The 56,962-nt window shown below is 45.4% G+C and carries 62 protein-coding genes, 1 pseudogene and 1 riboswitch; of the genes and pseudogenes, 51 read left to right on the top strand and 12 right to left on the bottom strand.

Going from position 1 to position 56,962, the window contains the following annotated elements:
* Positions 1-80: 80 nt before the first annotated feature.
* The 3 genes from xylA to BHV73_RS07370 are packed head-to-tail and all read right to left on the bottom strand — an operon-like array spanning position 81 to position 3,704.
* Complete coding sequence (gene xylA / locus BHV73_RS07380) at positions 81-1,397, bottom strand: xylose isomerase (RefSeq protein WP_009120973.1); 1,317 nt, start codon at positions 1,395-1,397, stop codon at positions 81-83.
* A 49-nt stretch (positions 1,398-1,446) separates the two neighbouring features.
* Positions 1,447-2,934, bottom strand: a complete 1,488-nt coding sequence (locus BHV73_RS07375) for a xylulokinase (RefSeq protein WP_087411937.1) — start codon at positions 2,932-2,934, stop codon at positions 1,447-1,449.
* 38 nt (positions 2,935-2,972) lie between these two features.
* Positions 2,973-3,704 carry an NUDIX hydrolase gene (locus tag BHV73_RS07370; RefSeq protein WP_039950345.1) on the bottom strand — a complete coding sequence of 244 codons (732 nt, stop codon included), beginning with the start codon at positions 3,702-3,704 and terminating at the stop codon, positions 2,973-2,975.
* Between the two features lie 395 nt (positions 3,705-4,099).
* On the opposite strand from BHV73_RS07370, the gene fabD reads away from it, so the two are divergent.
* From fabD to thiD, 9 genes are all read left to right on the top strand, one after another.
* Entirely contained in the window at positions 4,100-4,987 is an 888-nt protein-coding gene (gene fabD / locus BHV73_RS07365; RefSeq protein ID WP_009120977.1) for an ACP S-malonyltransferase, read from the top strand.
* A 155-nt stretch (positions 4,988-5,142) separates the two neighbouring features.
* Positions 5,143-5,233: riboswitch (TPP riboswitch) on the top strand.
* Between the two features lie 66 nt (positions 5,234-5,299).
* A complete protein-coding gene (gene thiS / locus BHV73_RS07360) occupies positions 5,300-5,497 on the top strand; it encodes a sulfur carrier protein ThiS (protein ID WP_009120978.1) in 198 nt (65 codons plus the stop codon).
* Positions 5,498-5,501: 4 nt separating this feature from the next.
* A complete protein-coding gene (locus tag BHV73_RS07355; RefSeq protein WP_087411936.1) occupies positions 5,502-6,149 on the top strand; it encodes a thiamine phosphate synthase in 648 nt (215 codons plus the stop codon).
* A gap of 7 nt (positions 6,150-6,156) precedes the next feature.
* On the top strand, positions 6,157-6,933 hold the full coding sequence (locus BHV73_RS07350) for a thiazole synthase (RefSeq protein WP_022219144.1): 777 nt from the start codon (positions 6,157-6,159) through the stop codon (positions 6,931-6,933).
* Between the two features lie 20 nt (positions 6,934-6,953).
* Entirely contained in the window at positions 6,954-8,639 is a 1,686-nt protein-coding gene (gene thiC, locus BHV73_RS07345; RefSeq protein WP_087411935.1) for a phosphomethylpyrimidine synthase ThiC, read from the top strand.
* A gap of 18 nt (positions 8,640-8,657) precedes the next feature.
* Positions 8,658-9,785 (top strand): 2-iminoacetate synthase ThiH, encoded by a 1,128-nt coding sequence (gene thiH, locus BHV73_RS07340; protein ID WP_195621235.1) that lies wholly within the window; start codon positions 8,658-8,660, stop codon positions 9,783-9,785.
* A gap of 30 nt (positions 9,786-9,815) precedes the next feature.
* Positions 9,816-10,511, top strand: a complete 696-nt coding sequence (locus BHV73_RS07335; RefSeq protein ID WP_195621234.1) for a HesA/MoeB/ThiF family protein — start codon at positions 9,816-9,818, stop codon at positions 10,509-10,511.
* A gap of 25 nt (positions 10,512-10,536) precedes the next feature.
* Positions 10,537-11,130 carry a thiamine phosphate synthase gene (locus BHV73_RS07330; RefSeq protein WP_118468739.1) on the top strand — a complete coding sequence of 198 codons (594 nt, stop codon included), beginning with the start codon at positions 10,537-10,539 and terminating at the stop codon, positions 11,128-11,130.
* Positions 11,131-11,159: 29 nt separating this feature from the next.
* Positions 11,160-11,960 carry a bifunctional hydroxymethylpyrimidine kinase/phosphomethylpyrimidine kinase gene (gene thiD, locus BHV73_RS07325; protein WP_195621233.1) on the top strand — a complete coding sequence of 267 codons (801 nt, stop codon included), beginning with the start codon at positions 11,160-11,162 and terminating at the stop codon, positions 11,958-11,960.
* Here the strand turns inward: thiD and BHV73_RS07320 are convergent.
* The 6 genes and pseudogenes from BHV73_RS07320 to BHV73_RS07300 form a co-directional block, all read right to left on the bottom strand.
* Positions 11,957-13,657 (bottom strand): fimbrillin family protein, encoded by a 1,701-nt coding sequence (locus tag BHV73_RS07320; RefSeq protein WP_195621226.1) that lies wholly within the window; start codon positions 13,655-13,657, stop codon positions 11,957-11,959. The genes thiD and BHV73_RS07320 overlap by 4 nt on opposite strands.
* Before the next feature lie 83 nt (positions 13,658-13,740).
* Entirely contained in the window at positions 13,741-14,793 is a 1,053-nt protein-coding gene (locus BHV73_RS07315) for a fimbrillin family protein (RefSeq protein WP_195621224.1), read from the bottom strand.
* A 154-nt stretch (positions 14,794-14,947) separates the two neighbouring features.
* The gene (locus BHV73_RS07310) at positions 14,948-16,222 is read right to left on the bottom strand and encodes a fimbrillin family protein (protein ID WP_195621222.1); all 1,275 of its coding nucleotides are present in this window, start codon (positions 16,220-16,222) and stop codon (positions 14,948-14,950) included.
* A 75-nt stretch (positions 16,223-16,297) separates the two neighbouring features.
* Positions 16,298-17,059: pseudogene (locus BHV73_RS07305) on the bottom strand (DUF5119 domain-containing protein); the annotation flags it as partial.
* Positions 17,060-17,074: 15 nt separating this feature from the next.
* Positions 17,075-17,365 carry a DUF5119 domain-containing protein gene (locus tag BHV73_RS14745; RefSeq protein ID WP_502686887.1) on the bottom strand — a complete coding sequence of 97 codons (291 nt, stop codon included), beginning with the start codon at positions 17,363-17,365 and terminating at the stop codon, positions 17,075-17,077.
* Complete coding sequence (locus BHV73_RS07300) at positions 17,362-18,621, bottom strand: DUF3575 domain-containing protein (protein WP_229116267.1); 1,260 nt, start codon at positions 18,619-18,621, stop codon at positions 17,362-17,364. The genes BHV73_RS14745 and BHV73_RS07300 overlap by 4 nt, the downstream gene beginning before the upstream one ends.
* Before the next feature lie 438 nt (positions 18,622-19,059).
* Between BHV73_RS07300 and BHV73_RS07295 the strand changes: the two genes are divergently transcribed.
* The 4 genes from BHV73_RS07295 (at position 19,060) to BHV73_RS07280 (ending at position 23,211) form a co-directional block, all read left to right on the top strand.
* Positions 19,060-20,181 carry a DUF362 domain-containing protein gene (locus BHV73_RS07295; protein WP_195621212.1) on the top strand — a complete coding sequence of 374 codons (1,122 nt, stop codon included), beginning with the start codon at positions 19,060-19,062 and terminating at the stop codon, positions 20,179-20,181.
* A 12-nt stretch (positions 20,182-20,193) separates the two neighbouring features.
* Positions 20,194-20,589 (top strand): phosphoribosyltransferase, encoded by a 396-nt coding sequence (locus tag BHV73_RS07290; RefSeq protein WP_195621206.1) that lies wholly within the window; start codon positions 20,194-20,196, stop codon positions 20,587-20,589.
* An 87-nt stretch (positions 20,590-20,676) separates the two neighbouring features.
* Positions 20,677-21,486, top strand: coding sequence for a patatin-like phospholipase family protein (locus BHV73_RS07285; protein ID WP_009120992.1), 810 nt, complete (start codon positions 20,677-20,679; stop codon positions 21,484-21,486).
* Between the two features lie 27 nt (positions 21,487-21,513).
* Positions 21,514-23,211, top strand: a complete 1,698-nt coding sequence (locus BHV73_RS07280; protein WP_022219154.1) for an alpha-amylase family protein — start codon at positions 21,514-21,516, stop codon at positions 23,209-23,211.
* 27 nt (positions 23,212-23,238) lie between these two features.
* Here the strand turns inward: BHV73_RS07280 and BHV73_RS07275 are convergent, their stop codons facing one another.
* The gene (locus tag BHV73_RS07275; RefSeq protein WP_009120994.1) at positions 23,239-23,478 is read right to left on the bottom strand and encodes a DUF6965 family protein; all 240 of its coding nucleotides are present in this window, start codon (positions 23,476-23,478) and stop codon (positions 23,239-23,241) included.
* Between the two features lie 298 nt (positions 23,479-23,776).
* Here BHV73_RS07275 and BHV73_RS07270 point away from each other — a divergent pair, with 298 nt between their 5' ends.
* From BHV73_RS07270 to BHV73_RS07260, 3 genes are read left to right on the top strand one after another with little or no spacing between them, the layout of a single operon-like run.
* On the top strand, positions 23,777-24,442 hold the full coding sequence (locus BHV73_RS07270) for a DUF2461 domain-containing protein (RefSeq protein ID WP_195621205.1): 666 nt from the start codon (positions 23,777-23,779) through the stop codon (positions 24,440-24,442).
* A 39-nt stretch (positions 24,443-24,481) separates the two neighbouring features.
* Complete coding sequence (locus BHV73_RS07265; RefSeq protein WP_009120996.1) at positions 24,482-24,928, top strand: NanQ anomerase/TabA/YiaL family protein; 447 nt, start codon at positions 24,482-24,484, stop codon at positions 24,926-24,928.
* A 26-nt stretch (positions 24,929-24,954) separates the two neighbouring features.
* Positions 24,955-26,964, top strand: a complete 2,010-nt coding sequence (locus tag BHV73_RS07260) for an alpha amylase C-terminal domain-containing protein (protein WP_087411929.1) — start codon at positions 24,955-24,957, stop codon at positions 26,962-26,964.
* Positions 26,965-27,037: 73 nt separating this feature from the next.
* Here BHV73_RS07260 and BHV73_RS07255 read toward each other — a convergent pair whose 3' ends face one another.
* Together BHV73_RS07255 and BHV73_RS07250 are read right to left on the bottom strand one after the other, a co-directional pair.
* Complete coding sequence (locus tag BHV73_RS07255) at positions 27,038-27,751, bottom strand: tetratricopeptide repeat protein (protein ID WP_009120998.1); 714 nt, start codon at positions 27,749-27,751, stop codon at positions 27,038-27,040.
* A gap of 291 nt (positions 27,752-28,042) precedes the next feature.
* Positions 28,043-28,399, bottom strand: a complete 357-nt coding sequence (locus tag BHV73_RS07250; protein ID WP_255380212.1) for a helix-turn-helix domain-containing protein — start codon at positions 28,397-28,399, stop codon at positions 28,043-28,045.
* A 112-nt stretch (positions 28,400-28,511) separates the two neighbouring features.
* On the opposite strand from BHV73_RS07250, the gene BHV73_RS07245 reads away from it, so the two are divergent.
* The 35 genes from BHV73_RS07245 to BHV73_RS07075 all read left to right on the top strand — a co-directional run.
* The gene (locus tag BHV73_RS07245) at positions 28,512-28,736 is read left to right on the top strand and encodes a hypothetical protein (protein WP_255380211.1); all 225 of its coding nucleotides are present in this window, start codon (positions 28,512-28,514) and stop codon (positions 28,734-28,736) included.
* Between the two features lie 103 nt (positions 28,737-28,839).
* Positions 28,840-29,241, top strand: coding sequence for a hypothetical protein (locus BHV73_RS07240; protein ID WP_255380210.1), 402 nt, complete (start codon positions 28,840-28,842; stop codon positions 29,239-29,241).
* 166 nt (positions 29,242-29,407) lie between these two features.
* Positions 29,408-30,436 (top strand): DNA-methyltransferase, encoded by a 1,029-nt coding sequence (locus BHV73_RS07235; protein WP_286737488.1) that lies wholly within the window; start codon positions 29,408-29,410, stop codon positions 30,434-30,436.
* Positions 30,437-30,474: 38 nt separating this feature from the next.
* A complete protein-coding gene (locus BHV73_RS07230; RefSeq protein WP_255380208.1) occupies positions 30,475-30,825 on the top strand; it encodes a hypothetical protein in 351 nt (116 codons plus the stop codon).
* 194 nt (positions 30,826-31,019) lie between these two features.
* Positions 31,020-34,073 carry a CHC2 zinc finger domain-containing protein gene (locus BHV73_RS07225; RefSeq protein ID WP_255380207.1) on the top strand — a complete coding sequence of 1,018 codons (3,054 nt, stop codon included), beginning with the start codon at positions 31,020-31,022 and terminating at the stop codon, positions 34,071-34,073.
* Positions 34,073-34,393 carry a hypothetical protein gene (locus BHV73_RS07220; RefSeq protein WP_255380206.1) on the top strand — a complete coding sequence of 107 codons (321 nt, stop codon included), beginning with the start codon at positions 34,073-34,075 and terminating at the stop codon, positions 34,391-34,393. Before BHV73_RS07225 ends, BHV73_RS07220 begins: the two co-directional genes overlap by 1 nt.
* A gap of 59 nt (positions 34,394-34,452) precedes the next feature.
* On the top strand, positions 34,453-34,782 hold the full coding sequence (locus BHV73_RS07215; RefSeq protein ID WP_148359819.1) for a hypothetical protein: 330 nt from the start codon (positions 34,453-34,455) through the stop codon (positions 34,780-34,782).
* Between the two features lie 579 nt (positions 34,783-35,361).
* Positions 35,362-35,946, top strand: a complete 585-nt coding sequence (locus BHV73_RS07210; protein WP_255380205.1) for a hypothetical protein — start codon at positions 35,362-35,364, stop codon at positions 35,944-35,946.
* Complete coding sequence (locus BHV73_RS07205; protein WP_255380204.1) at positions 35,927-36,415, top strand: hypothetical protein; 489 nt, start codon at positions 35,927-35,929, stop codon at positions 36,413-36,415. The genes BHV73_RS07210 and BHV73_RS07205 overlap by 20 nt, the downstream gene beginning before the upstream one ends.
* 84 nt (positions 36,416-36,499) lie before the next feature.
* Complete coding sequence (locus tag BHV73_RS07200; protein ID WP_255380203.1) at positions 36,500-37,624, top strand: Clp protease ClpP; 1,125 nt, start codon at positions 36,500-36,502, stop codon at positions 37,622-37,624.
* Positions 37,625-37,643: 19 nt separating this feature from the next.
* A complete protein-coding gene (locus BHV73_RS07195; RefSeq protein ID WP_255380202.1) occupies positions 37,644-38,879 on the top strand; it encodes a hypothetical protein in 1,236 nt (411 codons plus the stop codon).
* An 11-nt stretch (positions 38,880-38,890) separates the two neighbouring features.
* Positions 38,891-39,490, top strand: a complete 600-nt coding sequence (locus BHV73_RS07190; protein ID WP_255380201.1) for a hypothetical protein — start codon at positions 38,891-38,893, stop codon at positions 39,488-39,490.
* Positions 39,491-39,624: 134 nt separating this feature from the next.
* Complete coding sequence (locus BHV73_RS07185; protein ID WP_255380200.1) at positions 39,625-40,515, top strand: hypothetical protein; 891 nt, start codon at positions 39,625-39,627, stop codon at positions 40,513-40,515.
* 20 nt (positions 40,516-40,535) lie between these two features.
* Positions 40,536-41,105: a hypothetical protein gene (locus BHV73_RS07180; RefSeq protein WP_255380199.1), complete on the top strand. Its 570-nt coding sequence runs from the start codon at positions 40,536-40,538 to the stop codon at positions 41,103-41,105.
* Positions 41,077-41,364 (top strand): hypothetical protein, encoded by a 288-nt coding sequence (locus BHV73_RS07175; RefSeq protein ID WP_255380198.1) that lies wholly within the window; start codon positions 41,077-41,079, stop codon positions 41,362-41,364. The genes BHV73_RS07180 and BHV73_RS07175 overlap by 29 nt, the downstream gene beginning before the upstream one ends.
* Positions 41,357-41,956 carry a hypothetical protein gene (locus BHV73_RS07170; protein ID WP_255380197.1) on the top strand — a complete coding sequence of 200 codons (600 nt, stop codon included), beginning with the start codon at positions 41,357-41,359 and terminating at the stop codon, positions 41,954-41,956. The genes BHV73_RS07175 and BHV73_RS07170 overlap by 8 nt, the downstream gene beginning before the upstream one ends.
* Positions 41,957-42,185: 229 nt before the next feature.
* Positions 42,186-42,398 carry a hypothetical protein gene (locus tag BHV73_RS07165; protein WP_255380195.1) on the top strand — a complete coding sequence of 71 codons (213 nt, stop codon included), beginning with the start codon at positions 42,186-42,188 and terminating at the stop codon, positions 42,396-42,398.
* Positions 42,399-42,410: 12 nt separating this feature from the next.
* Positions 42,411-44,138, top strand: coding sequence for a hypothetical protein (locus BHV73_RS07160; protein ID WP_255380194.1), 1,728 nt, complete (start codon positions 42,411-42,413; stop codon positions 44,136-44,138).
* An 811-nt stretch (positions 44,139-44,949) separates the two neighbouring features.
* Entirely contained in the window at positions 44,950-45,147 is a 198-nt protein-coding gene (locus BHV73_RS07155; protein WP_255380193.1) for a hypothetical protein, read from the top strand.
* Between the two features lie 34 nt (positions 45,148-45,181).
* Positions 45,182-45,574 (top strand): ArdC family protein, encoded by a 393-nt coding sequence (locus BHV73_RS07150; RefSeq protein ID WP_255380192.1) that lies wholly within the window; start codon positions 45,182-45,184, stop codon positions 45,572-45,574.
* A 53-nt stretch (positions 45,575-45,627) separates the two neighbouring features.
* Entirely contained in the window at positions 45,628-46,128 is a 501-nt protein-coding gene (locus tag BHV73_RS07145) for a hypothetical protein (RefSeq protein WP_255380191.1), read from the top strand.
* A 55-nt stretch (positions 46,129-46,183) separates the two neighbouring features.
* Positions 46,184-46,774 carry a JAB domain-containing protein gene (locus BHV73_RS07140; RefSeq protein ID WP_255380190.1) on the top strand — a complete coding sequence of 197 codons (591 nt, stop codon included), beginning with the start codon at positions 46,184-46,186 and terminating at the stop codon, positions 46,772-46,774.
* A 164-nt stretch (positions 46,775-46,938) separates the two neighbouring features.
* On the top strand, positions 46,939-47,499 hold the full coding sequence (locus tag BHV73_RS07135) for a phage holin family protein (protein ID WP_255380189.1): 561 nt from the start codon (positions 46,939-46,941) through the stop codon (positions 47,497-47,499).
* Complete coding sequence (locus tag BHV73_RS07130) at positions 47,483-47,983, top strand: hypothetical protein (protein WP_255380188.1); 501 nt, start codon at positions 47,483-47,485, stop codon at positions 47,981-47,983. Before BHV73_RS07135 ends, BHV73_RS07130 begins: the two co-directional genes overlap by 17 nt.
* Positions 47,977-49,053, top strand: coding sequence for a hypothetical protein (locus BHV73_RS07125; RefSeq protein ID WP_255380187.1), 1,077 nt, complete (start codon positions 47,977-47,979; stop codon positions 49,051-49,053). Before BHV73_RS07130 ends, BHV73_RS07125 begins: the two co-directional genes overlap by 7 nt.
* Before the next feature lies 1 nt (position 49,054).
* Positions 49,055-49,333: a hypothetical protein gene (locus BHV73_RS07120; protein WP_255380186.1), complete on the top strand. Its 279-nt coding sequence runs from the start codon at positions 49,055-49,057 to the stop codon at positions 49,331-49,333.
* Positions 49,333-50,688 (top strand): hypothetical protein, encoded by a 1,356-nt coding sequence (locus BHV73_RS07115; RefSeq protein WP_255380185.1) that lies wholly within the window; start codon positions 49,333-49,335, stop codon positions 50,686-50,688. Before BHV73_RS07120 ends, BHV73_RS07115 begins: the two co-directional genes overlap by 1 nt.
* On the top strand, positions 50,688-51,722 hold the full coding sequence (locus BHV73_RS07110) for a DUF6712 family protein (protein WP_255380184.1): 1,035 nt from the start codon (positions 50,688-50,690) through the stop codon (positions 51,720-51,722). The genes BHV73_RS07115 and BHV73_RS07110 overlap by 1 nt, the downstream gene beginning before the upstream one ends.
* Positions 51,719-52,513, top strand: coding sequence for a hypothetical protein (locus BHV73_RS07105; protein ID WP_255380183.1), 795 nt, complete (start codon positions 51,719-51,721; stop codon positions 52,511-52,513). The genes BHV73_RS07110 and BHV73_RS07105 overlap by 4 nt, the downstream gene beginning before the upstream one ends.
* A complete protein-coding gene (locus BHV73_RS07100; protein ID WP_255380182.1) occupies positions 52,510-52,986 on the top strand; it encodes a hypothetical protein in 477 nt (158 codons plus the stop codon). The genes BHV73_RS07105 and BHV73_RS07100 overlap by 4 nt, the downstream gene beginning before the upstream one ends.
* A 2-nt stretch (positions 52,987-52,988) precedes the next feature.
* A complete protein-coding gene (locus tag BHV73_RS07095) occupies positions 52,989-55,103 on the top strand; it encodes a hypothetical protein (RefSeq protein ID WP_255380181.1) in 2,115 nt (704 codons plus the stop codon).
* Positions 55,104-55,137: 34 nt separating this feature from the next.
* On the top strand, positions 55,138-55,407 hold the full coding sequence (locus BHV73_RS07090; RefSeq protein ID WP_286737476.1) for a hypothetical protein: 270 nt from the start codon (positions 55,138-55,140) through the stop codon (positions 55,405-55,407).
* Between the two features lie 8 nt (positions 55,408-55,415).
* Entirely contained in the window at positions 55,416-56,351 is a 936-nt protein-coding gene (locus BHV73_RS07085) for a hypothetical protein (protein ID WP_286737475.1), read from the top strand.
* Positions 56,352-56,362: 11 nt separating this feature from the next.
* Positions 56,363-56,680 carry a hypothetical protein gene (locus BHV73_RS07080; protein ID WP_255380242.1) on the top strand — a complete coding sequence of 106 codons (318 nt, stop codon included), beginning with the start codon at positions 56,363-56,365 and terminating at the stop codon, positions 56,678-56,680.
* Positions 56,681-56,767: 87 nt separating this feature from the next.
* Positions 56,768-56,962: hypothetical protein (locus tag BHV73_RS07075; protein ID WP_286737473.1), on the top strand; the 195-nt coding region annotated here is incomplete at its 3' end.

Here is a 56,962-nt window from a genome sequence, read left to right as displayed (position 1 = left end):
GCGATTAATGATAAGTGATGGGTGATAAACAATTATCACTAATCACTAACCGCTAATCACTCGTCACTAATCCCTATTTATCAGCAATACATATTTACGATTGCTTCGTACAATTCTTGCTTGCCGCTGGTTTGCTTCGGCTCGCCGTTAGCTTTCGCATAAGCCACGACATCTTCCAAAGTCAGCTTGCCATCTTCGAATTCCTTACCCTTACCGCCGTCGAAAGAAGCGTAACGGTCAGCGAGCATTTTCTTATAAGGAGATTCTTCGAGCAACTTGGCAGCGCTTTCCAAGGCACGTGCCATAGCATCCATACCGGCAATGTGAGCGATGAAGATATCTTCGAGGTCGGTAGAGTTACGACGGGTTTTAGCGTCGAAATTAGTACCGCCGTTACCCAAACCGTCATTGCGGATGATTTGCATCATGGCTTGCGTCAGTTCGTAGTTGTCGATAGGGAATTGGTCTGTATCCCAACCGTTCTGGTAATCACCACGGTTGGCGTCGATAGAACCCAACATACCGTTATCTACGGCAACGGCAAGTTCGTGTTCGAATGTATGGCCTGCCAGTGTAGCGTGGTTTACTTCGATATTCACTTTGAAATCTTTATCCAAACCGTGAGCTTTCAGGAAGCCGATAACAGTTTCCGTATCCACATCATATTGATGCTTGGTAGGTTCCATCGGTTTCGGTTCAATCAGGAACGTGCCTTTGAAGCCACGTGCACGGGCATAGTCGCGTGCGATAGTCAACATCTGCGCAAGGTGTTCCTTTTCACGTTTCTGGTCGGTGTTCAGCAAAGACATATAACCTTCGCGTCCGCCCCAGAATACATAGTTTGAACCGCCTAATTCGATTGTAGCGTCGATAGCGTTCTTAATTTGAACGGCGGCGCGGGCTACAACGTCGAAATCGGGATTGGTAGCGGCACCGTTCATATAACGTGCGTGGCTGAATACGTTGGCAGTACCCCACAGCAGTTTGATGCCGGTTTCTGCCTGTTTTTGCTTTGCGTAAGCAACGATAGCTTTCAAGTTTGCTTCATATTCTTCAATGGTAGCGGCTTCTTCGCAAAGGTCTACGTCGTGGAAACAATAGTATTCGATGCCCATCTTTTGCATGAATTCAAAACCTGCGTCCATTTTATTCTTGGCAGCCTGTACTTTGTCGGCATCACCATTCCAGGGGAACTGTTTTGTGCCGCCGCCAAACTGGTCGCCGCCTTCTGCGCAGAGTGTGTGCCACCATGCCATGGCAAACTTCAACCAGTCTTTCATTTTCTTACCCATGATGACTTTCTCTGCATCGTAATAGCGGAATGCCATCGGATTCATACTTTCTTTACCTTCGAATTTAATTTTTCCTATACCGGGAAAATACTCTTTTGTTGCCATAATTCTAATTGTTTTTAAAGGATTAATATATTTACTGTTTAACTGTTTGCTATTTCATATTGATGTCCAGACATTGTTTCCAACGTGCATACGCATCTGCGTAAGCCTGACGGTCGGACTGCTTCGGCTCTATGATTTCCAGTTTCTCCAATGTTGCAAAAGCTTCGTTATTGTCTTTATAAATACCCGCGCCTATACCTGCGCCTTTGGCCGCACCTACCGAACCGTCGGTATCATAAAGCTCGATTACCGCTCCCGTTACGCCGGCCAGTGTTTCGCGGAACAGCGGACTGAGGAACATATTAGCCTTGCCCGCATGGATTTTTTGTACCGGAATACCCATTTGCTCCATAATATCGATACCATATTTAAAGGAGAATACGATTCCTTCCTGTGCGGCACGGATAATGTGCTGCTTGCCATGCTGGTTAAAGTTGACACTCTGAACGGAGCAACCTATCTCCTTGTTTTCCAGCATACGCTCTGCACCGTTGCCAAAAGGCAGGATACTGATACCTGCACTGCCGATGGGAGCTTGAGCCGCAAGAATATTCATGTCGTTGTAAGAAATACCTTCGGGAGCAACGGTGCGTTTCACCCACGAGTTGAGAATACCCGTACCGTTGATGCACAAGAGAACTCCCAAACGGGTTTGTTCTGCGGTGTGATTGACGTGCGCAAAGGTGTTGACACGTGATTTCGGGTCATAATTCACTTCACCGTTCACACCGTACACTACTCCGGATGTTCCTGCGGTAGATGCAATTTCACCGGGATTGAATACATTCAGTGACAATGCGTTATTAGGCTGGTCACCGGCACGGTATGTAATTGGCGTACCCTCTTTCAAACCTAATTCCTGTGCAGCCGTAGCATTTACACGTCCTTGTTCGGAAAAAGTCGGTTTGATATCGGCTATCAGCGAATGGTCAAAACCATAATATTTCATCAGGAAGTCCGCTACCCGGTTGTTCTTGAAATCCCAGAACATACCTTCCGACAAGCCTGATACGGTAGTGCAGATTGTACCGCTCAACTTCATGGCAATGTAATCGCCGGGCAGCATAATCTTGTATATCTTCTCATAGACAAAAGGCTCGTTTTCCTTTATCCAGGCAAGTTTGGATGCCGTGAAGTTACCCGGAGAGTTCAACAGATGAGAAAGGCACACTTCCTCTCCCAACGTTTCAAAAGCTTTTTGTCCGTAAGGCACTGCTCTTGAATCACACCAGATGATTGCCGGGCGCAATACATGTTGGTCTTTGTCAACGCACACAAGCCCATGCATCTGGTAAGAGATACCGATTGCTTTGATATCTGCCGCATCCACACGGGAATCTGCCAATACGGCTTGCGTAGCCAATTTTAAGTTTTCCCACCAGTTTTCCGGATTTTGTTCCGCCCAACCCGGTTTTACGGCGATAATTTCCGCCTCTGTTTTCGGAAAGAATGCAGAAGAGACACATTTACCACTTTCTGCGTTTACCAAACTCGCTTTTACGGACGAGCTGCCGATGTCATAACCTAATAAATACATGATGAAGATTTATGATTTTTAATTTATGATTTATGATTTCATCGTCTCACCTTATTATATATCTTCTTGTCAAACCGATAATACCGTGCAGCGCGGTGGGCTACGCCTTGTTGTTTTTCTTCCAAGGGAACCACATATTCCATGAGGGCTATCTTTTTATGGAAATTGCGCACATCAATCTGTTTGCCGTACAGTAATTCGTATAAGGTACGAAGCTGGGATGCCGTAAATTTACGCGGCAGCAAATCAAACAATGACGATGGATTAAACTCTATATATTGGCGGATGTAGGTCATAGCCTCTTTGATGATAAGGTTATGGTCGAATGCCAGCGCTTTGATGTCCGGCAAAGCCACCCAACTTGCCATATAATCGTCCAAATCGCGATTCAGCGCACGGTCTATCTTTACCAGCGAGAGGTATGCGATGGTTACGATACGCTCCACTTTGGACTGCATGGCCCGTTCCAGCCAATGTACATCCTTAGGGTCTTTGGTGCGGTTTTTGGAACCGAATGCCTTGAACTGCATCAGATTTACATTTTTGAGACCTGTCAATTCGTTCAGTACCCGTTGGGCAGCTTCATCCAAATCCTCGTCCATATAAATCAAACTGCCGGGAAGTTTCATGTCATGAAAGATTTCACCTTCTTCCTCTCCCGCCCGTTTAATCAGCAGAACTTTCAATTGCTCTCCGTCAAAACCGATCACTACACAATCTACGGAAATATGATTGTTGGCCAACGGCATGTTATGTTCCATGTTTTGCATAATATTTATGTTTAACGGCTGCAAATATAATGAGGTTTTTCTAATTTGCAATAAAGAAAAAGAATATTTTAATGATGTTATAAAGCATTATTTTACAGGTAAATACATATCATATATTTTACAATATGAACTTATTGTGTTATCGTATAAAATACAATATGTAATTTAAGCGGATACCCGGCATAAGTAATTGTAAGATATACAATAACTGTAAACTGCTTAATTTATAAGGATTTTACCGCTTGCCTGCCTGTCCTTCGAAAGTGGTACATATTGTATTCTAACCACATGTAAAAATAGTGCATTGCACAAAAAACGTCCATTTGTGCGGTGGTTATCAGAAAAACCTATACCTTTGCACCACTTTTTTAATTAAACACTAAAAATAAGTAAATATGAAAGCATTTGTATTTCCAGGTCAAGGTGCTCAGTTCGTAGGAATGGGTAAAGACTTGTACGAAAATTCGGCTTTAGCCAAAGAACTTTTTGAAAAAGCAAACGATATCCTCGGATATCGTATTACAGATATTATGTTCAACGGCACGGACGAAGATTTGCGCCAAACCAAAGTAACGCAACCTGCCGTATTCCTTCACTCGGTAATTTCCGCGCTTTGTATGGGCGATGATTTCAAACCGGAAATGACTGCCGGTCACTCACTCGGTGAGTTTTCCGCATTGGTTGCCGCCGGCGCGTTGAGCTTTGAAGACGGTCTGAAACTTGTATATGCCCGTGCCATGGCAATGCAGAAAGCTTGTGAAGCGCAGCCTTCCACTATGGCCGCCATCATTGCTTTGCCGGACGAAAAAGTGGAAGAAATCTGCGCACAGGTAAGTGCGGAAGGCGAGGTTTGCGTGGCTGCCAATTACAACTGTCCGGGACAAATCGTAATCTCAGGTTCCATTGAAGGCATCAACAAGGCTTGCGAACTGATGAAAGCCGCCGGAGCGAAGCGCGCTTTGCCTTTAAAGGTAGGCGGTGCATTCCACTCTCCGCTGATGAATCCTGCCAAGGTCGAATTGGAAGCAGCTATCAACGCTACTGAAATCCATACTCCGAAATGCCCTGTCTATCAGAATGTAGACGCTCTTCCCCACACGGATCCGGCTGAAATCAAGAAGAATCTTGTGGCTCAACTGACAGCTTCCGTACGCTGGACTCAAACAGTCAAGAATATGGTTGCCGACGGTGCTACCGACTTTACGGAATGCGGTCCGGGTGCAGTTCTGCAAGGGCTTATCAAGAAGATTGATGCCAGTGCAACGGCTCATGGCATTGCATAATCCATAAAAGAAATTCCTTTTGGAGTTACTTCCGGTGGGGATGTGTCAAAATTTCGATTGGCACATCCCCATCTTTTTTATTCATTTTGCTTCCCTTTGATAAAAAATCCTCTCCTTTTGTTTTTTATATTTTATTTTCCTTTACCTTTGCCACCGTAAAGACAAAGGGGTGCCCCGACGGGCTGAGATTATACCCTCGAACCTGATGCAGTTAGTACTGCCGTAGGAATTGGATATTTTTTCTTCTTGGAACTTACCTTAACGGTACTTCTTTGTATTTACTTCCATTGTTTTACTTAACAGAAACAAAACATGAAAGTATTAATCAACAACAAAGAAGTGGAAACCGAGGCCGTTACCCTTTTACAACTGACAAATGAACTTTCCCTGCCGGCGCAAGGCGTCGCCGTTGCTGTCGATAACCGCATGGTTCCACGTGCGGAATGGACGGATTATGCTCTGTCCGAAGGAATATCTATCGTTATAATAAAAGCTGCCTGCGGCGGATAAGCCTATGAAATCACTTCAGTTCATTACACATTACACCGAAAGGTATTCCTACCTCGACTCGGCCCGTATGGCTTTGGAAGGCGGTTGCCGATGGATACAACTGCGCATGAAAGATGCCGGAAAAGAGGAAATACTGCCCATAGCGACGGAAATACGAAAATTATGCAATGATTGCGGCGCAATATTCATTATCGACGACCATGTGGAACTGGTCAGGGAAATCCGTGCTGACGGCGTACATCTCGGCAAGAATGATATGCCCGTTGCCGAAGCGCGGCGCATACTCGGAGACGAATATATCATAGGCGGTACGGCCAACACATACGAAGATGTAAAGAAGCATTGGCTCGACGGAGTAAATTACATCGGCTGCGGACCGTTCAGATATACCACCACCAAACAAAAGCTCAGTCCTATTCTGGGTTTGGAAGGATATAAAGAGATTATCCGTCAAATGCGCGCGGAGAACATTAACCTGCCTATCGTCGCTATCGGCGGAATTACCTTCGCAGATATTCCGTCTGTCATGCAGACAGGAGTTACGGGCATTGCCCTTTCGGGTACCGTGCTGCGGGCGGATAATCCGGTGGAAGAAATGCGGAGAATACTTACGGCAATCAATCAAACAGACTATCACCGAACTAACAAATAAATAAGATATGGAAAAATTAATCATTGCGGGACGTGAATTCAACTCCCGCCTGTTTTTGGGAACGGGAAAGTTCAATTCCAATGAAATCATGGAGCAGTCCATTCTGGCATCCGGCACGGAAATGGTGACGGTGGCCATGAAACGTATAGAGCTGGAGAATAAAGAAGATGATATGCTGAAGCATATCCGTCATCCCCATATCCAGCTTCTGCCCAACACTTCCGGCGTGCGCAATGCCGAAGAAGCCGTATTTGCCGCGCAAATGGCACGCGAAGCATTCGGAACCAACTGGCTGAAACTGGAAATCCACCCCGATCCGCGCTATCTTCTTCCCGACTCCACCGAAACCCTGAAAGCTACGGAAGAGCTGGTAAAGTTAGGCTTTATAGTTCTTCCCTATTGTCAGGCAGACCCTACGCTTTGTAAACGTCTGGAAGAAGCCGGAGCCGCCACCGTCATGCCGCTGGGTGCGCCTATCGGTACGAATAAAGGATTGCAGACCCGCGACTTCCTGCGGATTATCATCGAACAGGCCACCATACCTGTGGTGGTAGATGCCGGCATCGGTGCTCCCAGCCATGCCGCCGAAGCAATGGAAATGGGCGCTTCCGCCTGTCTGGTCAACACGGCCATTGCCGTAGCGGGCAATCCCGTAGCCATGGCAGAGGCTTTCAAACAAGCCGTAGAAGCAGGACGCATGGCTTATGAAGCCGGTTTAGGATTGCAGGCCGATAACTTTGTTGCCGAGGCCAGTTCTCCCCTTACAGCCTTTCTCAATGAATAAAACACATTATTAAATAAGCTATGAAACCAAGAATTAAATTTCCCCGTTCGGAAAAGGTATACCTGTCGGGAAACATATATCCGGAACTGCGCGTGGCTATGCGCAAAGTAGAGCAAGTACCCAGTACGACTTTTGTCGGAGAAGAAAAAGTCATTACTCCCAATCCGGATATTTATATTTACGATACCAGCGGTCCGTTCAGCGACCCCGATATAGAGATTGACCTTAAAAAAGGATTGCCCCGTCTGCGCGAGCCCTGGATTTTGCGTCGCGACGATGTGGAGCAGTTGCCGGAGATTACTTCGGAATACGGCCGTATGCGCCGTGACGACAAGTCGCTCGACCACCTGCGCTTTGAGCATATCTCATTACCCTATCGCGCCAAACAAGGCAAATGCTGCACGCAGATGTATTATGCCAAGCAAGGCATCATCACTCCCGAAATGGAATATGTGGCGATTCGCGAGAACATGAATTGCGCCGAATTAGGAATAGAAACGCATATCACCCCCGAATTCGTCCGCCAAGAAATAGCGGAAGGGCGTGCTTTGCTTCCCGCCAATATCAATCATCCCGAAGCCGAACCGATGATTATCGGCCGTAACTTCCTTGTGAAAATCAATACGAACATCGGTAACTCCGCCACCACTTCAAGCATCGACGAAGAAGTGGAAAAGGCCCTTTGGAGCTGCAAATGGGGCGGTGACACTTTAATGGATTTATCTACCGGAGAAAACATCCACGAAACGCGCGAATGGATTATCCGAAACTGCCCGGTTCCCGTAGGCACGGTGCCCATCTATCAGGCATTGGAAAAGGTGAACGGCAAAGTAGAGGAGCTCACTTGGGAACTCTATCGGGATACCTTGATTGAACAATGCGAGCAAGGCGTGGACTACTTCACCATACACGCGGGTATCCGCCGCCACAACGTACACCTGGCGGATAAACGTCTGTGCGGTATCGTAAGCCGCGGCGGAAGCATCATGAGCAAATGGTGCTTGGTACACGACCGGGAGAGCTTTCTGTACGAGCATTTCGATGACATCTGCGATATATTGGCGCAATACGATGTAGCCGTTTCCTTGGGCGACGGCCTGCGTCCCGGTTCTACGTACGATGCCAATGACGAAGCGCAGTTTGCCGAACTCGATACCATGGGCGAGCTTGTGCTCCGTGCCTGGGACAAGAATGTACAGGCTTTCATCGAAGGCCCCGGACACGTGCCCATGCACAAGATTAAGGAGAATATGGAACGTCAGATAGAGAAGTGCCACAATGCGCCGTTCTACACGCTCGGCCCGCTGGTTACGGATATTGCTCCGGGGTACGACCACATCACTTCTGCCATCGGTGCGGCTCAAATCGGTTGGCTGGGTACGGCAATGCTGTGCTACGTTACTCCGAAAGAGCACCTTGCATTGCCCGACAAAGAAGATGTACGCGTAGGTGTCATTACCTATAAGATAGCCGCCCATGCCGCCGACCTTGCCAAAGGGCATCCCGGCGCGCAAGTACGCGACAACGCCTTGAGCAAGGCACGTTACGAGTTCCGTTGGAAAGACCAGTTCGACCTTTCGCTCGACCCGGAACGCGCACAGACCTATTTCCGGGCGGGACACCATATCGACGGAGAATACTGCACCATGTGCGGGCCGAATTTCTGCGCGATGCGGTTGTCAAGAGAATTAAAGAAAAAAGAGTGATTCTTAAAATAGAATTATATGTTTTCAGACGAATTAGAAAAAATATCCTGGGAAGAGACGACCGACCGCATCCACTCCAAAACAGATGCGGACGTACGTCGTGCCCTTTCCAAAGAACATTGTGACGTAGAGGACTTTATGGCACTCATCTCACCGGCCGCCGTCCCCTATCTGGAAACGATGGCGCGTTTAAGCAAAAAGTATACGGAGGAACGTTTCGGCAAAACGATTTCCATGTTTGTGCCGTTGTATATTACGAACTCCTGTACCAACTCCTGCGTGTACTGCGGCTTCCATATCAGTAATCCCATGCCCCGCACCATATTGACGGAAGAGGAAATTGTGAACGAATACAAGGCTATCAAAAAGCTCGCTCCCTTTGAGAACCTGTTGCTGGTTACGGGTGAAAACCCCGTCAAAGCCGGCGTTCCCTATATCGCCCGCGCACTCGATTTGGCAAAGCCTTATTTCAGTAACCTGAAGATTGAGGTAATGCCCCTGAAAGCCGAAGAGTATGCCGAGCTGAAAGAGCATGGCATGAACGGCGTTATCTGCTTTCAGGAAACCTACCATAAGGCAAACTATAACATCTATCACCCGCGCGGCATGAAGTCCAAATTCGAATGGCGTGTCAACGGCTTTGACCGTATGGGACAGGCGGGCGTACATTCCATCGGTATGGGAGTGCTTATCGGTTTGGAGAAAGAGTGGAGAACCGATATTTGCATGATGGCATACCACTTGCGCTATCTCCAGAAACATTACTGGAAAACAAAGTATAGCGTCAACTTCCCGCGCATGCGTCCCTCGGAAAACGGTGGTTTCCAACCCAACGTGATTATGAGCGACCGAGAACTGGCGCAAGTTACATTCGCCATGCGGATATTCGACCATGATGTGGATATATCCTATTCTACCCGCGAACCGGCTTTCATACGCGATCACATGGCTACTCTGGGAGTAACCACCATGAGCGCGGAAAGCAAGACGGAACCGGGCGGATATTACAGCTATCCGCAGACATTGGAGCAATTCCACGTCAGCGATGAACGCAAAGCCGTGGAAGTGGACAAAGCCTTAAAAAGTTTAGGCCGCGAACCCGTATGGAAAGACTGGGATGCCAGTTTCGACCTGAAACGGGTTTAAGCCTCTTTCTTTATACTTATAATTCTCATCATGACCCGATACAGTAGACAAACCTCTCTTCCCGAAATAGGAGAAGACGGACAGGAAAAACTGCATAAGGCAAGAGTTCTGATAGTAGGCGCAGGCGGACTTGGTTCCCCTGTCGCCCTCTATCTTGCAGGTGCAGGGGTAGGTACAATAGGTTTGGTGGACGATGACACGGTCGGTATCAGCAACCTGCAACGCCAGATATTGTACACGGAAAACGAGGTAGGACAACCTAAGGTACACTGTGCCGCCCAAAGATTGCAGGCTTTGAACGGTGATGTAAAAGTACATGCCTATCCTTTCCGTCTCAATCAGGAGAATGCCCGCCGTCTGGTTGCCGAATATGACATCATTGTAGACGGATGCGATAACTTCTCCACCCGTTATCTGATTAGCGACAGTTGCAGCTCGCTGAACAAGCCTTATGTGTACGGCGCTATTCAGGGATTTGAAGGACAAGTTTCCGTATTCTGTTACGGTGAGCGACCCAAGACATACAGGGATTTGTTTCCCGACGAAACCGCAACATTGCAAATGCCCGCTCCCGACAACTCCGTCGTAGGTGTTACCCCTGCCATCGTAGGCAGTGTGGAAGCGAGTGAAACGCTGAAGCTCATTTGCGGCTACGGCGAGGTCTTGGCAGGGAAATTATGGACTGTGGATTTAAGAACCATGCAATCGTTCGTTCTTTCATTGTAGACAACATTAATACTCTCTAAACTGTATGAAACTAATAACGATTACCGTGCCGGATTTTTTCGAAGGAGAAGCCGATGCAATCACTTCACTGTTCGATGCCGGGCTCGAAATTCTTCATCTTCGTAAACCCGGTGCGTCTTATGAGGAAATGGAAAATCTCCTATTCCGGCTCCCGGCGGGCTATTTGGAACGCATCGTCGTTCACGACCATTTCCAACTGGCATCCTCCTGGAAGTTAAAGGGTATTCATCTGAATGGACGTAACCCGATAGCCCCGGAAGGATTTATCGGGCATATCAGTCGGTCGTGCCATTCATTGGCAGAAGTGACGAAATATAAGAGTGCATGCGATTATGTTTTTCTTAGCCCCATATACAATAGTATTTCCAAAGAGGGATATACCGCCGCCTTTACCTCTGACTGTTTGCGGAAAGCTCGACAGGCGGGTATTATCGATACCAAAGTAATAGCATTGGGTGGTGTCACGGCCAACCGTTTGTCCGAAATAGGTTCTTTGGGATTTGGCGGCGTAGCTCTGTTGGGTGATGTCTGGCAGCAGAAGGGAACGGACTTTGTCAATCACTTCAAAGTTCTGCTCCGCTCCGTTTCCGTCCTTTAATTTATCAATACTCAATTCCGATAACCAGTATGTTTTCTCCAACTATCATTCTTACCATTGCCGGTTCTGATTGTTCCGGCGGTGCAGGTATACAGGCAGATATCAAAACGATTTCCGCACTGAAAGGTTATGCGGCTTCCGTGGTTACTGCCGTTACCGTACAAAATACAATGGGAGTTCAGGCGGTCTACCCCGTTCCGGCAGATATTGTCCGTGCCCAAACAGAGTCTGTAATGGACGATTTACAGCCTGCCGCTGTTAAGATAGGTATGGTTCATAATGCTGAGATTGTGCACGCCATTGCGGAGTGTATGCAAAAATACCGTCCCGGCTTCATCGTTTATGACCCTGTTATGGTATCTACCAGTGGACGTCGGTTGATGACGGAAGATACGGTACGCGTTATTCAGGAAGAGCTTTTTCCGCTTTGTTCCCTGATAACCCCTAATTTGAGCGAAGCTTCCCTGCTTTTGTCGCATTCCATAACGGATGTGGAGGAGATGAAACGAGCTGCCTATCTTTTGGCAAGCCGTTATCACTGCGCCGTATTGGTAAAAGGCGGTCATTTATCCGGAGATGAAATGTGCGATGTACTATACGATAACGGTAACATCAGCTTGTTCGGACAGCAAAAAGTGGAAAGCCACAATTTACACGGAACGGGATGTACGCTTTCTTCAGCTATCGCTACTTTTGTTGCTAATTATTACGGGCTTGAAGAAGCTGTCTGCTGGGCTAAAGCCTATATAAGTAAGGCTATCGTGCATGGTAAAGACCACCGTATAGGGCATGGAAACGGGCCTTTATGCCATTTCTTTTCTGATGATTAGAATGCGAAGAACAAGCGTACGTTCCAACCTGAACTTTTGCTGAATCCTTGTAGGCAGACCCTATCCCAAGTGGGATAGTCGGGGTCGCCAATGTGCCAAAGTAGCATCCAGCTCCTTGTTTCATTGTATTGGGAACTACAACTGAAACCGAGCCGAAAATCGTCCTTGAATGCAGGTAATGAGCTACCGACTTTTGATAGCTGCTCCGTCAGTTTATCCAATGTTTCTTGCCCCCAGTTCAAATCATTCAAACCAAAAGCCGTATTGTCTCCAAAATCTCTTGGAGACCTCCCACCGATATTCTCCAACATATTGAACCATTGACCGATGCTCGGGAGGAACCACGGACTGCGTTTGATTCCTTCAGGTACTGCTTCCTTCTTTCGCTGGCTTGCAATAGTAGTAGAAACATAATTAGTAGCAAGACCGGCTTTACCTAATAATAGCTGTCGCGTTTCAGAAAAACCGTTCATGTTATCCTCGATTTTATCATACTGTGTCATTGCCGGGATATCTTCCGCCATTTGATTGTTGACTCCCCACAATGCAACTCCTAAATTCTTCAATCCCATTACATAGGCATGGTTCCAACCTTCTGCGTTGCATTCCGAATCCGTCATTCTGTCGGGAGAGCAGGTAATAACCATTCCTATTGCATTTTGATAATCGTATATTTTCCCGTTTTCGTCCAACGAACTGTTTCCGGGATGTACTTCTATTCGTTTCTCGGTTTCATTCTGAAACACGAAATCACCGGGATAAAGTTTACGCTCCGTACTCCCCCTGCCGGGTATAGGGCTGATTACTTTCAGAGTATAGCACTTGCCGGGGGCAAAAGCGGTGGAACTACCGGAATAATTTATCTTTTTCCGCTCATTGCTTATGCCGTGGGTGGTTGTATAGTTGCCGGAAATCTTTGAGTTTTCTTGCGGCAGGACGATGGCGCAATATCTCATGGAATCGACTTGGCAAGGGGTAACACCGTTCAGGCTTACACTCCTTGCCAGTGAGTCCGTATCCAAGATTCTGGATTCTTGGTGATACACGAAACCTGCATCTTTGGGCGCATAGCAACCTATGTATGCCTGTGGATGCACTACCAATAGGGTAAACTGATGCTTGAACTGCAAGTTCAATACAATTTGGGAAGGATTGGAGGTGTCTGGTGTACCGGTAGCAATCATTAGGTCGCTGGCGGCATACTCTTGCACTGAGGACTGGTCTTTTGCCGGCTGCAATTTTTCGTTCTTTGCCAGCGAGGCAGTAATATCGTCCGTACTTAGCGAGGGGTCTATCGCGATATTTTCTTTGTACGGATAGTAGGCGATGTAGCTTACTCCACTATACCAATAGAGGGTTTTACCACCCTCTACCAGGTTCCAACTATTGTCCGATACCTTATATGCGAATGGTACATTGTCGATGTCGTTCAGTATCACTCCGTCTTTTACAGCGAATATGCCAATCTTGTCGTTGTCGACGAATTCGGGATGAAGATGCTTATCTGCTGCCGAAGCACGTGTGGAAGGCTGTCCGGAACCGGAGGGAACCTCGAAGCCGATAGTCGTGGTACGTACGGTAAGGGGTATGCCGTCGGGATAGTTCGTACCTTTGCCGGTGTCCGTATCGTTGTCATCGGTACATGCGCTGCAAACCAATAGAATGCTCCAAAAGATTATGGCGGTGAATGATTTCATATACCTTTTAATAGTTTCTTGTTTCAATATCAATGCTTTTTAGGAAAGTTTCTACTTATCTGCCGGAACAATCGGCTTTTCGTTCAACCTTCTGTTCCGGTTACGATTTCGGTGGCGGTATCGTCTTCCCACAACACGGCGCTATCTTCCGGTGTTACCGAAATGGCTTTTCTTGCAATGCCGATAGTGTAGCCTACCGAAGTTCCCGGAAGCCAGTTATCGGTAGATGGAAAGGCCTGATGTTCCATTTTAATGCTTTGGACGGTCGTATTGTTGTTCTTATCTTTCTCCGTGTATTGGTAAGTGATGCTGAACTCACTGCCCGTTGCATTGGGAAGCAGGAAGAAGGTGGCAAGCAGTTTCTTTTCTTCCGCAACGGTATCGGATACGGGGAAATTCGTTGCGTCGGCGGTAAAGGTAGCCAGTTCGCCGGACTGCGGATAGCTCCATTGCCAGCCTTTAACGTTGCCGGTGGTGGCGGTACGGTAGGTCAGTATGCCGCTTTTCATTCCTGTAATGGAGAATGCTGTTACTGACTTTCCGGTTGTATCGTCCTTGCTTTTTATGTAAATATTGATTTTAGTCAGGGTATGGTACAGTATGAAGCTTATATTGCCGCTATTCCGGTTCATCACCGGAGGCGCTGCGAGCAAATCTATCTGCCGGCTCTCTGTCTGGGGTACGGTATAGCTCAATATCGGAAATCCACTTGCCGTTTCTTTGCCTTGAAAAGAGAGGTTGCCGCCCGTTCCATCGGTATAAGGGGCATATGCAAAGAAGCTGATTCGTTCCGTTACCTGGCTGTTAGGCCAGTATTTGACGGGGGTATAATACCAACTGCCGTCTGTTTGCCTGCTAACGAGCTGGTTGTACATGCAATTAGGCGTTGCGGTGCTTTCGTCGAAATTTCCGCGTGTGAGGTAGGCGAAGACGCCTATGTTTACCGGATCGGTATCGGTGGCATATCCTGCTATCGCCTTAGTTTCCGGCGTACCGCTATCGAAGTCTATGGGAGTGTTGCCTTGCGGTAAACCGTCCGTAACGTCCTCTCCGGAACAAGCTCCCAGCAACAAAGGTACTGCAAGCAGCCAACTACGCAGTTTTCTTATTCCGATATATCTTGTTTTTCCGTTCATGCTTCTTGTTTTCTTTCGTTTATGCTTCTCGCTTTCTTCTGTTTATGCCTCTCGTTCCGTATGATGTCTTTTCTTTGCTGGTGACCGGAGAAGGAACATTCAACCTCGTCCGGCCTTTCATTATATCCGTTTCTTCACAGGGAAACGGGTGGGATTATTCTACCGGAGATTCCGTTACTTCAGTGCCCCATGTATCTACCTTAACCTCATTAATGGTAATAGCGTGCAGATTGATAGTAAGCGTGTATTGATATGTTTTCTGACGTTTCAAGTGTCCTACGGGGAGTTTGATTACCGATTCGGCATGGCTGGCAATATATTGGTTGCTGTTTGTTTTGTCCTTGCTCACGATATCATAGTGGAAACCTATCTGAATATCTCCGTCGGCACAACCGCTTCCGCTATCCGGATTGACATTCGTGTCGCCTATGGGAATCAGGTAGAGATGCTGTTTGTCGGGGAATAGGGAAACCGGATTGGTTTGCGACGCTTCGGTGATCTTTACTCCTGAAATCGTCTTGTCATGTCCATCGGTAGGATTCGATTCCGTAATGCTGCCGTCTGTTGTTTTCAGCATGGCTTTCAGGCTGAAATCTTTCTCGGGAATAACGGCATTATCGTAGTTCCAGTGCAGTTCCTTCCATGTTGCAGTGGTATAGAACCTGGAGTTACTGTTGCTGGGCGCTGAAGCGTTGAGTAGCGACATATTACCGTCTGCTGCCGTTGTGCCATGATTTCGTCCTACAATCCACATCTCGGTAATGTAGACGAAACTTTCGTCTCCGTCCATACCGGTGAATTCGCCATCACCCAATTTGGCCTTGAAGGAAACACGGGCAAGCGTATGGTTGAACTGGAAACTCACTTTACCGCCATTGGCGTCAGTGTATTGCTGATCGGTCTTATCGGCAACCACGAGGTCTACCATCTTGGGAAGATCGTCTCCCTCTTTGAGTGTGAAAGTAATATAAGGAATACCTTTTGTTGTGGCATCGCATACTATGACGCCTGCTTTCGTTCCACTCTGCCATGCGCTTTCATACGGTGCGTAGGCAAAGAAAGAAATCTTGTCGTTCTTGTTGTTGGGCCAGTACTTGGTAGGGCTGTAAGTCCATGCGTTTTCACTACTATTCCATGCAACCTTTTGGTTGTGCATGAAGCCTGGGGCGGTGGTTGCTTTGGCATCCTCCCACTTCTGGCTTCCGGTAAAGTATCCCATAATGCCGAAGCCGCCGTATTTATCGGAAGCATCCGGGCTTTCCAGTATACTGGTGTTGTCCGTGTCTACCCCGCGGGTGGAGGTTCCGGTGTATACTCCGAATGTCATTTGCGGATGTATATCCGGACTGACTTCCGTCACTTCATTCTGCGAGCAACCCATTATCTGTAAGGCAACAAGCAATACCGTTGTAACATTGATAGTTCTCATTTCTCTAATTTTTTAATTACGGTTTATTTTTAATAATCTGCTATATCTAATCTTCATTGCTTATTCGCTGGTGTATCATTGCAGCGGTACATCGGTATCCACTTCGTTTCCCCAGCCGTCTACATCTACATCGAATCCTGAACCGGATGTGCCGTCAGGTTCTACATCGGGTATCCTGTCGGTTGTCGCTTCCACATAGATAGTAACGACACCTTCACCGTTGTCTTTCTCCGTTATCTGCACATTGTCATAATCGCCTGTAAAAAACGTTTTTCCGTCTACTAACTGCGCTTCTATGTGCAGTTGGTGGCTTTGGGAGAAGTCTATACCAAACACGTTGAATGTACCTGTAAGTGTTCCGTTACAGGATGAGTTTTCATCGAACACCGGATTGGTAAGTGCAAACTCCTGCGATATGCTCTGTGCCGACACCTCTCCCGTAGCAAGAAACACAGATTCCGATATACCGTCCAGTCGGCAGATGGCGGAACGGATATTGTTCAGTCCTTTCACGCGGATTAACGTTACTACTTCGGAAGTGCGTTTCTGCGGAATGAGGTGCAGAGTATGGTTTTCGTCGTCTGCCGCAGTTTGGTATGCCGCTTTGCCAGTGGTGGTTGTCCGTGTGTAGTTGCCGAGCATATCTTGTGTCACGGCAAAGTCGGTCGCCGTTGCCGCTGCCAGTTTTTCGGGAGGGGCAATGACGGTATGTACGCCTTTCTTTCCCGCTGTCCGTGTTTCCGTCTTTTTGTTGTAGGCTTCCAACGTTTCATACCTGTCACCACCACGGAAAGCGATATTGCTGAAATCCGTAAAGGAGCGATTAAAAACGATTACATTATAAACTCCTTGCTATAACCGCACGGTTTCCTGCGAGTAATTGCCCAACAGGAAAATTTTGGGCTCTCCCCCATCTACCGGATAGAATATGGCGCTAGCGCCGTATGCCGCTTCTTCTGAATTGTTCAGCCCGGACTGGCTCCAATCGACGGTCAGGATAATTTCAGCCGTATTATAATAAGTGAGTTCACGGCGTTCACAACCTGCCAGGAGAAACAGCAGATACAGAAATATCCACTTCCGCATCCTGATAAATGCCGGTACAGTCTGTCCGTTGTTTATCAATTTCTTCCCGCACTTCATTCCACGCCTCCTTTCTTCATTTTGCGGTTCAATAACCATACCAGTGAGATTTTGGCTTTTGTAGGACCAAACCATGTATAGTTTCCGTTTTCCTGCCACATCAGGGTACGATAGTTGTCCTGGGCGTGGTAGTGCCGATAATTCGTACGTAACAAGCCTATTCCGATATTGAATTCCAGGTGGAGGTTTCGGGTGATACGAGTTGCCCAGCCGTAGCTAAGGCCTGCCGCAATGAAGAATTCGCCCTGATAGCCGCCCTCTTTCCATTGAAGGTCGTATTCGCCACCACCGGCATATAGTCCGACGAAATGTCCGGTCAGTACTTCACGCTGTTCCCGGTTCTGAGCGCTCCCCAGCCAATATCTTCCTTCCAAGCCTCCCGAAAGGATTTCAAGGCAGTACCGGTTACTTTTGAGTAGCCACCATGGGAACATGTATTCTCCATTCACTGACCAGCGTTTGCCTATCGGTACTTCTATTTCTATATTAGGTATCAGTATGGCGTCGAACAGCATATTAGTTTTCAGGGCAAACAGTGGATGGCGGTGGAATGTGGCTTCCGGCAGTTTCTGCGGATATGGTGTTCTGTATTCGTATCCGGTTTTGTATCCCTCGGCTGATACATGAAGTTGCCGTTGCCGGGATATCTTTGCTACCTTGTTTGTTGGCATGCTGTCGGGTTTTATCCATATCATACATACAGCGGCATTGCGTAGGTAACGTAACATCCGGTTGTAGATATAGCTATAAGGAATTCCCCCATTCAACTTCTTCAATAGTATCTTGCAATTCTCGGTATCTTTGTGACGGTCGAGTATTTGCAGCACTTCTTCCCGGTTGGGCAGGTGCTCGTCGGCAACAATCAGCCGACGCAGTTCCCGCCAGTTCTCTCCTTGCGGGCGAGAATGAATACGGTACTGGTCAAGGTGCGGATATTTCCATACCAAATAGCCTTTTACTGCTATCGAACGTCGGTGTGTGAGCCGTTCGTTATAACTATGGTCACCATCGGGAGAGGCGAAAGAAAGGATGTTTATGGAATCGATTCGTTCGCACAGCCGGCAGTCGGCAAGGATTTCTTCCAAATGGTGCAGCGTCCGGCCATTATCCAGATATCCGCTATCTACCATTGCCTTGTCGAAACGGAAATAGAGCATGAATGGCCTGCCGGAGATGTCCGTTTCTGTCCGTTGCCCTGCATAACCGTAGGAAAGCAGGATGAAAAGCAGCCCGCAACAGACTGCTCCCCGTCTCATGGTTCTTGTCTTTATGTTCATTATGATGTACGGCGGTTTGCAGATTGCCGGTATATGCCCGGTAGCGGACGGTACGATATTTGCCTCTCTCCCCTTGGGAAAAGGTAGTGTGCTGGTTGCAGGGTATCATCCAAAAGAATATCATGTAACACGGCAATAGCTGTTTGTTTGCATACAGGTAGCATGTTATTGTGCTTTTCTTACCGTCTTTTTATTGGGCAGTAGAAGATTCAGGGGGTAAAGTTGGTAATTATTTTTATATTTCCAAAGGAAAATTGATAAATTATCTTCATAACTTCAAACAAAAGTTGATAATCGGGTTTTCATTCTGTCTGATTTTTATAAGGCTATCTCTTTTTTTCTGCCATGTCCCTATCATTATTTAATTTTATCTGTTAATTTTGCAGAAATAATCACTAAATTAATATAGGTATATATATGGAAAAAGCCAAAGTATATTTTTCAGACTTACGCACCTCTCCCACCTCTAATCTTTTAGACAAGATGGAACGTCTGCTTAAACGTGCAGGCATCGGACAACTTCCTTTGAAAGACAGTTTTACCGCTATCAAGATACATTTCGGAGAACCGGGTAATTTGGCGTATATCCGTCCTAATTATGCCGCACGCATGGCCAACCTGCTCCGCAGTTTCGGAGCCAAACCTTTTCTGACGGATTGCAATACGTTGTATTCCGGACGTCGCTCCAATGCGGTAGACCATTTGCAGAGCGCCATGGAGAACGGTTTCAATCCTATATCCGCCCAATGTCAGGTGATTATTGCCGACGGGCTGAAGGGTACGGATTACAGGGAAATACCGATAGACGGGGAATACTGCCCTGCTCCCAAGATAGGTACCGCCATTGCCGATGCCGATATCATTATCAGCATGAATCACTTTAAAGGACATGAGCAGGCCGGATTTGGCGGCGCTCTGAAAAATCTTGGAATGGGATGCGCCAGCGTAGGCGGTAAACTGGAATTGCACGCTTCATCTCAGCCCAAGGTGGATATCGAAAACTGCATCGGATGCAATATATGCGTAAAGCATTGCGCCCATGACGCCATACATCTGAACGCCGGACGTAAAGCGGAAATAGACTATGCAAAATGTGTGGGATGCGGACAATGCGTAGCCCTATGCCAGCATGACGCTGCCGTAGTAAGCGACTGGGATACGTCCGAACGTCTGAACTACAAAATAGCGGAATATTCCGTTGCCGTACTGAAAGACAAGCCGCACTTCCACATCAGTTTCATTATGAACGTATCGCCGGAATGCGATTGCTGGAACCATAATGATGCCGCCATCATTCCCGACCTCGGCATGCTGGCGTCGGCAGACCCCGTAGCGCTGGATAAGGCTTGCGCGGATTTGGTGATTCAGGCTCCCGTACTGCACAGCGATAATGTGCTTGCCAAGAAACACGAGCACGAAGACTTGTGCGGCTGCGACAAATTCCACATGATACATCCCGATACGGACTGGCTTGCCGGATTGCGTCATGCCGAAAAAATAGGCTTGGGAACAATGAATTACGAGTTGATAAAAATATAAACCGCATTACTTATGGCAAAAACAATGGAAGAAGTGCTGGAGCGTTTCCGCACGATCGAGTTCCACGATAATTTTGATATGATTGTAGCTATTGCCAATGGCGGTATTGTTCCGGCCGGCATCATCAATCAGCGTTTACAAAAAGAAGTGCACCTGCTGCGCATCAATTTGAGGGACGAATACCAACATCCTAAATACGATACTCCGCAATTGCTGGCTCCCGTTGATTTTGATTTCAAGGGAAAGAGCATTTTACTGGTGGACGACCGCATAAAAACGGGGTCTACCATAAAGCTGGCGCGTGAATTGCTGAAAGAGGCGCGCAGCATCAAAACCTTTGCGGTAAACGGTACGGCCGACTATGCATTGTTTGATGAAACGTGTTTCAAATTCCCGTGGATACTATAATAAATGAACATTTTTCTACTATTTTCCTTTCTTACTACGATAAAATAACTAATTTCGTACCGAACAAAAACAGTAGATTTTAACAACATGGAAGTAGTAACGAACAACTGGTTCTCAAACAAATATTCTATCGGTTATGCCCTGAGCGGCGGTTTCATTAAGGGTTTTGCCCATTTAGGAGCCATGCAGGCTTTATTGGAACACGATATTAAGCCCGACATAATTTCCGGTGTCAGCGCAGGTGCGCTGGCCGGTGTTTTTTATGCGGACGGTAACGAGCCCCATAAAGTATTGGATTATTTTGCCGGGCATAAATTCCAGGATTTAACGAAACTGGTTATTCCCAAAGTGGGCTTGTTTGAGCTTAGTGAATTCAAAGACTTCCTGAAAAGCAACCTGAAGGCGAAAAAGCTGGAAGAGCTGAAATTGCCGTTGATTATCACCGCTACGGATTTGGACCACGGGCGTCTTGCGCATTTTCATAAAGGGGATATCGCGGAGCGTGTAGCCGCATCTTGCTGTATGCCTGTACTGTTTGCGCCCGTAAAGATAGACGAGACGTATTACGTGGACGGCGGCTTGCTGATGAACCTGCCTGTAACTACCATTCGGCGGGTATGCGAAAAGGTTGTGGCAATCAATGTCAGCCCTTTAATGGCGCCTAAGTACAAAATGAATATCGTAAGTGTAGCCTTGCGTTCGTACAACTTCATGTTCCGCTCCAACTCGTTTCCCGAACGGGAAAAAGCCGACCTGTTGATAGAGCCTTATAATCTGGACGGTTACAGCAACCGGGAGCTGGAAAAGGCGGAAGAGATATTTATGCAGGGATACAATGCCACCAACGACATACTTGAACGCCTGCAAATAGAAAAAGGCACCATATGGAAAGAATAAAAATAACCATTCTCTAAATAACAAGCAATGAGCGACGAAAAAAAACTGATTATTTATCAAGTGTTTACCCGATTATTCGGAAACAACAATAACCACTGCATCAATAACGGCAGTATCGCCGAAAACGGATGCGGCAAGATGGCGGATTTCACCGCCAAGGCATTAGGAGAAATCAAAAAACTGGGTGCTACCCACATTTGGTATACAGGTATCATTGAACACGCAACGCAAACGGATTACCGTCGCTATAATATCCAGCCCGACCATCCGGCTATCGTAAAGGGTAAGGCCGGTTCGCCCTACGCCATAAAGGACTATTATGATGTAGACCCTGATTTGGCGAAAGATGTTCCCGAACGTATGAAGGAATTTGAAAATCTGGTGCAACGTACGCATCGCAGCGGACTGAAGGTAATCATAGATTTCGTACCCAATCATGTGGCACGTCAATACCATTCGGATATGCAGCCGGACGGTACTTCCCAGTTGGGAGCAAACGATGATACGAACTATGCGTTCAGTCCTTATAATAACTTCTATTATATTCCGCAGTCGGAACTGCATGGACAATTCGACATGAAAGGCGCTGCCGCCGAACCTTATAAAGAGTTTCCCGCCAAGGCTACGGGTAACAACCGTTTCGATGCGTATCCTAACATCAACGACTGGTACGAAACGGTCAAACTAAATTATGGCGTGGATTATCAGAATGGCGGTACCTGTCATTTCAATCCCGTTCCCGATACATGGACCAAAATGCTGGACATTCTGCTGTTTTGGGCGGATAAGAATATCGACGGCTTCCGCTGCGATATGGCGGAAATGGTTCCCGTTGAGTTTTGGGAATGGGCTATTCCGCAGGTAAAGGCCAAGTACCCCGCCCTACTCTTTATCGCCGAGGTATACAATCCGAAAGAATACGGCAACTATCTGTTTCGCGGAAAATTTGATTATCTCTATGACAAAGTGGGATTATATGACACGCTCCGCGCGATAGTTTGCGGCAACGAGTCCGCTACCGCCATTACACGGGCATGGCAAAGTCTGGGTGGAATAGAAAAACGGATGTTGAATTTCCTGGAAAACCATGATGAGCAGCGTATCGCTTCCGATTTCTTTGCGAGTAATCCGCGCAAGGCTATTCCCGCCCTTATCGTATCGGCTTGTATGAATGTAAATCCCATGATGATTTATTTCGGACAGGAGTTCGGCGAACTGGGTATGGATAGCGAAGGATTCAGCGGCAGGGACGGACGTACCACTATCTTTGATTATTGGAGTGTAGATACTATCCGTCGCTGGCGCAATGGCGGGAAATTCGACGGGAAGATGCTGACGGAAAATCAGAAACATTTGTATAGTGTCTATCAACGCATATTGACGTTATGCAACGAGGAAAAGGCGATTGCGCAAGGAGACTTTTTTGATTTGATGTATGCCAACGTCAACGGCTGGCGCTTCAACGAACATAGGCAATATACTTTCCTGCGTAAGTTCGGACGGGATTTATTGCTGTTTGTCGTGAACTTCGACCATATATCGGCCGACCTTGCAATCAATATTCCTTCCCATGCTTTCGATTTTCTGCAAATACCGCAGATGGACCAATATCAGGCCGTGGACTTATTGACCGGTAAGGAAGAAAAAATAAGCCTATTGCCCTATAAGGCAACGGAAGTATCCGTAGAGGGATGCAGCGGCAAGATTCTCAAAATAAAACTATAAAAGATAGATAATGCAGGGTGAACCCAATCACTCTGCATTATCTTTACCTTCCATCTTATCCTTTAATTGATACAGGCGGGTGATGGCCGGATTATAGAATTCATCCGGATAATGAGCGGCTATATCGCTCAGATTGGCCTGTACATACCTTTTCACATCAAATATATTCTCCGCTTCGCTTAGCATGACCTGTTCGGGGAATGACGCCGTTTTAGTCCACTCTATCAGAGCGTTAACGCTTTCTTCGTCGTATTTATACTCTTTCATATTTCACATATTTTCGTGCAAAGATATAACAATTGCTAAAGATATGCTTACCCCCATGAACAAAATCTGAAAGTGTAATGTTATATAAATGTGTTTTTCATAGTATTAGATATAAGATTAATTAAAAGAGACGTACCCGCTTGTGATAAGTAAGTACATCAAAAAACAGAGGCGTCTGTTTGATTGATAAATGTGTAAGGAGCATCGGTTTACCAGAGCCGATGCTTTTTTTTACGTCTGTTTGTAGCATGTTAGAAATATTATCCGTAAATTTGGCAGAAATAAGGATTTATATGATATGAACATCCCTGTTATATTTCAATTTCTGAAAGAACTATCCGCCAACAACAATCGTGAATGGTTCAATGCTCACCGGGAACAGTATGAAAATGCCCGGAACGAGTTTGAGAACCTGCTGACAGTTATTATCTCCCGTATCTCATTGTTTGACGAAAGTGTTCGTGGCATCGAAGCCAGGGACTGCACATACCGCATCTACCGGGATACACGCTTTACGGAAGACAAAACGCCTTATAAAAATCATTTCGGCGGCTACATCAATGCCAAAGGGAAGAAATCAGACCACTGCGGATACTATGTTCATCTGCAACCGGGAAACTGCCTCTTGGCGGGTGGCAGCTATTGTCCGCCCTCTCCCTTGCTGAAAGCCCTGAGACAGGCTGTTTATGATAATATGGATGAATTTCGGGGGATTGTCGAGGATCCTGCTTTCAAGCAATACTTTCCCGTTATCGGAGAGAATTTTCTAAAGACGGCCCCGAAAGGTTTCCCAAAAGATTATCCATACCTGAAGTATCTGCAATGTAAGGAATACACCGTTACTTGTTATCAGCCTGACAACTTCTTTCTGGCTCCCGACTTTCTGGAGCGTACAGATGACGTCTTCAAGCAGATGAAACGTTTTTCCGACTTTGTGAATTACACAATAGACGACTTTGAATAATAATTACCTATTTATAACTAACTAAAAAATATTTGAATTATGGTAGTAGACAGACTTGAAAACATAGAGAAATACGCTTCGCTGAATCCTTTATTCGCACAGGCCATCGAGTTTTTGAAATCGCACGACTTAAACGCTTTGGAAGTGGGAAAAACCGAGCTCAAAGGTAAAGATTTGCTTGTAAATGTAGCGCAAACCAAACCGAAAGCAAAAGAAGATGCCAAGCTGGAAACTCACAGAGACTTTATTGACATCCAGATACCTCTATCAGGAACCGAATTAATGGGGTATACCGCTGCCAAAGACTGCGTTCCGGCCGATGCTCCTTACAACGCGGAAAAGGATATTACTTTCTTTGCCGGTCTGGCGGAAAGCTATATCGAAGTAAAACCTGGTATGTTTGCCATTTTCTTCCCACAAGACGGACATGCTCCCGGTATCACTCCGGACGGCGTGAAAAAAGTAATTGTGAAAGTTAAAGCATAATATCAAATATCCAAAATTAATCCTCTATGGAAACATTGAATTTGATTAAAAACGATCCTTGGCTGGAACCTTATGCAGATGCCATAAACGGACGCCATAAACATGCCGCTGAAAAAGAGGCTGAGTTGACCAACAAGGGAAAGCAGACATTATCGGATTTTGCATCCGGCTATCTTTATTTTGGTTTACATCGCACAGATGACGGCTGGGTGTTTCGCGAATGGGCGCCTAATGCCACCCAAATTTTCCTGATTGGCACATTCAACGATTGGAAAGAAGAGAAAAAATACAGCCTGAAACGTAAGGCGAACGGCAACTGGGAAATAAAGCTCCCCGCCGACGCCATGAAACACGGCGACTTATATAAGTTGATGGTGTATTGGGACGGCGGTTGCGGCGAACGCATTCCGGCATGGGCCAATCGGGTTGTTCAAGATGAGCAAACCAAGATATTCAGCGCGCAAGTATGGTCTCCGGAGAAACCGTACAAGATGAAAAAAAAGAGCTTCAAGGCCGCTACCGACCCGTTGTTGATTTACGAATGCCACATCGGTATGGCACAACAGGAGGAAAAAGTAGGCAGCTACAAAGAGTTTCAGGAAAAGATTCTTCCGCGCATTGCCAAGGACGGATATAATTGTATTCAGATTATGGCGATTCAGGAACATCCGTATTACGGAAGTTTCGGCTATCATGTTTCCAGTTTCTTTGCGGCTTCTTCCCGTTTCGGTACTCCGGAAGAACTGAAAGAATTGATTGATACAGCCCACAGCATGGGTATTGCCGTTATCATGGATATTGTTCATTCACATGCAGTGAAAAACGAGGTTGAAGGCTTGGGGAACTTTGCCGGTGATCCGAATCAATATTTCTACCCGGGCGCCCGTCGCGAACATCCGGCATGGGACTCACTTTGCTTTGATTATGGCAAGAATGAAGTAATTCATTTCTTACTGTCCAACTGCAAGTACTGGATGGAAGAATATCACTTCGACGGCTTCCGTTTTGACGGTGTGACTTCCATGTTGTATTACAGTCACGGCTTAGGTGAAGCATTCTGTAATTATGGAGATTATTTCAACGGTCATCAGGACGATAACGCCATTTGTTATCTGACGCTTGCCAACCGCTTGATTCATCAAGTTAATCCTAAAGCAATAACCATTGCGGAGGAAGTATCGGGAATGCCGGGTCTGGCTGCCAAGTTTGAGGACGGCGGCTATGGGTTTGATTATCGCATGGCTATGAATGTTCCCGATTATTGGATTAAGACTATCAAAGAAAAGATAGATGAAGACTGGAAACCGTCCAGCATGTTCTGGGAAGTAACCAATCGCCGTCAGGACGAAAAAACAATATCTTATGCGGAAAGCCACGACCAAGCATTGGTAGGTGACAAAACCATTGTTTTCCGCTTGATAGACGCCGATATGTATTGGCACATGCAGAAGGGTGATGAAAACTATACGGTACATCGCGGCATCGCTTTGCACAAAATGATACGTTTGCTGACAGCGACGACTATTAATGGCGGTTATCTTAATTTCATGGGTAATGAATTCGGCCATCCCGAATGGATAGACTTCCCTCGTGAAGGTAACGGCTGGTCGTGCAAGTATGCCCGCCGTCAATGGGATTTGGTAGATAACAAGAATCTGGCATATCATTATCTGGGTGATTTCGATTGCGCCATGTTGGGAGTCATCAAGAGCGTGAAGAATTTCCAGGCTACACCGGTTCAGGAAATCTGGCATAATGACGGCGATCAGATATTGGCGTATATGCGTAAGGATTTGATATTTGTATTCAACTTCAATCCTAAACAGTCTTTCACTGATTATGGCTTCTTGGTTCCGGCAGGTTCTTATGAGGTTATATTAAATACGGATAATCCGGATTATGGCGGTAACGGCCTTACCGATGATACAGTGAAGCATTTCACTCTATCGGACCCTCTGTATAAGAAAGAAAAGAAGGAGTGGCTGAAGCTCTATATTCCGGCACGTACGGCAGTGGTATTGAGAAAGGCCAAATAATACAAGTGGTAGAATAAAGAGAGAGGCAGGTAATTCAGTACCTGCCTCTCTTTTGCTATCTTCTTGAAAATATTTACTGTAATTGAGAATTGATGAAATTCAACATTGTATTTGCATTGTCTTTCATTTTCTTTTGAGCCGGTTTGTCGGCAGACAATAACGGAATCAGTTTATCCAAGTATTCCTTGGCTTGTTTAAATTCCTCTTTTGCTTTATCTGCATCTGTTTTCAGCAGAGTTGCGCCTTGATTGTAGTATAATGAGCCTAAGCTATTGAGTGCGTTTACATTGTCGGGCTGAATAGAAACCGCTTGTTTGAAAGCTTCTTCTGCGGCACTGTTTTTCTTGGCTCTTTGTGCCAAAATACCTTGATTTACATAGTAAGTGGCATACAGCTTGGTCAATGTTTTATTTCCGGGAACTGCTTCCAGACCTTCTTTCAGAGTAGCTACATATTCATCATTCTTCTTCAAATCCTTCAATGCACCGGCTTTACCGATATAAGCATTGGCCAAGTTATACTTTTTCTGTACGGCTATATCGAAATATTTCAAAGCGTCCGCCGGTTTCTTAATTTTATCGGCGCAAACACCGCAGTTAAAAGCGATTACAGAATCTTGGTTGTTGGTCTGTGTCAGATAAGTACTGAATTTTGTGAATGCTTCTTGATAATTTTTAGCCTCAAGTGCGGCTTTACCTTCGTTGACCAATTGTGCAGGGTCAGCATTCTGCGCAAAGAAATTAGTAGCTGCACAACATAGTGCAAGAGATAAGATTAATTTTTTCATATGCTTTTATTATTTTAAAAGTTGATATTCCAAAGTTAGCAGCCTATAACGTAGGAGCAAAACCTTTTTACCTTTTTTGAGCTTTTTACGAGAGTAGTAACAAGTGTTATTTTACGTAAACAAAGATGTTGACGGGATGATAGCGGTTTATCGGGAAGAAAATTCATTAAGATTATAAAACGACGAAAGGCAAGCAGTTTTTATCGACTGCTTGCCTTTTCGTTGTGATTCCGTTGCCACTACATTTCTTATTGGCTAATAGTCATTTATATACTCTTTGTTATCTAAATTTTATTTTTGCATCAATATTTGAATAGTTCTTTCCTTTTCCTCTAATAATAATTTAAGGTGTTCTATTTCTTTATCTTTATCAGCAATCATTCCTGCTGTGGCATTACCATATACAGAAGCAGCACTACCGTCACCATTTACTATTGATTGATTGAATTGACAATCATCATCAAACCAATATGAGATAGGTATATTCAAGACTTTAGATATTGCTTCCAACTTGGCAGCATCAATACTTTCCAAAGACTTCCATTTAGTTATAGTAACCGCAGTTACTCCCATTCTATTGGCAAAATCCTTTTGAACAATTCTCTTTTTTCTAAATAATTCATCTAATTGATTTCCAAAGTGTTTCATACTTATAATTAAACTAATAGGAAATTAATAATTAAATTATTTGGAAATTAATTTCCTTAAATTTATATTTGCATCATAAATCTATGAATAAATAATCAATATTAAATATATTATGGAAGAAAAAAAGAAGAAAAAAGTAAATGATGGTATTGCATTGCGTAGCTATTTACGCAGCCTGCCTGTATGTGAGTCACCTAAAATGGCCAGAAAGTTAGCAAACGAGTGTAAGGTTCCTCTTTACACATTCAATAATTGGCGAAGCGGCTTAGTCCGGATTCCTGAATTGGCTAAAGATAAGATAGAAGAAGTTATAGGAGTAACTCTCTTTGATAGATAACTATGAGTACTTTATTATGCAAAAGTTATACAACTTCTGTGTAAAGTAGAAGATACTTTACGGAAATTGCACATGAAGAAAGTCTCCCCAAAAATAACAATCTATGAGAATACATTATTTCTACAAAAAAGATTATCGTCAAGGCTTCTACGATCTTGAGATTGTTGCCTGGCTTGAAGAAAAAACAATATCCAGACAAGGAGATGAAAGATTAAGTTTTAAGAAATTGGAGCGCCTTGACATTTTTGTTTCTAAAGATGTAGATTTTCAAAGTCATAGAATTAGCCATGAATTTGGAAAGAATAGTTGCATAGGACATTCTGCTCATACCCGTAAGAAACTGGTAGAGGATATGGGGAAATGGGGACTTAAACCTATTGACAGGCGGAACTATGAAAGGTTTCGTAAGGTAGCCCTTGCACTTTACTATAAACAGTCCTTAATCGATTTCTCTGATTTCAAAGGGAAGCAGACATATACTATCCATACAATAATTGGAGATTGACGTATAACTAATAAGAAATGAGTAAAATCCACCTGTGTGAAAGATGTAAATATTGTACACATTCCCCCAATTTATTTCAGCCATATTATTGGTGTTCCTGGTATGGAAAAGAAGTAAAGACACGGATTAACAGATGTGATAAAATAACCCTCAAAACAAAGTAGAAATGAATGTAAATCAAATATATAATTCTGAATGTTTGCAAGGATTAAAATATCTTCCAGACAATAGCATTCATTGTTGTGTAACCTCCCCACCTTACTACGCGTTACGGGACTATGGCGATGATGCCCAGATAGGACTTGAAAAAACTCCAGAAGAATATATTCAGAAGTTGGTTGATGTATTTCGAGAGGTTCGTAGAGTATTAACTAAGGATGGTACATTGTGGCTCAACATAGGAGATAGCTATGCCAGCTCCATGAAGGGGGAAGCCAGCTACCCAGATAATGCCATGAATTACAAGCTGGGAACCAATAGAGGCACACTTGGCAAAGCTACCATTATAAAGAAATGCATGGGATATAAATCAAAAGATTTGATTGGTATTCCCTGGATGCTTGCCTTTGCTCTGCGTGCAGATGGCTGGTTTTTGCGCCAGGATATTATTTGGCACAAACCAAATCCTATGCCAGAAAGTGTTAAGGATAGGTGTACAAAGGCTCACGAATATATTTTTCTTCTTAGTAAATCAAAACATTATTACTTTAATTCGGAAGCAATAAAGCAAGTAGCCAAGACTGAGGAGAACCGGCCGTCAGGAGTCCAGCGCAACAGAGAATATAATTATAACTCAAAAGAAAACAATAATCCTCAAGCATATAGAAAGCAACAATATGTTGGCGGCCGGAAACGAAAGTCTCAAATTTACAAAGAAGATGATCCTATGTTCCGTCGTAATAGTGAACGATGCTATGTCCCTTCTGGAATGGTAAATAAACGTTCGGTTTGGAGTGTATGTACTTCCGCTTTTAAAGACGTTCACTTTGCTGTATTTCCTCCTGCCTTAATAGTTGATTGCATCAAAGCTGGATGTCCGGAAGGTGGAATTGTTCTTGACCCTTTCATGGGTTCTGGTACTACGGCTGTAGTTGCAAGAAAACTTAACCGCAAATATATTGGCTTTGAATTAAATCCCAGTTATGTGGATATGGCAAAAGAGAGAATAATTAAAGAACTGGGATTTTTTAGATAATTAAAATCAAGTAAGAAATGAATAAAAAAGAAATAACAATGAAAAAAGGTCAGAAAATACGCATACTGCGGACAAATGAAATAGCGACAATCGTTGAAGTGGAGTTGATTCGTAAGGGCGGTAAAGTCCATCGGTACTGCCATCTGAAGGTGGATAACAAGCCGGACTTATGGTTGGACGCCTCAGAACTGGGTGGATTGGTGGAAAAGTGCCGGATTACTTTCCATGATGACAGAGGACAGGAATTATACTTTGATGTGGAGCGTGATTACCGCAAGGAAAATTTGAGTATGACATTGACCGGGAAGAATCCGGAGAATCTCAAGGAGCATCACGGAATCAATATAGTGATGGCCGAAATGTTGCTCAAAGGTTTAAAAGTGCACTAATCTCGTTCTTGATAATTATTACAACATATGACGGAAGACAATCTTGCACCATATAAAACTATCAGACAGCTCTCACAAGAGAATGCCCGATTGAAAAATAAACTTGATATATATACTGTTTCTTGGAAAGATTTAAGTCCTATTGCTTAATTCCAAAAACAATGTAATTCGTAGCGACAATATATAAAACCCTTATGTACTTTACTCAAGATGATATAAGACGAATCAAGGAAGCCTCTAAAGGTAAGCTCCTTGATGTAATCGGTGATTTCCATGAACTACGGAAACGAGGTAGTGAATATAAATGTGAATGCCCTAAATGCCATGGACAGGAAAAACTACATATCTCTCCGGCCAAACAGATTTTCAAATGTTTCAGTTGCCCAGACATAAAAGGTAGGGAGCCGTTGGACTATCTGCAACGGGCGGAAGATATGCAGTTCCTGGAAGCATGTGATTACCTGGCACGCAAATTCAATGTATTGCTTGACCCCAAGCCTGAGAAAAAGCCTGCTACCCCTGCTAAAATGAAGAGACGGAGTAAAGAAGCCAAAGGAGAGAACGTCGATACATTCTGCGCCCGTATGCTCGCTGGTAGCGGACTGACTTATCAGGATGTAACGGCACATATTTTCAAGAAAGGAGATACACAAAGCATTTTTGAGGCAAAGACTTTCCGTCCGGGAACCGTTGACGAATACGGTAACATCGTTGATGGAGATGATGTCATTATCGAATATTACGACTTGGATGGTATGCCGGTCACTTATATGCGTAAACTTCCGGGACGTGGTAAGCAGGAACTCAAAGTATATTATCGTGTTCGTTGGCAGTTTCCGGATGAGCACCGAGACAAGGAAGGAAAGCCGTTCAAATATAAATCTCCTGCCGGCAGCGGTACACCTATATACATTCCGGAGCGTATGAGACAGCTGTATAAGAAGAAAGAGCAATTTCCAAGACTTTACATTCAGGAAGGAGAAAAGAAAGCGGAAAAAGCATGTAAACATGGCATCCCTTCCATAGCGGTCAGCGGTATTCAGAACTTGGGACAAAAAGGGGCACTGCCGGAAGACCTCGTCAAGATAATCACTGTCTGTGGAGTCAAGGAAGTGGCTTTCATCTTTGATTCGGACTGGAACGACCTCTCCAATAATATAAAGTTTAATACTCCTGTCGATACGCGTCCCCGGTGTTTTTTCTCCGCTGCCCGTAATTTCAAGGACTACATGCGGATGCTGAAGAACCGGGGTATTATGGTGGAAATATTCATAGGCCACATCAACAAGAACGATGAAGGCGATAAGGGACTGGACGACCTCTTGGCCGACAAACTGGCCGGCCATGAAGAGGAGTTGGCCGAAGACTTGGAATTTGCTTGCAACGAGAAATCAGGGATGGGTAAATATGTGGAAGTATTCAAAATCACTACATGGAATGACCAAAAGCTACGGGAATTATGGAACCTGCACAGCCATGAGAAATTTGCCGAACAACATCGAGAGGTCCTGCAGGAACTTCCGGAATTTATCTTTGGCCGCTATGCATGGAAATTTGATGAGAACGGTAAACTGGTATCTGCCCTACCCTATGATGAAGATGAGAAGTTCTGGAATGAGGACTATAAAGAAACAAACGGCAACAGAGTACCGGTGTTTGAATATGACTATGTGGCTGCCAAAACCTTTTTTCAGAACCGGGGTATCGGCCGTTATCGCCTGCTCGATACCAAACTCTGGACATATATTCATCTGGAACCGCCAGTAGTCCGGACTATTGACGTGGAGGACGCACGCGATTTCATGTTTGCCTTTGCCGAACAGAACTGCAGCCGTTTCGTTAACAACCAGCTGCTTAAGGGTGGTTCGCAATATGTCGGGCCGTTCCAGATGTCGAGGCTCGCTTTCATCCAACCGAATTTTATCTCTCCGTCACGTGACGAGCAATATTTCTATTTCCGTGACCATTGCTGGCATATTACCCAGCATGAGGTCAAGGAAGTGGGTTATGAAAGTATCACCCACCAGATATGGGATGAACAGCGAAAAAACACTGATGTCAAGTATCTCGGCCGCCCTCTCATTGTTTTCAGGGAGAAGGATGGCAAGTATGACTATGAACTCTCTTCGGACGGCAAGAAATGCCACTATCTTCAGTTCCTGATTAATACAAGTAATTTCACTTGGAGAAAGAAGCCGGAAGAAATTGAGGAAAACGAAATCTACGAAAATAATCTTCATTTGCTTTCAAAGATGTGCGCTATCGGTTACATGCTGATGGAATGCAAAGACGCGAATGTGACACGTGCTGTTATCGGTATGGACGGCAAACAGTCAGAAGTTGGTGACAGCAATGGACGTAGCGGTAAGTCACTTGTCGGCGAACTGATGCGCCAGGTTGTCGATACTGTTTATATATCCGGAAAACGGACGGATATTTTCAACGACAGTTTTATTTGGAATGACATTGACGAACGTACCCGCCTGGTATTCATCGACGATGTCATGCTGAATTTCAATTTCGAATTTCTGTTTCCCAATCTTACCGGGGACTGGACCGTAAACAAAAAAGGAGGCGCACGTATCACTTATCCATTCGCCAAATCGCCCAAAGTATATATCCCCACTAACCATGCCATCCGCGGTACCGGTTCCAGTTATACCGACCGGCAATGGCTGATAGCCTTTTCCGATTTTTATAATGACAAGCACAAACCCATGGATGATTTCGGGGTACTATTCTTTTCCGAATGGGACTTCACACAATGGAACCTGACCTGGAACATGCTGGCCAATTGCATACAACTCTATCTTAGATTCGGGGTCGTACAGGCACCGGGCGAACGCTTGCAGCAGCGTAAGTTAAGGCAGGAGATTGGAGAGACCATCATATCCTGGGCGGATGAATACTTCAGCAGTGAAGAACACTGTCGCCGTACCCCTCGCAAGGAGATTTATGATAATTTTTGTAACTATGATCCGCAGCAGCGCAAGTACATTACTTCTACCGCCTTCAAGGACAAGATAAAAAAATATTGCGAATGGAAAGGCTGGATATTCAACCCGCACAAGTATGATGCCAAGAGTGGCTTACCTCTCTTTTTGGACAAGGATGGGAAACCGGTTATAGATGATAAATCCGGTGGAGTGGAATACTTTACCATAGGAAAAACAGCTGGAGAACAGTCCCCCCAGAATGACCCGTTTGACTCATCAATTAGCAATCCGGACAACAAACTTGCATTCTGATGAACGAGACGTATTCCAATATCATAGCCAGGCTTGTGCCTCTCTACGACATGGCTCCGCAACGTTTCATGGCATTCTACAATGCGGTATATCTGATGTGCATTGATTTGCCGGAAGGTTACCGGTTTCGTATTTCAGACCGCTGCCAGGGAAAGGACCTGGCACTGTTTCGGGACATCGTGAAGACTCTCATTGCAGAACAACCTTATAACAAATATATGGGACAATTGGAACTGTCGGATGATATGGAGTATGTACGGCGGACAACCGGCTTTAAACCTTCTGCAAACCGATTTATCCCAAGACAAGGAAAAAGATAGACCATGCCAATTTATTATGATGTAAAGATACATATTTTCAACGAATTACGCAAAGAATCATGCTAAAAAAAGAACACAAAATATTTGTAGTCGTCTCTCCGGAACCGGCTGAGCGTAAGAGACTGTTGAGCCGTCTGGCGGTACGTCTCGGTTTCGCCCTTATCCCTTCGGATGCGGCGAAAATCATATCGAATGACATGTACAGTATAGACCTGTCAACGGCCTATTTTATTTTCTGTAGCAACTATAATTTTCGTGGAGCTGTACTCACCAACCAGCGCTTGTATGAAATGGCCGCACGGGGATTGTGTGTGGCTGTAGGAGTTCGTTCCATACCCCGTGAATACGAATTCATTTGCAAAGTGTTCTATCCGGAAGATTTTTTATGACGGCCAGTCTGGGAAAACATAACACGGAGTATTCTTGAAAGTACATATTGAGATTTGTCTGCATCCGACTGTGCGTGAGTACAGTCGGATGCTATTTTTTTCTTTCACCCCTTCCCCCTCTCTCCCAACCCGTCATAATAACGATTTGGACAAACGTGCATGAAAGCGAAAACAGACGCAGAATCTCTGGAGGGGTATATTATTCTTTTTTTTTATTCTTCTTTTAAAAATAGACTACCTTAAAAAATGGAAAAAAAATCGTGCATTTGTACGGACGTGCAAAATCAATCACACAAAATACTGATACACAAATTATTACAATCGTACAAAATCCGTACAAATTATGCACGAATAGCGCACGAATTGTACTTTTCTCAAAAAAATGCCCAAAAGTACGCAAACAGAAGATTTTGTACGGTTTCGTACGATTTTTGTACATATATAACAAGTTGAAAATTAGCCATATAACAAAATACACATGTACAAAAGTACTGCCGCACGATTTTTGTACTATATTCGTGCAAGGGTTTGGTTATATTCTTGGTATTTTGTATATTTGTGTAAAAATCAACGCTTTAAATGACAAAGAAAGACCGATTCGTCTGCTGGCTCCCTTGTAAACCGTACGTCAGGCAGTTCTTGCTGCATAACTTCAACGCCCCGGATGACACCTGGGACGAAATAGTCAACCTGTCATCGGATAAGGAGCTGCAAAATGATTTCCTTTCCCGGCTGTCAAAACGTGGCCGTTATGAAAACAGGTACCGAAACCTCTACCGTTATACCACCCATGTAGCGGTGGAGATACGTCGTGATGATTTCTATCGCTACGGATGGGCTTTGTCGAATACTGAAGTGGTGGCATTCGGAAACAAAGTGGAACGGCGCATCAAGCAGATGCTTTTCCTCTATCTCGATACTCATGTGAGTGTAGGGATTCCACTCTCAACCGCTATCCGCAATTTTCAGAACAGTTTCGGATTCGATGAGGACACCTGGCCGTATGATACCATTCGCAGGGAATATAACCGGCATGGATATCGGAAAAAGGTGGAGAATACAACAATTTTAGATTTTATTAACCGTATAATCTTGGGGAAGTTGTCCGAGTTTGGGACAATTTCCCAGCAAGGAAAATTAGCCTATGAAAGTAATAAACTATGATTTTGAGAACATTGGTGGCTTATTGCAGGTGATTGCTGTTCCTCTGAGTTCATTTTTGCAGATTCGCAGGGATTACATTGCTGATTTGAACTATCTGGAACTTTGTAATCCGGAAGAGATTATTTCCATACCGGTATATGCCAATGATACTTATGTATATAATGAGGATAAGGAAGTGAATGATGCAGGAGACTGCTGGAATGTGTCGGTTGAAGGGATTATTCCGAAACTCTCTTCTATGAATCACCGGTTGATAGAATCTTTGGAGCGTGGCTTATGGTATGTATTGGCAGTAGACGGTAATGGGCAGGTACATTGGTGCGGGCAGGAAGATGCACTTATGCTATTCTCCACAAACAAGACAACCGGACATTCTGTTTCTCAGCGTAACGGCACATCGTTCACGTTCACCTGTGTCCAGGATGAACCAACAATTTATATAGCAGAACTGGAAGGTCTGGAAAGATAAAAAATACGTTTATTCCGTGTTTGACGGTACCCTGTGTCCTTGGGTACCGTTTTTTTTGCGCTTTTCTTTGCGTAAAAAAGTTATATGAACGAGACGGTTATCACACTATTCGGCAGTATTGACCGGTATTGGTACAATAAGAATTATTTGAAATACTTTCTGGACAAAGCAAAAGGCCAGCCCGTACGTTTGAAGGTTTCCAGTCCGGGCGGTGATGTTGCGGAAGCGGTTGCCATGTCCAGCCTGATGGCCGAGCACGGCAACGTGACGGTGGAGTTCATCAGCTTCAACGCTTCGGCGGCTACCATATTGGCATTCGGCGCCAAGTCCATTGAAATGCACGAGGACGGTATGTGGCTGGCACATAAGTGCAGCCTGGGAGTGGACATCTGGGGCCAGCTTAACGCGGATCAGCTTGAAGATACCATCAAGGATTTGCAGAACAAAAAGAAGAGCGCCGAGGCTATTGACCTGATGATTGCACAGAAGTATATCAACCGCAGCGGAAAAAGTCTGAAGGAGGTTATCACCCTGATGGAAGAGGAACGCTGGATGCCTGCTTCCGAAGCCAAGGAATGGGGATTTATAGACAGGGTTATTCCCGGCGCCCACAAAAAGCCGCAGGTGACCAATGAAATAACCGATTGCTTTACCGCACTCGGCCTACCGCTGCCGGTTATTGCTTCAGAAGAGAAGCCGGAACCGGAAAGCCGTGACAAAAATCTGGTTTCCCAGATTATCGACGGTATCAAAGGGCTGTTTCCTGCCAATAATAAACCTGAAGACATTTCTAATTCAAATACAGTTATTTCCATGCGTAAAGAATTTACTTTCATCAATCAGATCCTCAATTGTGAAGGCATTGAGGAAAAGGACGGTAAGGTATCGCTTACTGTAGAGAACTTGCAGGCTATCAATGACGCCATCAAGGCTGCCAATGATGCGAAAGCCAAAGCAGAAAACGATTTGGCGGCTGCCAATACCGCTAAGGAAACAGCCGAAGACAGTCTGACAGCAGTTGTAAATGACCTTGATAGCCTGAGTGACAGTGTCAAGAATGCCGCTGACAACAAGGCGAAGGTACAGGTTATCCGTGACATTGTCACCCGGATACCGGGAACGGGTACGGTCAGCCATCAGGAAGCGAACGAAGACAACAGGTTCGCGGACATTGCTACAGACCCTATCAACAGTTTTGAGAATGAATAACATCTAAACTTTTCTATTTATGGATTTTAAAGCACCTATTGACATTACCGCCGTTCTGACCGCGGTAAAAAAACACAAGGACATCCTGAAGGCGGTCGACAAGCTCGATGCTTCGGAAGTCTTGAAACATTTCACTCCGGTACCGGGCATTACCGATTCCCTTGAACTGGGCAAGGTGGAGGGCGGAAGCATCTCCGGCAAATATACCGGTAAGTTCACGGCCGGCAAGTACCTGGGCAAGATTGTTCCCCGCCGCCTGGTAGTGCGTCCCGTTGTGATGGAGATGTCTGATGAGCCGGAACGTTACCGCCGTACCTATATCGCCGAAGTTCCCGGTACACTCCGCAAGGAACATCCGTTCGAACTGTGGCTGATCAACCACGGACACGAACTGGCGTCCAATGACCTGCTGTTTGCCATTTTCACGGCAAAATACAGTGCTGATGAAGAAAAGACGGATATTCAGGACTCTTTCGATGGTATCGGTACCATCATCACCGAAGGCGAGGCAGTCGGAGACATCTCCAGCGCTGAGGGTAACGTTTATACCACCGGCGAGTTGACACGTGCCAATATCGGAGAGAAACTGCTGGAAATGTGGCGTTACATGCCGCGTACCTTCAAGCGCAAGAAGAACATTAAGATGTTCATTTCCGATGATTTGGGTGACATGTACGACGACTGGCGCAAAGATGAGGGTACCATCGTTATCGGACTTAAGGAAGACACTTCTGATACGCAGCATCTTCTCGGCTCCAACAACCGTTGCGAGCTGGTACGTGTTCCGAATCTTCCCGACGGCAGCCAGTTCGTCATGCTGACCACCAAGGAGAACGTATGCTACGGTTTTGATAAGGAAAGCGACTTCAAGTCCATCAAGCCGTTCATGTCGGGTAACCCCTATACGTTCGATGCTGCCGGGAAGTATCTGATTGGTTTCCAGTTCGTATCCGTACACAAGTCTGAGTTCTGCGTCAATGACCGTCCGGTGGATCCTGAAGGAACCAATCCGTTCGGATACATTGAGGTGACCATTGCGCCGGATGAAGCGGCCAACAACGGTGGAAAGTGGCGTATTCAAGGCGAGGAAATTTGGCGTGATTCCGGTACGTATGTGGCTGTTCCCGGTGGTAAGGAATATACCGTCGAGTTCCTGGAAGCTGCCGGATATACCACTCCTGCCGTGCAGAAGAAGACACCCGCTGCGGGCAAGGTGGAAAAAGTGACGGGCACCTATGTTGTTAAATCTGAATAAATCCTGTGATTATGGCAGAAGTAGACCCTAAATTATGTATTGCCCTTGATGATATCAATGAGGCAATGGACTGTAACAGCCAGGGTAACATGGGGGGAATCGTACCGTCCGTTATCTTCGGTTATCATGAGGATGTAGCCACATGGCCGGACTATCCTAAAAAGACGGAATCCCCGCTTTCGCTTGAGGAAGCCGGCGCGCTGGTTGGTGACCTTGTCATGAAGGAAGGCCGACGGGCTTACAGGATGGACTTCACGGACGACCTGGCGGAATTCAAGATTACCGACCAGGGAGAAACCGGTGGCGAGTCGTCACTGATGGACCTGAATATCATTTCTCCCAAGATGCGAAAGAAAGTATTCGGTTTCGAGAATGCGACCAAAGGCCGCAAGATGTTCTTTATCGTGACCGACAACAACGGCACGAACTACCTGATGGGTGACAAAAGACGCGGTTCCATGCGTGCATCCGGAGATGGAGCTACCACAGGAACCGGCAGTAGCGGACGTAATCAAAGTACGCTTCACTATACTTTCGCTACCCCCGTCAAGTGCGTGTACGAGGGTGATATGGAAGACATTCTTACTGTAAAGGCTGCACCTGGCGGCTAAATTTCTCGTTTCTTCATTTAGTAATTTGTTTATGTCCGTCTCCGGATTCTTTCCGAGAGACGGACATTCTGTTTTGTCCTATCCTGGCAACAAAAATCGCAATAGCTTTGCATATCATTAAAAATCAACGTACAATGTCAAAGATTACAAAGAGCTACATTGAGGCACGCAGGGACGGCATAAAATGGCTGAACTCGCAGAAACGGGACTACAGTACCGGTGTGAATATCCTTACCCGTTCCGGATATAAAGGTTTTGTTGCCGCCCGCCTTGCCCGACAAGGAGAAAAGCCGCATACCCGTGAGAAGCTGGAGTATGAAATCCGTCAAATGATTAAAGTGTGGTACCATCCCGACGACCCGCGATTTGAGAATATAGACCTGGCGGATGATGCGGTACCGGGTAATGACGGGCGTCCCGAAACAGTTACGGAAGAAACGGCGGCAGCCATTGTTGCCATTGCGGAAAATGAACTGGCGCGTGAAGCGGATGAGCAGCCTGCCTATCCGCCGGTTATTGCCAAAATCATCTATGATTTCCGTGAATGCTATAATGAGCGTTCACGCCAGCACCGGTTGCTTGCCGAACTGGGTGAGACCAATACGCAGGCTGTATGTGCAGAACGCAAGGATATTGTCGCTCGTATAGGTTATCTCTCCAAACGCATGACTTTGCTGGCAACCGTCAAAAGGCAGTTTGAGCAAAACAAGGAGTTGCCGTCTGAAGAACAGCTGGACGAACTCTATAAAGAGAAGGATGCCCCTAAAGAACATCCGGACGCCGAATCGGACGATACCGACATCAGTGCTTTGTCGATAGAAGAACTGAAGAAAGCGAAATCCAACGCCAAGAGTAAGATAACCAAAGCAAAGAATATGTTGCTGTATTCTTCGGAGAGCAAGCCCAAAGACGGTAAAGAAAATCCTCTTCCTGATTGCCCGAAACGTGTGAAATACGAGAAGAAGATTGCCGAACAGGAAGCATTGGTAGAAAAAATAGAATATAGACTGGCCGAACTGCAATAATGCTGGTGTGTTGCGGTGATATGAATGAGACGCCGACGGAGAGCATGAAGGACAATGCGCTCCCTCTTCGCCAAACGGATGCGGCAATTTCCGACCATGACCTGGTTGCGGAAAAACTGCTGCATCCGGATGCCATGGGGATGTTGGTACCCGGCAGGGACAAACATTTCTATTCTTCAGGGGCATTCAACCTTATTCAACTGATTTTCTATATTCTGAAACAGACAGGTCCGGCACATCTGCTGCTTACTACCTATTCCATATCCATGGACAGTATTGCGGCGCTTCATCGCAAGACGGAAGCGGGTGAACTGTTGTCGGTACGGTTTCTGATAGACAATCGGGTACGCAGCATCTCACCCAAACCATTCGATTATCTGGTAACTACATTCCCGGACAGTTATCGCTGCCTGGCGTTGCATGCGAAGGTAGCATTATTATATAATGAGAATTGGAAGATTACCGTAGTGGGCAGCCAAAATGCCACTCATAACCCGAAACTGGAACGTGGGATTATCCATACCAGCCCGGACATTTTTGATTTTGACTTTAAGATGTTAAATGATGAGTTTGACGCAGCAGCAAAGTGATGAAATAGAGAAGATGGCATATCGGCTTATCCCACCGGGCTTGATTGCCATTAATATCGGTGTGGACGAAACGGATTTCGTTCAGGAACTCCGTACTCCGGGTACTGAAGTACGGGCGTCTTTCTATCGCGGGCATCTTCGTCAGATGGTCGAAATACGTGAAGCAATCATCAAATCCGCCGTCAATGGCAGTAATCCGGCACAGCAGGAGCTGATTAAATTCTTTAAATCGCAACAGCAGTATCTTGAGTATGAATAGTAATTTGACAGCAGCCAAAAGCAAGGCCGCACTGGAGGAACAGTCATACGAGCTTATCCGCCAGCACATCATTGACCCTGAAAACAGTCCGTTACCGGAACATTTGCAGGTACAATGCAACCGAGTGTTACAGATAGCCCGTCTTTTGGACGATTATCCGAACGAGAGCCATATCATCAATATCATGCTGGCAAAATACCGTATCTCACGTACACAGGTGCGCAAGGATATCGCCCTGGCGAAAGAACTGTTCAAGACACAGCATCAGTTTGACTGGGATTTCTGGTTTGCCTGGATGATAAAGGACCAGGTACAGCTCATCCGGGATTGCAAGCTCAAGGGCGACCTCAAGCAATGGAACAATGCCAAAAAAGTGCTGCATCAGATGATTGGCGAGAAACCGGCTTCGGTTGAGGACCCACGCCGCATGGAGAAGAATGTTTTCTATATTCAAATCAACAGTATGGGGCAAAAGGTGGATATTCCTCTGGATGCCATCCGCAATCTTTCACAGGAAGAGCAAAAGGTTTTGGTGGATTCGATGTACACACCCATTGACGATGTACAGGCGGAAGAAATTATGAACTCATAAATATATGGAAATATGATTGATACATTGATTGTTACAATTGTGATGTGCATTGATACCTGTAACCTCTCGCCGGTACAGCATTCAATTCATTCCGCATTTCGTGAACTGAATATAAAAGAGGCTGTTATCCGGGCGGTAGAAGATACCCGGCAACGGGAGCAGAAAGCCGGTAAACCGTACTGGCATGTAAGAAACTACTCGTTTGTTAATTCAAAATTCAGAAAACATTATGAAGAAATTAACCAATAAACGGCTTATCTCTTACCTGGTTGACCATAAGCATATCGATATGGTATCAGTCAGCAAGACACAGATTGTCTGTACCGTGTCCGCTAAGTTCAAACCGGATGAAGTGCCGCAGTTACTTGCGGACACCGGGCAATCTATGCCTCGTATGACTTCTTCCGAAGGTATGAACTACATTGTATTCCCTCGTTATTGATACGACAGGAGAATGGACGAGAACGTTTGGGAAGAGGTCATCAAAGTCAACCCGGCGCAGGCGGCATTCCTGGTAATGCCGTATAGGAACGGATATGTCATCTATTCACGTGCAACAGGTAAATCATTCATTACCGGGGCCGTGATAGATGACAATATCCGGCTGATGCCTCGTGGCATTACCACGCTCACGCAGGCTACCATTGGTCAGGCGCTCACTAAAACGTTGCCTTCAGCTTTCAAGATGCTGGAGATGCTCGGTTACAAACAATGGGATCCGGTCAGCAAGACCGGTGACTATGTGGTTTGCCGCCGTCCCATTGAGGGGTGGTACAAGCCCTACGAACACATCATGTCTTATGAATACGGTATCAGCTTCAGCAACGGGCACATGCTCTATATACTTACTCAGGGCGGTAACAGTCGTGGTCCGAATGCCGACTACAATATCACCGATGAAGCGCTGACGCTTGACAAAGAGAAGTTCGACCAGGAGGCGGCACCGACCAACCGCGGTAATGAGCATATTTTCGGACGCAAATCGGAGCATCCGGTATTGAAGCATCATGGCAATACTTTCTTATCTTCCATGCCTTATACTCCCGAACAGAAATGGCTGCTTGAACCTGCCGGATATTATGAAGAGGAACGAGATATCCGGTTGTTCGATGTTTGGAACAAGATTGTGCGGTTACAGATGCAGCTCATTGACGCGCGTATTGCCGGTGATGCAGGACTGTTCAAGGAAATCTGGAACGAGACCGTCCGTCTCCGTCAGAGCATCACGCCGTTCGTCTCGCGGGACGGCACGCTGTTCATCCTCGGTTCTATCTTCGACAATATCGCCAATGTGGGTATGAACTATATCCTGAACCAGTATAAGGTGATGGACAAGCTTTCCTTCATGATCGAGATCCTGAACTACATGGTGGATAAGATTGATAGCTGCTATTACCAATTGGATGAACGGCATGTGTATTACAACGCGACCAATGACGACTATATACGGGACTTTGCCGAGGATACCGGCTTCGATTGGAAACGGTTAGGCAATAACGATGACAGCCGTCGTGACCTGGATTGTAATCCGAACCAGCCGATAGAGCTGACACCCGACTGGGGTTCGGCAGCTTCTTTCCTTGAAGTGGGCCAGGAACGTAACTATGACTTCGTGACGAAACTGTTGACACGTGAGCCGGTGGATAACAATATCAATGAGTTCTTTGTCAAGCGTGACGAAGAGGACGACACTATGGTGAACGCGCTGATGGATAAGTTCTGCCACTATTATCGTAACCATATCAACAAGCACGTGCACTATTACCGTGACCGCTACGGGGATGCACGCCGTGCCAACAACAAAAAATCCTACAATGAGCTTGCCGTTGAGCGCCTGGAGAAACACGGGTGGACGGTGGAACAGCACACCCATGCAGGAATGGAACCGCCACAACATGATAAGTATTTGCTTTGGGCTTCCATCCTGGCAGAGAAAGATGAGCGGTTCCCAAAGAAGCGTTTCAACGGCTCAAAATGCAAGTACACACTTATCTCCATGAATAACACCCGTGTCATCGAAGACCGTGAAGGACGTTTTGCCAAGGACAAACGCAGTGAGCGTAATCAGTCCATTCTTCCGGAAGAAGCCACTCATTTCGGAGACGCGGTGGATAAACGCGTATGGACGAAGTACGGGCATTTGCTTAGGCAGGCTTACGGGTTCGTGGATGCGCGTATCTGATTAACCTTACATACATTCGCAACGGCAATCGCAATACATATAACAGGATTCGCAATCTTTGTAAGGACAGCCGCAACGCTTGAGGACAGGATACAGCACTGAATAAACGTTCGAGGGGGTGCACTGCCTATCATATTTCCTTTAAAATTGTGAATTTTATTAACAGTTGGGATAGGGCGCGGTTGGGAGAAACTTCCGTTTCTCTTTCCATTCGGATGGAAAGCAGAGTGTTATGTTCTTATGTTTAGCAAGATAGAGTTCTTATAACGTTTGTTAACTAACATCCTGGCGCGCAAAATCCGCACCGAGAAAATAGGTGGAAAATCTATCTCCTCGGTACGGATTTTGCGCGTTTTAGCGGTAATAAGCAGTGGCTTATTGTATTTACTCGCACCCATGCAGGCTACACCCGGTTTTACCCATTCAGAGGATAGACCGGGCAGAGCGGTATAGTTTTCAACTATGTATTGCGGCTGTTTCCTTTTCTGATTGTCGCCCTTTATTTCTGTCTCCTATCACCACGCAGTTTCGCTTTTTTGTGCTGCAAAGGTAAATGTTGACGTCACTGGCTCAAGTTCGGGCTGGCGTTTCATAAAAAATCTCCACCTGTACAGGTCGTATTCAAGCCGTTCCGGTTTTCTGAAAAACTTGCTCTTGCTCCTTACAACACCTTTTGATGCAGCGTAAAAAAGGCGAAACATACCGCGTAGCGACAGGCGACGCAGAAAAAAAAAGCTCCAATCAGGGAAACAGCCAATTAGATAAGGCTCACACCCGGAAGCTCAAGGTTCAACATAAAATTTGCAGCATTATGAAAACATTCACTTACAAACAGGCTATCGAGGTTTTGAACAAATATTTCAAAGGTTATAAGGTACTAAAGAAGTTTGACGGTATTAGGGAACTAAGTATTCTTTTTCGGGATGCGAACGGCAAAAAGTGGGAACTTCTTTCAACGGCCGACCCCTATTTTCAGTCGGTAGAGGATTTTGTAATCATAGAGGCGTAATAATTTAATACATAATATTTTAATACATAGGATTATGAAAAAGGAAAGAGATGAAAAGAAAGAACGTGAAGCACGGATTTTGAAAAGGCAGCAGTTAAAAACATTGTCGCAGTCTTTGGTCGCCCGTAGGGAGATGGGCGAATACATGGGCAACGAGGACGACACGGTAAACGGTCTGTTACGGTTTTACTACGCTTGTCAGGGGTACACCAACCTAAAGACTTTCAAGGAGTGGAAGAAAGCGGGTTTCACCGTCCGTAAAGGTGAAAAAGCACTGCTTATATGGGGAATGCCCGTTGCATCGAAAGCGGAGCGGGAACGCATCGAGGAACTGAAAAAACAAGGTCGGGAAGAAGATGCGAAAGAGGACTTTTTTCCGTTGTGCTATCTTTTTGCGGAAAGCCAGGTGCACAAATTAGAGAAATAGATTAATCACTATTATATAAATCATTAATTATTAACTTTTTAAATTTTACAAACATGGAAAAAGAAGTAAAAATAATCGGTGAAGAAGTGACAAAAGCAGTTGAGACAATGAAAGAAACGGGTAAGGCGGGAGCCGAAGCCCCTAAAGAACAACCTGTAAAAGAGGAAAAGCCGACCGATGCACCCGCCAAAGGTAAAGGGAAAAATTCTAAAAAGGACGAAGCGGCCAAGCTGCAAGAGGAGATAAACCGTAAGACAAAAGAACTGGAGAAATGTCTGGCCGACCTTGAACGGAAAAAGGAGATTTCCCGCAACCGTACCGCATTTATCAACGCTATGGATAAACTTGATGAAGCAGCGGATAAATTGAAGCAGGAAGATACGTTTGAAACGGCGGTTTATAAATTGCGGTTTGCGGAAGCTTCGGGCTATGGCAACAACAGCGATATTTTTACAATCTCCAACCGTTTTCTATTGGCGGAGTTCATTAAGTTTATGCAAAAGAAAATTCAGCAGAAAATCGAAGAGCTGGAGCAGCTTTTAATCAGTGAGTAATAAGTACAGGATAGCCCGCTTTCGGGCGGGCTGCCTTTGATAAAATATGAATGTTATGGAAACTTTGTTTGATAGTGCTTGCCGCTACATGAGCGACAGCGAACTGATATACGAGATAACCAATAATAAGAAAATTGTCACCGAGACGGAACAGCAAAGCGGGGAATATGATTTGAACGGTTTATTCTCCTCGTTGACACCCGGCCGCAAAAAGGTGGCTACGGCTGCCATCGAACTGTACAGGCGGCTGCAAAGCAGGTATAACGGGCAGGACGCTATCCGTTGCAGTCAGGATATTAATGCGCTGATGTATCCGTTTTTGTGGGATTTACCGAATGAGGAACTTTGGGTACTGGCTTTAAATAACGCTTCACGGGTGATAAAGAAAGTACGGGTGTCGGTTGGCGGCATAACTCAGACGGCGGCAGATGTAAGGCTAATCATGCGTATATTGGTGGAAGTATCCGCAACGCAATTCGTCGTAGTGCATAATCATCCGAGCGGGAACAAACAACCCAGTAGGGACGACAAGAATATAACGGAGAGATTAAAAAAGGCGGGTGAGGTGTTTGATATTAGGCTGATAGACCATGTTATAATAGCGGGAGATACTTATTACAGCTTTAGCGATGAAGGGATTTTGTAGGGGAGACGGGTGCGGGCGGCACCCGCTTCCGTTTGCTCGCGCACTCACAAACGGAAGCGGGTGTAGAGAGGTATTTTTTGTTCTCCGTTCCTTCAACCACGGAGGGGATTTTTTGTCCTATGATAGCGGATGGCAGAATTCTATCTTTGTGACAAAAAAGAGATATGATACGTTTTTTTACAAAATTCGTCGGTACCTACGGGTACGATTCATTAAAGGATTTCTTCCTTTCGATAGCTCCGAGCTTCAAGTATAACCTGCAACTTCCTGCAATATCCTTCAGTGCCATTACCGCAATAATCAGCGAATACATAGGCATCACTCCTTTCCTGGCAATGACCATGTTGGTGGCGATTGTTTCTGAGATGTGGACGGGTATCCGGGCAAGTAAGGTTCAGGGTATAGGTTTTGAATCTTTCCGTTTCTCCCGGTGCATCATTAAGCTATGCATCTGGCTGAGCATTATTTACATTATCCATTCCTTTTATTTGGAAAGCAAAACGATAGCGGAAAATGATTTTGTAATGCTGTTGGCTACCGTATTCTTTTCCATCGCCAAAGTGTTCGTCATGACCTGGTTTTGCGTGGAGCATGTAACCAGCATATTGGAAAACCTTGCCATTATTGACGGTAAACCGAAAGATACGCTAATCAAGCAAGTGGGGATATTATGGATGACGGTTACGGACAAATTCAAAAGAAAGGTTGATGAGACGGAACATTAAGTGCATATTTCTATGTGCGGTTATTGCATTTCTTGCCGGGTGGACAGGACATTGGTTCGGTTCCCGCTGCCGGAGTATTGTCCGTGTTCCGGAAACGGTTATCTGTCATGATACAATACATCCCGCAGTACCTGAGCCGAAAGTGATTGTCAGGGAAATACCTGCTGATGTGGATACGGCGGCTATACTGGCCGATTATTTCCTGGAGAAACAGTATCTTGATACAATTATTGAATACCCCTATCTACGGGTGGAATTGACTGACATAATATCCCGCAACACATTGCTTGGCCGTACGGTAGTGGTGGATTACAACCGGCCGGTTATTTACGATAATGCTTTAACGTTGGGATCATTTGTGGGACTTCATAATTGTATTCTTCTGGCAGGGTATCGCCGTAAATCCTGGGAATTTAAAGCCGGATATGATTTATACAACAAGTCTGTTGTGGTTGGTTTGTCTAAAGATTTGTGGAGATGGTAGCCAATATTGCTGATAATTCGTATGTATTTTCCTATGATATGCCGGACATCCGCATTACGGGCGTGCATGAGAGGTTGAGTATCCGGATGGTGATTAACGGACAGGAAGCGCTTTCAGAAACCTACTATCCGGACAATGACAATGCTGTTATCCTTTGTGATCCCGGCGACATCATCAATGAATATTTCGTACGTCCGGAACTCACCAATGATAATGCCTGGATTGCGTTATCACCCATGACGGTACAAATTTCCCTCTCGGACGATGTGACTACTGCCAACTACACGCTGTACGTATTTTATTCCAGATACCATATTTCTTTTGAGCCGTTGACCGATTTTATGTTCTATTCCCGTTACAAAGTCAAACGAGTCAGGCTGGATAACATTGAACATCTTTCTTTTTTCGTATCGGAAAAGACTAAAGTGTTTCTGGATGTTATCTATCTGGAATTAGGTAATAGTATCAAAAAAACCGTTGAGCTGAAACTTCCTGAAGCAAACCGTATGGCAGCATATAATGTAAGTCCGGTCAGAGTAAGCGGGCTTGCAGATGTGCAATATGCTAATATCATATCGTATGACGTGCGTATTACGAACGGTACTCTGACAGACCTTGTGAGATATGTCATAGACCGAAAAGGTTATCGTGAAACACATCAGTTTCTCTATTATAATATGTTCGGACTCCCAGAGGCTATCTCATTCTCAGGATTAGTGCAATACAATCCGGAACTGGTAGGCGATATTGTGGATATGGTAAAACAAAAAAGGCGGTTCAATCCCTTCTTTAATGATTCACGTACCGTTAATACCGGCTACTTGGATGAGAACAAATACAAGGCGCTGATAGATATGATAACCTCACCGGTGCAATATTGGTATGACCCCTCTTCGCTTCTAACAGAGATTATCATTACGGATATTGACTTTACCCATACGAAAATGGGTAACCAAAGAGTGAACGTGAATCTGACTTTCTGTCCGGCAAATCGGAAGTACCATGTATTCGACAGGGCTTCATTTGGCGGTGGAATATTTGACTATACATTTGATAGAACATTTGAATAATATGGAAACAATACGCAGAAATCTGGCTCTGGCCGACATGGATATCCGCACGGACGAACGCGGACGCCGGCGCATCTTTTCAATAAAGTTCGTCAGCAAGGAAGGTAAGATATATTTTATTCCTCAAGCATATGCTTGCGGTGCCGGGCGCATGAATATGAAAGAATACCAGTTCCGGGGTGTGCAGCCCTGTGATTGCAAGGGTAATCCCGAAGGACATCCCTACCCCGTAGATATAGACCTGATATTAGAGTATAATAAAATGAAAATCGTATTCTGATGAATATACTGTTTAATTCAAGCGGTATTCCCCTGCTGATGCAGTCTACATACATATTCGGTGAGACGACGGGAACACCGCAGAAAGATATGAAGGACCGTGCCAGGATTCTGGCACCGTATGACCTGTCAAATGTCAGCTATATAGACATCGATGGGGTGAAAGTACGCCCGTGGGGAAATGAAAATGATTTTCCACAGAAGGCGGCCGAAGAAATCGGTAATACCAGCGTGCTCAACACCGGACTGAAATTTCTTCGTAATCTGACGCTCGGACAAGGTATCTACCCTTGTACGGTGGACGGATACGATGATGCCGGCAATGAAATACTAAAGCCCGTTACGGATAGCCGGGTGCAGGCTTTTATTGCTTCCCGGAATGTAAGGCGCTACATGGAAAAGGTACTTCGGGATTATCTGAAGTTCGGTAACGGGGCGGTCCAGTTCGTACCGTCAGCGGCGGTTAACACTTTTGCCGGTGTTAACCCGGTCAATGCACTTTATCGCCGCTATTCCGAAATGGACGAATACGGTGCCTGCAAGTGTATCGTTTCCGGATATTGGCCGCAGCGTCCGGACAAGGGGCAGTACACCAAACTGGATGTATTGTCCGAATACGACCCGCAAATGCACGCCGAGGTACTGAAGTTTGCCGGAAAGCAGAAAGACGGATTCATCATGCCGGTGCGGGACAGCTGGAGCAATGACGACCTTTACGGCATGCCCATCTGGTGGCCCGCCTATATCTGCGGATGGGTGGAGATAGCCCATCTTATCCCCCACTTCCTCAAGAAGGCTTACAAAAACCAGATTACCTGGAAGTGGCATGTACAGATACCGTATTCCTATTGGGAGAAAAAATATCCGTCCAAGGACTATTCGGCCAAGGAACGTGAGGCGGCCATACAGAAGTACATGGACTCTGTGGAGCAGAACCTTTGCGGCCCGGATAATGCGGAAAAGCCCATCTTTTCACATTATGCCGTAAATGAAATGAACGGCAGGATTGAGGAAGAATGGAAAATCAAGCCGCTGGAGAATAAATACCAGGGCGGTGACAATCTGCCGGTATCGGCAGCCGCCAACTCGGAAATCCTGTTCGCCCTGATGGTCAATCCCAATGTGCTCGGTGCCGGTATGCCCGGCGGTACATACGCGGGCAACCAGGGCGGTTCCAATATCCGCGAGGCATTCCTCGTAAATATAGCCAATGCGTGGATTGACCGGCAGAATATCCTGGACCCGATAGAACTCTACATAAAGATGAACGGTATGCCGGAATGTGAGTTGCGTTTCCGCAATACTGTTTTAGTAACCCTTGATACCGGCAGCGGTACCAAAAAAACATTGAGCTAATGATATTCAGTGCAGAAAAATGGAACAACGGCAAGGAGTTGAAAGCGGTGATGAAGGTGAACACCGCCATCTCCTTTGACATGATGGAAACACCGCTTCGGAATGCTTTCCGACAATACCTTATACCGCTATTGGGCAATGCGATGGCGGGTGAAGTGGTTGAAATATACAGATTCGGTCCAAACCCGGATGTACTGGAACAAAATACTGAAGGGGCAACCGAACGGGAGAAGCTGGATAGCCGCCTGCTGGAGATTTGCAAGCGGGCAAATGCGAACCTGGCGTTCTGGAATGATTTTGATGAAATTAGCATGCGCATCACCGATGCGGGCTTCCAGCGGCAGAAGTCTGACAACAACGAGTCATTCCAGCAGGTGTACAAGTATCAGGAAGATAACCTGCGGACATCGTTACGGAACAAAGGATTCAATGCGCTTGACGAATTGCTTGAATTCCTGTATGCCCATATAGCGGAATATCCGGAGTTTGCGACCTCACAGGCTTACCAGAACCGTAAATCTGCCATCGTTCGCAGCACCGCAGATGTCAATGACGTCTGTTTTATCAATGGCAGCCGGATTATCTTTCTGCGTTTACAGCCGCATCTGAAGTTTGTCGAGGAAATGCTTCTTCAGCCGGCTATCGGTGACAAACTATACGAACATCTGATTGACGGGCTGGTTAATCCTTCTGAGAATGAAGGGCGGCGGAAGGATGTGGAACGTCTGCGCCTGGCCTGTTCCCGCTACATTGTGGCAATGGCGGTCAGACGTCTGTTGATGGAAACGGGCAGTATAACGGACCGGGGACTGTACTTCACCACGGTACAGCCGGGCGAAAAAGGCAATGAAGAAAAGAAACCCGTCGATGCGGAACGTATAGCCGTACAGGTTCAGAACCTGAAAGCGGATGCGGATATGTACATGACGGCTCTGCTAAGGACAGCACGTAATTATTTTGCAGAGTTATATACCGGTGACCCCAGAAGAATATTCGACCGGGACAATGACCATAAACGTACATTCTGGACATGAAAGAACTTCGCATTGAATACCGTAGCTGCGGCATCCGTCGTGAAGTGACGTGCCCGGTACCTCAGACATGGGAAGAACTGACACCGGAACAGTTCCTGCTTGTGTCGCGGCTGTATCTTCAGGAAATGGATGAATCATCATTCCTGAAGAAGTTCTATTCCCTGCCGTCCGGAGCCGGTTCCGATAATTATTACAGATACAAGTTGGGCGAGCTTGTGGAGTTCATCAGTGACTGTCGTGTCCGGATGGACCGTTTCATCCTCTCCGATGTGGCGGGATTCAAGGCGCCGGGTGAACGTCTGAAAGGAATGTGTTTTGAACATTTCATGCACGTGGACACGGCTTTTAACCGCTACACACGTGACGGTAAGGATACGTCACTGGATACTTTCGTGTCGATGTTGTATTTGAAAAGCAATGAGTATATTGTCCTACCGGCGGGTGAGAAAAACGGCTTATTTAGCCGTCAGAAACCGCTGATATTGCAAAAACGGGTAACGAAAGTGGCAAAGATTGACAGGCATGTCAAATACGCCATCTTCCTGAACTACGTTTTTGTCAAGAGGTGGCTCTCGAAAGCTTTTCCTTTCCTGTTTCCGATGGATGACGAATGGGAACCGGAAGACAAGCAAAAGAAACCGACTGCACCGTCGGTCAATTGGCTCGACATATTCGATGCCTTTGTCGGTGACGATGTGGCGGTCATGGAGAAATACCAGGCAATGCCGGTGGCAACCGCATTCCGCCTGCTTAATAAAAGAATACGTGATGCTCAAAAACAGAACAAATGACATTTTCAGAGTACATAGAGAATTTGGCCGAAAGGCATGTCGACATCCGGCACAAGGAGAACGATGAGGTACACTTCCTCTCATCCGAAAGGGAGAAGCATACGGCATTGGACAGTGTGCTCCATTATCCGGCGGTGATTCTGGACCGTGGTTCCGGATTCGGTTACGGCGGTGGTCCGGGAGCGTACCGGAAAGAGCGTGATTACCTACTTTTTGTCGTGGAGCATGTATCCGACACATCCGATTATGTACAGATAGAAACAGTGATTGACAAGTGTGAACGTATTTTAGACGAATTGTTCAATCGGTTGCTCGAAGACAAACAGAAGAGGCGCTACTGGTTCTCCTTTTCATTGGAAGAAGTGGAAGCAGACTATGTGACAAATAATGACAACCAACTTTATGGAGTGGTTGCAGCAATACATCTGTCACAATCCTATGTGGCTGTAAATTGCCGGAAAGCATTTATATAAATATGGCAGATACAATTGAGATACTTAAAGAACTGGCCCGGTATATACGGTATGCCACCCGGGAGAATGAAAACACCTCGGAACGTGTAGGACGTACGTTCGTTGGTATTCTTAACCTGATAAAAGACCTTGAGAATATCTATTTACATAAGAATCAGCCGGACGAAACTAATTTTCTGATTAAATTCTTGGGCGGATTATATTCTGATTATATCCGGTCTGTAAATTATTCTTCCGGCGTATTGGGAGAAGGCTTTTTGATAAAGGTCGACCAAAAGACCGGTAAGTCCTATATTGAGGTGGACGAGCTGTTTGTGCGCATCAAAGCCATGTTCTCCGAGTTGGAGATAAAGAAGCTCTCTTATGCAGGTGGAAACTACATGTTCACTGCCGCCGGAATGAAATGCGGCAAAGTTGATGAGTTCGATACGTTCTGGCGTTGCTATCTGCTGGTTGATGATGGAGAAACGGCTATTGAGAACCCGTTCAAGGAAGGCGACCAAATACGCTTCCAGGACTTCAATATCAAGCCGGGTGTCTACGAGAATGTATCCAACCGTTACTACTGGCGCTTATGCGTAAGTATCGGCGAGGATTACATAGACCTTAGCAAGACAGACTGTGACGCAAACAGCGACATACCTCAGGAAGGTGACAGCCTTGTACAGCTCGGTAACAGAACAGACAAGAAGCGTCAGAACGCAATCACCTTGTCCGTATATGGCGATGATGCACCGAGTATCCACCAGTATGCCGGGATAGATTCCTATTCAATGGCTGGCAAGGAAGTGACGGCTATCAGTCCGCAAGGTAACAAGTTCATGGGTGATTTTATCTTGAAGACAGGCATAAACATTATGACCCAGTTCAAGATATTGGAGGACTTGATTTATTCGGAAGTCTCTAAAGTGCTGGATGAAGTACAGACAAAAGATAATTTTCTGTATAATTCGGCTTTTGCATCCAACACCGATGGTTGGGATACGACAAACCGTATCCGTTTCTTTACTGTCAACGGGAAATTCCTGTTCTTCAATGATAATTTCTATAGCCGCAAGGATGCTATGGCAGCCGTTGTCCGATATGGCAACCGGAATGTGCTCCGTATCATAGCGTCCGGTATCAAGCAGGCTAATGCTGATTTGTCAGGAAAGCCTGTTCAGGGAGAAGAAACGCCGGGAAAATTCTTTATTTCTTTCCGTTATAAGGTTGTCACTTCCGGAACGTTGACAATCGGTTTTCCCGGACAGAACTTGTATTTTTCTGAACGGCTTGAACCGGGTAAGGAGTATATAAGAAAGGAGTATTCCGGCACTTGGGATGGAACGGGAGACTTTGAACTGAAATTTACCGGTGAAATGTATCTCCATTCTCTGGCATTGACAGCGAATGCCTATGAGGACCTGATGACGGTATTCAATACGAAAATTGAACAAACGAACAGGAAAATAACTCTGTTGTCTGAATCAATGTCCGAATCTATGAATACTTTGGCTTCCGAGATGCAGGTTGCAGCCGAGGGAATAAGTGCCGCAAATAAGCGGATAGATGCAGTTGACGGTTCTCTACGGGAAATAGGGTTAAGTATCGACGGTATAAAGGACAATCTTTCCCTATATGTGAAAAAAGATGGCTTGGGTTCTGCTATTGACGTTGCACTTGACAATATATCTGTATCATCCCGGAATATTTATTTTACCGGGAATATCTCGATAAATGGTAATACGTCCATTCGTAAAGATGGTACACTTAAGGCTGTAAACGGAGAGTTTAGCGGAGAATTGAAAGGTGCCACCGGAGAGTTCAATGGAAAAGTTGCAACCAAGAAGAATGGAACAAGAATAGAACTTGATCCGGATACAAATTCCATCCGCATGTATAACCAAAATAACCAGATGGTCGGAACATTTGACTTTGTTTCGGAATCGTGGAACGGGGCTACCAACTACTATCCGAGAATCCGCTTGATGAATTATCACAATTCCGCGTTGGTCAGTGAACTTAGACTGGGAACAAACAATTTGAACATTTCTATAGGAAGTGACTCTATTTCTTTAACGAGAAGTGGATTGATGTTCTATATTAATGGGAAAACAAAAACATATTCATCCACTTAATTTTGAGCTTATGAAGAGAATAAATTTTGAAAAAATGCTTGTAGCGTCAGATGTTGCCCGTAGTCATTGCGAGAACAGGGACTATAAGAAAGAGTTCGCGAACAAAATGTACCAATACGGCTATGGAATTGCTATGCATCTTCTTTCAATAAAGATATACCAGTCTTCTGGTGAAACGGCATACACGGATGAGGAAGTCAATCTGATGCAACGGTTTGCAGAAGAAGAGCTGCCGCCTTTCTTTATCGATGCGCTTAACCATGCGATTCAGAACCAGCCGGAAGAATGTGTAACTGATAAATGACTATTTTTATGGAATTAACGGAACAGCAATACAACGAACTATTACAGCGTCTTAAGAACGACTTGCAGGTCGGTTCCCAAGGTGTAGGTGAAATACCATTGGCAAAATCATTGGAAGGTATTGTTTCTTTACCTGCATTCCAACCGATTGAAGGTAAGGATATGCCGGATATTGTAGAAGCTCCGCTTACTTTGCTTGCTACCCCTGCATTGGACGCGGAAAAGATGATTAAGGAAGCCGAATCAAAGCGTGTCGAAGCCGAGACTGGACGTGCCAAAGCAGAAGAAAAACGGGTTGCGGAGTTCGGAACACTCAAACAGGAATCACAGGCAGCAACGGCTGAAGCCAATGCTGCTGCAGAACGTGTAGATGAATCGATTACCGACATCAGCCAAGAGAAACAAGCGGCCGTTGAAGCGACCGAGAGGGCGGATGCAGCAGCAGGTTTAGCAACCGGAGCGGCAGAGGAGGCCAATGCAAAGGCAATCCTTGCCAATCTCGCGGCAGAAGCTGCAAATGCTGCCGCAAGTCTCGCCGATGAAAAAGCTGCCCTTGCCGATGAAAAAGCGGGACTGGCCAATGAAGCAGCCACCACCATTGATACCAAAATGCAGGAGAAAATCAATGCCCTTATAGCCAATGCTCCGGAAGCACTGGATACGCTCGTCGAACTTGCGGCCGCATTGGGTAATGACCCGAATTTTGCTACGACAATGGCAACGGAGCTGGGGAAGAAGATTAATAAGGCGGACATTATAAATGACCTTATTACCGGCGGTTCCAGTAAGGTTGCTTCGGCAGAAACGGTTAAGATGCTGGATGCAAGTAAGATCGGAAGCCTGTTTTTTACAACTATATCGAAACCGATGACAAATGATGAATTCAGTGAGATTATTACTCCTGATGCTCACACGTTGTATATTGTAACTTTACCAGGCTCTTAAAACATAAAGCTATGGCAATATATACAGGGAATAGAAAAGTTGTATTTTACCTGGGCAAGGACATACTCTATGTATATGGTAACTTGCTGCTGAAAACCTACATGGGGAAATGGTATACCGGGCTGCATGTTCCATATCTCGGCATTGTTCGGATGGGTGACAGAAACTTTGTATGTCTTGTTAAAGCCGGAACTGATAACCCGCCATTATGGACTATAACCGATAAGGACGGAAGGCGTATTTTGCAAACGCAGGATGGTGGAAAGACCTATGGATATATACTAACCGGCGAACAAAATACAGCCGAATTTGATGAAGTTATTGATTGATTAATATTTACAAAAAGAGATAATAATTTAAATGTTAAATTGGGCTGATTTTCATGGTAGAAATGACGCCCCTAAAATATACAAGGCATGGCAGAAGATATAAAAATGAGTGAGTTTAATGAAACGGAACTCGCAAAAATATTGGGTCTGGATTCTTCCGGCAATTCCAAAAAAGAGGAATTATCATCTATGATGGAAAGAGTTCTGTCACCTTATTTAATGTTGAAATACTGTGGAAACATAGAAAAGGATACAGATTTAAATGAATTGGATAGCGGAGCT

This window comes from Bacteroides sp. 44_46, from assembly GCF_001915465.1.
GTDB lineage: Bacteria > Bacteroidota > Bacteroidia > Bacteroidales > Bacteroidaceae > Bacteroides > Bacteroides clarus.
This window is presented reverse-complemented; position numbering and strand designations above follow the sequence as displayed.

Bases quoted from the DNA above. Each gene is read 5' to 3' on its own strand.
- xylA (WP_009120973.1), bottom strand. From the start codon at position 1,397: ATGGCAACAAAAGAGTATTTTCCCGGTATAGGAAAAATTAAATTCGAA.
- BHV73_RS07375 (WP_087411937.1), bottom strand. From the start codon at position 2,934: ATGTATTTATTAGGTTATGACATCGGCAGCTCGTCCGTAAAAGCGAGT.
- BHV73_RS07370 (WP_039950345.1), bottom strand. From the start codon at position 3,704: ATGCAAAACATGGAACATAACATGCCGTTGGCCAACAATCATATTTCC.
- fabD (WP_009120977.1), top strand. From the start codon at position 4,100: ATGAAAGCATTTGTATTTCCAGGTCAAGGTGCTCAGTTCGTAGGAATG.
- thiS (WP_009120978.1), top strand. From the start codon at position 5,300: ATGAAAGTATTAATCAACAACAAAGAAGTGGAAACCGAGGCCGTTACC.
- BHV73_RS07355 (WP_087411936.1), top strand. From the start codon at position 5,502: ATGAAATCACTTCAGTTCATTACACATTACACCGAAAGGTATTCCTAC.
- BHV73_RS07350 (WP_022219144.1), top strand. From the start codon at position 6,157: ATGGAAAAATTAATCATTGCGGGACGTGAATTCAACTCCCGCCTGTTT.
- thiC (WP_087411935.1), top strand. From the start codon at position 6,954: ATGAAACCAAGAATTAAATTTCCCCGTTCGGAAAAGGTATACCTGTCG.
- thiH (WP_195621235.1), top strand. From the start codon at position 8,658: ATGTTTTCAGACGAATTAGAAAAAATATCCTGGGAAGAGACGACCGAC.
- BHV73_RS07335 (WP_195621234.1), top strand. From the start codon at position 9,816: ATGACCCGATACAGTAGACAAACCTCTCTTCCCGAAATAGGAGAAGAC.
- BHV73_RS07330 (WP_118468739.1), top strand. From the start codon at position 10,537: ATGAAACTAATAACGATTACCGTGCCGGATTTTTTCGAAGGAGAAGCC.
- thiD (WP_195621233.1), top strand. From the start codon at position 11,160: ATGTTTTCTCCAACTATCATTCTTACCATTGCCGGTTCTGATTGTTCC.
- BHV73_RS07320 (WP_195621226.1), bottom strand. From the start codon at position 13,657: ATGAAATCATTCACCGCCATAATCTTTTGGAGCATTCTATTGGTTTGC.
- BHV73_RS07315 (WP_195621224.1), bottom strand. From the start codon at position 14,793: ATGAACGGAAAAACAAGATATATCGGAATAAGAAAACTGCGTAGTTGG.
- BHV73_RS07310 (WP_195621222.1), bottom strand. From the start codon at position 16,222: ATGAGAACTATCAATGTTACAACGGTATTGCTTGTTGCCTTACAGATA.
- BHV73_RS14745 (WP_502686887.1), bottom strand. From the start codon at position 17,365: ATGAAGTGCGGGAAGAAATTGATAAACAACGGACAGACTGTACCGGCA.
- BHV73_RS07300 (WP_229116267.1), bottom strand. From the start codon at position 18,621: ATGAGACGGGGAGCAGTCTGTTGCGGGCTGCTTTTCATCCTGCTTTCC.
- BHV73_RS07295 (WP_195621212.1), top strand. From the start codon at position 19,060: ATGGAAAAAGCCAAAGTATATTTTTCAGACTTACGCACCTCTCCCACC.
- BHV73_RS07290 (WP_195621206.1), top strand. From the start codon at position 20,194: ATGGCAAAAACAATGGAAGAAGTGCTGGAGCGTTTCCGCACGATCGAG.
- BHV73_RS07285 (WP_009120992.1), top strand. From the start codon at position 20,677: ATGGAAGTAGTAACGAACAACTGGTTCTCAAACAAATATTCTATCGGT.
- BHV73_RS07280 (WP_022219154.1), top strand. From the start codon at position 21,514: ATGAGCGACGAAAAAAAACTGATTATTTATCAAGTGTTTACCCGATTA.
- BHV73_RS07275 (WP_009120994.1), bottom strand. From the start codon at position 23,478: ATGAAAGAGTATAAATACGACGAAGAAAGCGTTAACGCTCTGATAGAG.
- BHV73_RS07270 (WP_195621205.1), top strand. From the start codon at position 23,777: ATGAACATCCCTGTTATATTTCAATTTCTGAAAGAACTATCCGCCAAC.
- BHV73_RS07265 (WP_009120996.1), top strand. From the start codon at position 24,482: ATGGTAGTAGACAGACTTGAAAACATAGAGAAATACGCTTCGCTGAAT.
- BHV73_RS07260 (WP_087411929.1), top strand. From the start codon at position 24,955: ATGGAAACATTGAATTTGATTAAAAACGATCCTTGGCTGGAACCTTAT.
- BHV73_RS07255 (WP_009120998.1), bottom strand. From the start codon at position 27,751: ATGAAAAAATTAATCTTATCTCTTGCACTATGTTGTGCAGCTACTAAT.
- BHV73_RS07250 (WP_255380212.1), bottom strand. From the start codon at position 28,399: ATGAAACACTTTGGAAATCAATTAGATGAATTATTTAGAAAAAAGAGA.
- BHV73_RS07245 (WP_255380211.1), top strand. From the start codon at position 28,512: ATGGAAGAAAAAAAGAAGAAAAAAGTAAATGATGGTATTGCATTGCGT.
- BHV73_RS07240 (WP_255380210.1), top strand. From the start codon at position 28,840: ATGAGAATACATTATTTCTACAAAAAAGATTATCGTCAAGGCTTCTAC.
- BHV73_RS07235 (WP_286737488.1), top strand. From the start codon at position 29,408: ATGAATGTAAATCAAATATATAATTCTGAATGTTTGCAAGGATTAAAA.
- BHV73_RS07230 (WP_255380208.1), top strand. From the start codon at position 30,475: ATGAAAAAAGGTCAGAAAATACGCATACTGCGGACAAATGAAATAGCG.
- BHV73_RS07225 (WP_255380207.1), top strand. From the start codon at position 31,020: ATGTACTTTACTCAAGATGATATAAGACGAATCAAGGAAGCCTCTAAA.
- BHV73_RS07220 (WP_255380206.1), top strand. From the start codon at position 34,073: ATGAACGAGACGTATTCCAATATCATAGCCAGGCTTGTGCCTCTCTAC.
- BHV73_RS07215 (WP_148359819.1), top strand. From the start codon at position 34,453: ATGCTAAAAAAAGAACACAAAATATTTGTAGTCGTCTCTCCGGAACCG.
- BHV73_RS07210 (WP_255380205.1), top strand. From the start codon at position 35,362: ATGACAAAGAAAGACCGATTCGTCTGCTGGCTCCCTTGTAAACCGTAC.
- BHV73_RS07205 (WP_255380204.1), top strand. From the start codon at position 35,927: ATGAAAGTAATAAACTATGATTTTGAGAACATTGGTGGCTTATTGCAG.
- BHV73_RS07200 (WP_255380203.1), top strand. From the start codon at position 36,500: ATGAACGAGACGGTTATCACACTATTCGGCAGTATTGACCGGTATTGG.
- BHV73_RS07195 (WP_255380202.1), top strand. From the start codon at position 37,644: ATGGATTTTAAAGCACCTATTGACATTACCGCCGTTCTGACCGCGGTA.
- BHV73_RS07190 (WP_255380201.1), top strand. From the start codon at position 38,891: ATGGCAGAAGTAGACCCTAAATTATGTATTGCCCTTGATGATATCAAT.
- BHV73_RS07185 (WP_255380200.1), top strand. From the start codon at position 39,625: ATGTCAAAGATTACAAAGAGCTACATTGAGGCACGCAGGGACGGCATA.
- BHV73_RS07180 (WP_255380199.1), top strand. From the start codon at position 40,536: ATGAATGAGACGCCGACGGAGAGCATGAAGGACAATGCGCTCCCTCTT.
- BHV73_RS07175 (WP_255380198.1), top strand. From the start codon at position 41,077: ATGATGAGTTTGACGCAGCAGCAAAGTGATGAAATAGAGAAGATGGCA.
- BHV73_RS07170 (WP_255380197.1), top strand. From the start codon at position 41,357: ATGAATAGTAATTTGACAGCAGCCAAAAGCAAGGCCGCACTGGAGGAA.
- BHV73_RS07165 (WP_255380195.1), top strand. From the start codon at position 42,186: ATGAAGAAATTAACCAATAAACGGCTTATCTCTTACCTGGTTGACCAT.
- BHV73_RS07160 (WP_255380194.1), top strand. From the start codon at position 42,411: ATGGACGAGAACGTTTGGGAAGAGGTCATCAAAGTCAACCCGGCGCAG.
- BHV73_RS07155 (WP_255380193.1), top strand. From the start codon at position 44,950: ATGAAAACATTCACTTACAAACAGGCTATCGAGGTTTTGAACAAATAT.
- BHV73_RS07150 (WP_255380192.1), top strand. From the start codon at position 45,182: ATGAAAAAGGAAAGAGATGAAAAGAAAGAACGTGAAGCACGGATTTTG.
- BHV73_RS07145 (WP_255380191.1), top strand. From the start codon at position 45,628: ATGGAAAAAGAAGTAAAAATAATCGGTGAAGAAGTGACAAAAGCAGTT.
- BHV73_RS07140 (WP_255380190.1), top strand. From the start codon at position 46,184: ATGGAAACTTTGTTTGATAGTGCTTGCCGCTACATGAGCGACAGCGAA.
- BHV73_RS07135 (WP_255380189.1), top strand. From the start codon at position 46,939: ATGATACGTTTTTTTACAAAATTCGTCGGTACCTACGGGTACGATTCA.
- BHV73_RS07130 (WP_255380188.1), top strand. From the start codon at position 47,483: ATGAGACGGAACATTAAGTGCATATTTCTATGTGCGGTTATTGCATTT.
- BHV73_RS07125 (WP_255380187.1), top strand. From the start codon at position 47,977: ATGGTAGCCAATATTGCTGATAATTCGTATGTATTTTCCTATGATATG.
- BHV73_RS07120 (WP_255380186.1), top strand. From the start codon at position 49,055: ATGGAAACAATACGCAGAAATCTGGCTCTGGCCGACATGGATATCCGC.
- BHV73_RS07115 (WP_255380185.1), top strand. From the start codon at position 49,333: ATGAATATACTGTTTAATTCAAGCGGTATTCCCCTGCTGATGCAGTCT.
- BHV73_RS07110 (WP_255380184.1), top strand. From the start codon at position 50,688: ATGATATTCAGTGCAGAAAAATGGAACAACGGCAAGGAGTTGAAAGCG.
- BHV73_RS07105 (WP_255380183.1), top strand. From the start codon at position 51,719: ATGAAAGAACTTCGCATTGAATACCGTAGCTGCGGCATCCGTCGTGAA.
- BHV73_RS07100 (WP_255380182.1), top strand. From the start codon at position 52,510: ATGACATTTTCAGAGTACATAGAGAATTTGGCCGAAAGGCATGTCGAC.
- BHV73_RS07095 (WP_255380181.1), top strand. From the start codon at position 52,989: ATGGCAGATACAATTGAGATACTTAAAGAACTGGCCCGGTATATACGG.
- BHV73_RS07090 (WP_286737476.1), top strand. From the start codon at position 55,138: ATGCTTGTAGCGTCAGATGTTGCCCGTAGTCATTGCGAGAACAGGGAC.
- BHV73_RS07085 (WP_286737475.1), top strand. From the start codon at position 55,416: ATGGAATTAACGGAACAGCAATACAACGAACTATTACAGCGTCTTAAG.
- BHV73_RS07080 (WP_255380242.1), top strand. From the start codon at position 56,363: ATGGCAATATATACAGGGAATAGAAAAGTTGTATTTTACCTGGGCAAG.